Genomic DNA, 57,671 nt, shown 5'->3' with positions numbered 1-57,671 from the left:
CCCGTCAAACGAGGACGCCGCACCGCGGGCCCGTTGAACTGGTCGCTGCGGCTGATGATCCCGGTCGTGCGCAATCTGTCGAGGCTGACCTTCAAAGAGAAGTTCGAAGGACGAGACCAGATCCCGGTAGACGGTCCGGCGATCCTGGTGCTGAATCACATCTCGGTACTGGACCCGCTGGCCACCGCTTCGTTCGTATGGACCGCAGGGCGCGTGCCTAGTTTCATGATCAAAGACGGCGTGTTCAAGGTGCCGATCGTCGGGAAACTGATGACGAAGGCGCGCCAGATATCAGTCAGCCGTGGGTCGGCCGCGGCTCAAGCGTCGCTTGACTCGGCTATCGAAACCCTGCGCGCCGGCGGGGTGGTGGCGGTCTATCCAGAGGGCACCGTGACCCGCGATCCCGACTTCTGGCCGATGCGTGCGAAGACCGGTATAGCGCGCATCGCGCTCGCCGTACCGGATGTGCCGGTGATTCCGATCGCGCAGTGGGGCGCGCACCGTTCCTACGATTACCACACCAAGAAGCTCGATCTCTTACCGCGCAAGCAGTCCCACATTCGGGCGTTGGAGCCCATGGATATCAGCCAGTACCACGGGCGCACCGACAACGAGACGGCGCGGGCATTGACCGATGTGATGATGCGCCGGATCGCCGACGAGGTCGGGCTGATGCGTCAGCAGCAGCCGCCGGCCGAGTTGTATCGTCCGACAGGGCGCGCAAAGACCGCTGACGATGATGCGTCAGACGCGGTATGAGTACGCGTGCGGCGGTGATGGGCGCCGGATCCTGGGGCACGGCGTTCGCGAAGGTACTTGCCGATGCCGGCGCTTCGGTCCAGTTGTGGGCTCGCCGAGAGGATGTCGCGCGCCAGATCAACGAAACGCACCGTAATCGCGACTATTTCGGCGATATCGACCTGCCTGCGACGTTGCGCGCGACGAGTGATCCCGCCATCGCGTTGACGGGCGCCGACCTGGTGGTACTCGCCATACCGTCGCAGACATTGCGTGAGAATCTGCTTCAGTGGCGTCAGTATCTCGGCGCCGAGGCGACGTTGGTGAGTTTGATGAAGGGGATCGAACTCGGCACGATGATGCGGATGTCGCAGGTGATCGCCGAGGTCGCCGACGTTGCCGCGGAGCGAGTCGCAGTGGTGACCGGACCGAACTTGGCGCGTGAGATCGCGCTGGAGCAGCCGGCGGCCACCGTGATCGCATGTGCCGATCACGAACGCGCGGTCGAGGTGCAGCGCACCTGCCAAACCAGTTACATGCGGCCCTACACCAGCACCGACGTCATCGGGTGCGAGTTGGGCGGCGCGGTGAAGAACGTCATCGCACTGGCCTGCGGTATGGCCGAGGGGATGGGCTTCGGCGATAACACCAAGGCGACGCTGATGACGCGTGGTCTGGCGGAGATCTCCCGGCTGGGTGTGAAGATGGGCGCCGAGGCGGTTACCTTTGCCGGGCTCGCGGGGATCGGTGACCTCGCGGCAACCTGTATCTCACCGTTGTCACGTAATCGCTCGTTCGGTGAGTTGATGGGCTCCGGCGCGAGCCTCGACGAGGCGATCGCCGCCACCAGGCAGACGGCCGAGGGCGTCAAGTCTTGCCGTTCGATTCTCGATCTCGCGCGCGCCAACGATGTCGAGATGCCGATTACCGAGGCGATCGTGATGATTTGTCACGAAGGCCGAAACGCCGCCGACATCGTTCCCGCGCTGATGGGGCGCAGGCCTAAACGAGAGGCCAGCTGACTCAGGCTCCGGTCGACTTCAGTCGCTCGCCAATCGTGGTCGAGATCGGCGAAATCACGCCGCTGCCTGAGGTCTCGGTCGGTACGGCGACCGCGACGTATACCTCGCGATCGACGGCGACCCACAACACGTTGTTGCCGGGAAGCCCGTAAGCGGAGGTGTCGACGTCCTGGGTGATCAGCCATGTCACGCCGTTCACCGCAGTGAGGTTAGGCGCGGGATCATCGAGTCCGTCCGGCTTCGCCACGCCACACACCAGGGTGGTCGGCGGGTCACCCCAGGCCAACGATCCCGGATGGCCTTTGACCGCTCGCTTGTCATTGCCCTGCAGCGAATCCGGCAGCCCGATCACCAGGTTCGCGCACTGGTCTTCGGTGCCGTCCATCTCCTCGACACTCACGCTCGTCAGCGGTCCGGTGTCCGCCGATTCCTCATCGTCGGGCAGGTTGCTGCCGATGATCCATGCGGTCAGTCCGCCAGCAACTAGTGCTGCGGGTACGGCGATTGCGGTTGCTTTGCGAGCGGGCGACATGGGCACCGGGCCAGTCTATGTGGCATGCGGAAGTCGGGTCGGCGGTGACGGTGTGATCGTCGCGGCGGGCAGGATTGCTAACGTCAACGCGTGCAGAACGACAGTCAGACAGTAGGCGCGGCCGGAGAATTCGGCGTCATAGATCGGATCGTCACTACCGCCGGCGCCGATACCGGCGGTGAGGTGATCATCGGTCCGGGAGATGACGCGGCAGTGGTGGCGGCCCCCGACCAGCGCGTGGTCATCAGCACCGACGTGTACGTCGAGGGGCGGCACTTCCGGCAAGACTGGTCCAGTGCCGAGGACATCGGTCACCGCGTTGTCGCGTCCGCGGTCGCGGATATTGCTGCGATGGGTGCGCGCGCTACCTCGGTCGTGATTGGGGTGGCGTGCCCGGCGCAGACCGAACTGCGTTGGCTGGATTCGTTCAGTCTCGGCGTGCGTGACGAATGTGCGACCGCCGGTGCAGCCCTCGTCGGCGGCGATATGTCCAGCAGCGATGCGATCGTGATCAGCGTGACCGCTCTCGGGGACCTGGGTGGACATGCCGCGGTGGTGCGCTCGGGCGCGGTGCCCGGTGATGTGGTCGCGGTCGCCGGCACGCTGGGACATGCGGCGGCCGGATTAGCGATTCTGTCGCGGGGGTTCCGCTCAGGTAAGGCGTTCATCGAGGCGCATCGCCGTCCGCAGCCGCCGTACGCCGAGGGCCCGCGGGCGCTTGCGCATGGCGCACACGCGATGTGCGACGTCAGCGACGGGTTGTTGGCGGATCTGGGGCACATCGCTAAAGCAAGCGGTGTCTGGATCGATGTGGCCGGCGGTAGTTTTGAGATTCCGCCGCGGATGGCCGAGATTGCCGGCGCACTCGGCGCCGATCCGTTGCAGTGGATCACCGCCGGCGGCGAGGATCATGCATTGGCTGCAACGTACCCAGCTGATCGCGTTCCCGAAGGGTGGCACGTCGTCGGCGAGGTCCGTGAGGCTTCGACGGAGGGGCCGCGTGTCACCCTCGACGGCGCAGCGCCGGAGGTCACCGGCTGGACACACTTTGGTGATCGGTAGGACGCCGATGAGCAGAGATGACATCATCTAGATATGACGGTAATCACAGTTAGTACGGCGTTCGGTGTGCGTGGCTCTCACATCGGCTCCCTGCTCGCTCAACGCCTGAGTATCCCGTTCGTGGATCGTGCGGTACCCCGCACGGTCTCACGTGAGTTGGGCATCCCGATGGACGACGTGCTCGCCCAGGACAACCGCGCAGCGACCGGGTTGTGGCGGCTGATTAGCGCGATGGCGGTGGTGCCGGACATCAGCGGTACCGAAGTGCTCGCGCAGGGCAGTGCCGTCGATGAGCGCAAGTTCATCGAGACGACGGAGCGCGTCATGCGTAGCATCGCCGCCGAATCCGGGGGAGTGTTCGTCGGACGTGCCGGCGCCGTCGTGTTGCGCGACTTCCCCGAGGCGCTGCATGTGCGGCTGACCGGAGCTCGAGAGCGCCGCATCGAAGCGTTCGCGGCGTCGAAGAAGTTGTCCGTGCGTGAGGCGGCCGAGACGGTGGATGCCAACGACAAGGCACGATTGGCGTACGGCAAAACCTTCTATCGCACCAACCTCGCGGATGCCGCACTGTACGACCTCGTCATCGACCAGACCAGACTGACCGAGACCGCCACTGTGGAGATACTGCAGGCGGCGCTGAGCGGGCGTGTCGCCTGACTTTGGGCGAACAACGAGAAAAAGGGCAGCGACCAGAATGGCCGCTGCCCTTTCGGATGCGTCGTGTTAGCCCTTGACGACCTTGCCGCTCTTGATGCAGGTCGTGCAGGCATTCAGAGACTTGTGGGTGCCACCGGAAACGACCGCGTGCACGCGCTGGATGTTCGGGTTCCAACGACGGCTGGTACGGCGGTGAGAGTGTGACACGGACTTGCCGAAAGACGGCTTCTTGCCACAGACGTCGCAAACGCTAGCCACGGGAACTCCTGGAAAAATCGAGAAAATGTGCAGATGACAACCTGACTAGAGTAACGGCTGGCCGGTTATTCGTAAAGTCGGCCGGTCGTCGGCTGCGCCACATTTACCCCGTCGGACGTCGCGACGGATCGATCTTCGCAGATCCCTTGGCGATCCGTCGGTGGCTACTGCCGATCGCTTAATCTAGGTGGGCACCGCACGCCTCGCAGGAAGGATCCGCATGCCCACCTCGCCGGACGCTGATACGCAGGGGCCGCGGATCGACGCGCGCACCGTGCGTCTGTGGTGTGCGGCGGCCGTGCAGGCACTCGGCGCGCATCGCGACGAAATCGATCGGCTCAATGTGTTCCCGGTCCCGGACGGCGATACCGGGACGAATATGTTGCTGACACTGCGAGCGATGACCGACGCATTGAGGCGGGAGCGGCCCTCCGCACTCGCGTCGGCGGCCGCGGTAATGGCCCGCGGTGCCCTGCTGGGCGCGCGCGGGAATTCCGGCGTCATCCTGAGTCAGTTCGTGCGTGGAATGGCCGAAGTGCTCGGCTCGCTGGCCGACGGTGAGCCGCTCACCGACGCGCCGGCGCTCCTTGCCGCTGGGATCAGGCGTGGCGCGGAGCGTGCCCGGGATTCAGTCGGCGACCCGGCAGAGGGCACTATCCTCACAGTCGCCGATCGCGCCGCGGACGCCGCCGAGCAAGCTGCGGTACACGTCGCGCGCACCGTTGCCGGAGTCGCGGCCGTGACCACCGCGGCCGCCGCCGCCGCGGCCGAGGCGGTTCGTCATACGCCCGACCAGCTTGATGTGCTGCGGCGCGCGGGCGTCGTCGATGCCGGCGGCCGCGGCCTATCGATCATTCTCGATGCGCTCGCCGTGGTCACGTCCGGCACGCCGGCGGGCGGGCGACGCTGGGCGCACCGCGATCCGGATCTGGAGCCCGAACCACTCTCGCCGATCGCTTCGGCACAGTACGAGGTGGTGTACCTGCTCGAGTTGTCGCCCTCGGCCGCTGAGCACCTCACTGCGCAACTGCAACGGATCGGTGACAGCGTGGTCGTCGCGAGCGCCGATGGACCTGAGGTCGCCGCCGTGCACAAGGTGCATGTGCACACCGCCGACGTCGGAGCGGCGATCGAAGCTGGGTTGACGGCCGGGCGGCCGAGTGCGATCGAGGTGACCTACCTCGAAGCCTTCGTCGAGGACGAGGCAAACGTAACGGTCGGTGTCGTCGCGATCGCGCCGGGAAATGCGCTGCGCGATGTGTTCGCGGCCGAAGGCGCCCAGGTGGTCGACAGCGGAGGCAATCGTCGCCCGTCCACCGCCGAGGTGCTCGCCGCGATTGAGCGCACGCGTGCCAAGAAGGTCGTGATCCTGCCGAACGAGGGCGATTGCGCCGCCGTCGCCGACGCCGCGGCCGCGGAGGCCCGTTCGGCGGGAATTGAGGTCGCGGTCGTACCCACCAAATCCGTGGTCCAGGGCGTCGCGGCGCTCGCGGTACGTGACGAGGACCGCTACTTCGGCGATGACGCCATGGCGATGGCCGAGGCGGCGGCGGCTACCCGGTACGCCGAGGTCACAGTCGCTGCCCGCGACGCACTCACGATGGTCGGACCGTGTCGCGCCGGAGACGTGATCGGGCTCGTCGGGTCGGACGTCGTCACCATCGGTGAGTCCATCCTCGAAGTCACGATCGCGCTGCTGGACCTGATGCTCGCCACCGGAGGTGAAATGGTGACCCTGGTTGTTGGACCCCGCGCGCCGGACGGGCTAGCCGAGGATCTCGAGGCCGACCTGGCTCGTCGGCACCCGGAGATTGAGCTCGTCACGTTGCCCGGTGGGCATCCAGATCGCCCCGTCATTCTGGGAGTGGAGTAGTACGTGGTCACCGTCGACTCATCGCTGACAGATGTCATCGGTGCGCGCTCGGCTAAGGCGCTCGCGGCGAAACTGGAGTTTTCGTCGGTCATCGACCTGCTGACGCATTACCCGCGCAAGTACCTGCAGTTGGGCGAAGTGAGCTCGGAATCCGATCTCACCCTGGGTCAAGCGGTCACGTTCCACGCGACTGTTCTGGAGTCCACCTGGATACCGGCGCGTCCCGGATCCAGGCAGCGTGGACGTGGGCCTAAAGGGCGCAGCGTCGTGAAACTCGGACTCGGCAGCGGGTCGATCGAGGCGGTGTTCTGGAATCAGCCGTGGGTTGCCAAACGCCTTCTGTCGGGCGAACAGGGACTGTTCACCGGCGTGGTCGGCCACTTCAACAATGCCTGGCAACTCAACAACCCGAGCTGTGAGTTGCTCGTCGACGGCGCCGGTATGCCCGAACCGGCGAGCGGCCAGAACGGACTCACCTTCACCGATATCACTGCCTTCTCCGAACGGATGATGCCGATCTATCCGGCGAAGGAGGGGCTCGATAGCGGGAAGATCCGCCGGTGCGTGGAAACAACGCTGGACGTGCTGCCGCCGATCGACGATCCGCTGCCGAGCGCGGATCGGGAACGGCTTGGGCTGATAGATCTCGACACCGCATTCAGATATAAGCATCGACCGAAGGACATGTCTCAGGTCCGCGCCGCCGATGCGCGGTTGAAGCTGCAAGAGGCGCTGACGATCCAACTTGCGCTGAGCGTGCAGCGCAAGCAGACCTCATTGGCGCCGGCGATACCGCGTCCGCTCCCGGACGGGGGGTTGCTGAGTGCCTTCGATGCGGCGCTGCCCTTCGAGCTGACCGCTGGGCAGCGCAACGCTGGCGAGGTGTTGGCCGCCGAGCTTGCCCGCGAGCATCCGATGCACCGGCTGTTGCAGGGTGACGTCGGATCGGGCAAGACGCTGGTGGCGCTGCGTGCGATGCTTCAGGTCGCCGCTAGCGGCGGGCAGAGCGCGATGCTTGCCCCGACCGAGGTTTTGGCCCACCAACATGCCCGTTCGATCCAGCAGTTACTAGCCCCGTTCGGTGAGCCGGGCACGCTGGGCGCGCACGAGGATGCGATCAAGGTTGTCGTCCTCTCTGCGGGAATGCCTGCCGCGCGGCGCAAACAAGCACTGTTGGATGCGGCGTCGGGCGCGGCGCACATCGTGATCGGGACGCACGCGTTACTTGAGGAGAAGGTCACCTTCGCCGATCTCGGTTTCGTGGTCGTCGACGAGCAGCACCGATTCGGCGTCGAGCAGCGCGACGTACTGCGTCGCAAAGGCGGCGGTGGCGCCGTCCCGCATACGTTGGTGATGACTGCGACTCCGATTCCACGGACGATCGCGATGACTGCCTTCGGCGACTTGGACGTGCTGGTGATGTCTGACTTGCCGGCGGGACGTTCGCCGATCGCCACGACGGCGATTTCGTCACAAGAGAAACCGAGTTGGGTGGACCGAGCGTGGGAACGAATCCGCGAGGAGGTTGCGCAGGGGCGTCAGGCGTACGTCGTGTGCCCGCGGATCGGACTCGACGAGGACGAGCCCGACGAACTCGACGACGACGGCGACGGGTCGCAGTCCTCGGGTGGCTCGGCGAAAGAGTCCAAGCGCGTCTCGGCCGCGGTTGCGCAGGTCGAACAGTGGTTGCGTGAAGGCCCGCTGCAGGGTTTGCGCGTGGGCATGCTGCATGGACGCCTCGGTGGTGATGAGAAGGACGAGATCATGCGGCGCTTCGGTGATCGGCAGATCGATGTGCTCGTCTCGACGACCGTGATCGAGGTAGGTGTCGATGTACCGAACGCGACCGTGATGGTGGTCTTGGACGCCGATCTGTTCGGCCTGGCCACGCTGCACCAGTTACGTGGTCGCGTGGGACGCGGCAAACTTGCCGGACTGTGCCTGCTGGTGACTCCGGTGCATCCGGCGAGTCGCGGGTTTGAACGTCTGCGGATTTTGGAGGCGTCCACCGACGGATTCGTGATCGCCGAACGCGACCTCGAGTTGCGCCGTGAAGGCAATATCCTCGGCGCCGAACAATCCGGAAAGCAAACCAACGTCAAGCTGCTGTCGCTGATTCAGGACGCCGAGATCATCACTCAGGCGCGGGAGATCTGCGACGCGGTTGTGGCCGAAGACCCGTCATTGGCCGAGCACCCGATGCTGCGCAGCATGCTGGCCTCATTGGATTCGCAGCGCACCACCGATTACCTGCTGAAGGGGTGAGTCGATGAGCCGCATCATCGCCGGCGAGTTCGGTGGCCGTCGGTTAGCCACACCTAGCGGACGCGGGACGCGGCCGACCTCCGATCGGACCCGCGAAGCACTGTTCTCCTCGCTGGCTGCGCGCGTCGACCTCGCCGACGGGCCGTTTCTCGACCTGTACGCCGGCAGCGGCGCGGTCGGCCTAGAAGCCCTCAGTCGCGGTGCACCGCGCGCCGTCCTGGTCGAATCCGCCAAAGAGGCGTCACGGGTGATAGCCGCGAACGTGCGAGAGTTGCGGCTCGAGGATCGGGCCCAGGTGATCACCAGCAGCGTGTCGGTGGCGCTCGCCGGGCTGCACGGGCTCAGCGCGAATGTCGTGTTCCTGGATCCGCCGTACGCCGACGACGCTGACGAGATCGCCGAGCACATTCGGCGAATCCTCAACGATGCGGTCATTGATCGGGACGGGCTGCTGGTGCTGGAGCGTGATCGGCGCAGTGATTGGGACTGGCCGGACGGCATCGAAGCGTTGAACCAGCGGCGGTACGGCGAAACAGTGCTTTGGTACGGTCGGCCACTATGAGCGCGCAGCCCGAATCTTCAGCACCGCAGAGCATCTCTCGACCGATCCGTAGGGCGGTGTGTCCCGGCTCCTTCGATCCGTTGCACAACGGACATCTGGACATCATCGCGCGAGCGGCGCAGATCTTCGATGAGGTCATCGCGTTGTCGCTGGTGAACCCGAGTAAGAAGACGCTTTTCACTCTCGAGGAGCGCCAGCAACTCGTGCTGGAGACGGCCGCCGAAGCCGGTCTGGACAACGTGCGGGTCGATTCGATGAGCGGCCTGCTGGTGGATTACTGCACCCAGAACAACGTCTCGGCGATCGTGAAGGGCCTGCGGGTCGCGACCGATTTCGACTACGAAATCCAGATGTCGCAGATGAATCACAAAATCGCTGGGGTCGAAACGCTCTTTTTGACAACGAACCCGGAGCACTCTTACATATCCTCGAGCCTGGTGAAGGAAGTCGCCACCAACGGCGGCGACGTGCGCAGTTTTCTGTCCCGAGCGGCGTACGACGCGCTGATGAAGAGGCTGGCTGAGAACGCCGACGCCTAAGTGAGTCCACACGGATAGGGAAGTGCACGCGGATGCGGGTTTTTGAGATTCTCGATGAAATTATCGACGCGGTCGAAAACGCCAAGGGCGTGCCGATGTCGTCGTCCGCGATCATTAACCGACCGGTGCTGCTCGATCTGCTCGACGACCTGCGTGACGCGTTTCCGGGCGGACTCGAGGACGCCCGCGAGATCCTGGAGCAGCGCGACGACATCATCACGTCCGCTCGTGACGAGGCCGCTCGAGTCGAAGAGTCGTGTAACAACGAGGCCAACCGGCTGGTCGTGGAGGCGCGCGAGAGCGCTGAGCGTACGACCGCCGAGGCCGACGACTACCGGCAGCGCGTGACCAGCGAGACCGACGAGTACCAGCAGCGCACCATCGACAAGGCGAACAGCGACGCCGACCGGATCGTCGCCGGCGCCCAGGCGGAGGCCACCGCGATCGGGGAGACCGCTCGCGCCAAGGCCGACGGCACAGTCCAGGCGGCGCACGATGAGCACGCCCGCCTGGTCTCGGATCACGAAGTGCACCGCGCCGCGGTGAACGCCGCCGAGGACGTGCGCAGTCAGGCGGAGCGGGAGGCTGCGAAATTGCGCTCCGATGCCGACGAGTACGTCGAGGACCAGCTCGCGAACCTGTCGCTGACGCTGCAGAAGCTCAGCGCGACGGTCGAACGCGGTCGCGATGCCGCGCACGGCCGACGCTCGGGTGGGCGCGCGGATTACTACCCCGACGATCGAGTGTGATCTTCGTCGGCAACCGCGGCAGTCGACCGCGTGAGGCTCGCCAGGCCTAGCGCTGCTGAGGTAACCTTGTCCGCTGGTTCGGAAATCCGGGCCACTCGTCGAGGCGGACTCGTGCGAGACACCTTCGTATCGCACCAGGTGAGATGACTACAGACCGCGCTCACGCGCGTAAGCACCCCGCGTCGGGCCCATATGTGCTCGACACGCGGGAACTTGGTCGTCGCCCGGGAGCGATGCTGCAGGTGAATCGTACGGCGCCGGCACTGGACGAGCTCGGTGTCGACTTGATGAAGGTTGACCTCGAGGATGAGGTCGACCTCGATCTACGGCTCGAGTCGGTCGCCGAGGGCGTGCTGGTCTCCGGCACGGTCAGCGCCACGGCACACGGTGAGTGTGGACGTTGCCTGGACCCGGTGGAGCAGGTGCTGTCCGAGCGAATCGTGGAGTTGTTCGCGTATCCGGGCAGCGCTACCGAGGAGACGACCGACGAGGACGAGGTCGCGCGGTTGATCGATGACCGTATCGACCTCGAGCCGGTGGTGCGTAATGCGATCGTCCTGGCGGTCCCGCTGACCCCGCTGTGCCGCCCCGATTGCCTGGGGCTGTGTGCGGACTGCGGTGAGCGCCTGGAGGACCTGCCAGACGATCATCACCACGAAATGATTGACCCGCGATGGGCGGCGCTGCAGGAGAAGTTCGGCAGCACCGAACAGTAGTGGGCGGCGCCGCGGCGCCAACCTGAGCTTGTCAAATAGAAGTACCCGATAGTAGGAGAAGAACTGTGGCCGTTCCCAAGCGTAAGAAGTCCCGCGCGAACACCCACTCGCGGCGTTCGCAGTGGAAGACCACGCCGACCGCGCTGACCACGTGCGCGAACAAGGCCTGCGGGGCCCCCGTTCGTCCGCACACCGCGTGCGGCAACTGTGGACACTACGCGGGCCGCCAGGTCCTCGAGGTCTGATGTCGCGGGGATAACCCGTGACTAAGGATCTGCCAACGGTGAGCGATCTGCCTGAAGAGGCAGTCGCTCATCTTTGTGCTTCCCTGGGAATTGACGAGCCGCCGGCGTCGCTGGCGCTCGCGCTGACACACCGCTCGTACGCCTACGAGCACGGCGGCCTGCCGCAGAACGAGCGGCTGGAATTCCTCGGCGATGCGGTGCTTGGTCTGCACGTCACCGAGCACCTGTATCGCGCATACCCCGACCTGCCTGAGGGCCGGTTGGCGAAGCTACGTTCCGCGGTGGTCAACATGCGAGCGTTGGCCGAGATTGCCCGCGGGCTGGGTGACGGCGGACTGGGTGAACTAGTTCTGCTGGGCCGCGGTGAAGTGGTAACCGGCGGCGCCGATAAGGACTCGATACTCGCCGATGCGTTCGAAGCCGTGCTCGGTGCGATCCACATCGATCTCGGGCCGCAGGTCGCCGCGTCGGTCGTACTGCGCGTGCTGATCCCAGAGATCGAGGCTGCGGTCGAAACCGGCGCGGGCCTGGATTGGAAAACGCACCTGCAGGAACAATGCGCCGCGCTCGGGTTGGCGAGTCCGGTGTACCGGGTCGAGCAGACCGGTCCCGATCACAGCCGGTTTTTCACAGCTCACGTGCTTGTTGGCGAAACGACGTACGGCATGGGGACCGGACGCAGCAAGAAAGAAGCTGAGCAGGAAGCTGCTCGCGACACTTCGTTGATGCTCACCGAAACGCACAGCGCGGCTGACTCGCCGGAGCGGGCAGCGCCCGCGGCCGAGTAGATGCCCGAGTTACCCGAGGTCGAAGTGGTGCGCGCGGGCATCCACGATCACTTTGTCGGCCGCCGTATCTCGCACGCCACCGTGCGTCATCCACGAGCCGTACGCCGCCACGTCGGCGCGCCGATCGAGGCACTTCTGCAAGGCGTCACCATCACCGGCACCGCGCGCCGCGGTAAGTATCTATGGCTGCAGTTGGACTGTGACGACGCGCTGCTGGTGCACCTGGGAATGAGCGGTCAGGTCCTCGTCCTGGCGGAAGGGCACCTGCCGGCTGTGCACGAACGGGTGCGACTGGAGTTCGACGATGGTGGTGGGGCGCTGAGCTTCGTCGATCAACGTACTTTCGGACACCTACTGGTCGATGAAGGCGGGGCGCAGTTGCCTGCGCCTATCGCACATATCGCTCGTGATCCGTTTGATCCCGAGTTCGCGATCGAGGACGTCGTGACGCGCATCCGACGACGGCACACCGGCATCAAGCGGGCGCTGCTGGATCAGAGTGTGGTCTCCGGAATCGGCAATATCTACGCCGATGAGGCGTTATGGGCGGCGCGGCTGCACGGTGAACGGCTGACCGACCGGCTGTCGCGGGCGCAGATCCGCGGCGTACTGCAGGCCGCCGAGCAGGTGATGCGCGAAGCGCTCGCGCAGGGCGGTACGTCGTTCGACGCTTTGTACGTGAACGTGAATGGCGCTTCGGGGTACTTCGATCGCTCGTTGAATGCCTACGGACAACGGGATCGCCCGTGTTCTCGGTGCGGTACGCCGATCGTGCGCCAGCAGTTCATGAACCGCTCGAGCTACTCGTGCCCCCGCTGCCAGCGCAGATCACGGGCCACGAACTAGACGCCTGCTCACTCGGATCGGCTAATGGGCAGACCAGATTCTCCTCAAACCGCACGTGTTCTTCGAGGATGACTGGTCTTCTGTGGAAGTCGACGCGGATCGGGCGCTCGTTTGGAAGTTTATGGTGGGGGCGTGAATATCGACGATGCCTGGGACACCATCGAGCGCACACTCAGGGAGCTCAGTCCTGACGTCGCGGCAACTCTCCGCGGCCCCGCTGCGGAGGCCGATCTCGACCGGCTCGCCCTGACCGTCGGCCGGGACCTGCCAGCGGATCTCCTCCAGAGCCTTCGCCGCCACGATGGTCAAGACAACCCGACCAGGCTGCTGGCCCTGTACGACCACCACACGCTACTGAGCGCCAGGGCGATGGTCGAGCAGTCCGACATGCTCGCCGACGTCGGACAAGGTTAGGCCCTTAGCGAACTGCCGGGGCTGGCTGCAGTTCTCAGACGCCGAAGGCCAGGGATACGCGCTCGATCTCGACCCGCTCCCAGCGGGTGAGATCGGTCAGGTGATCTACTTGCCTAGTGACGGATTCACCCCGGCACCCGAGTTCGGCTCCTACCGCGCCTGGTTGTCGAGTTACGCCGAGAAACTGGCTTCTGGGTCCTACACAATCAGCGATGACGTGGGCCTCTGGTTGCAAGTTTGACATGTGGCCGCTGCTTCCCAATGTCATGAACGCATTCTCCGCAAGCGTTTATCCCAGGAGCTTCAGCCGGACGGATGACCAGGTGGTGGACAGCGAGATGTTGCCGCTGAGGGTCCGGCCGAAACCACCGGCTGAGCGACCTCCGCGCTGGCTGGATCGCTGGTGTCGAGTCACCACCAGCATCCACACGGTTCAGGCGTGCACGGAAATCCTGCTTGGTCGAGACCACGAGCGGCCCCAAGTGGTCGCTGCTCGGCCTACCTTTGCAGCATGGACGACAGGGCAGAACGGCGCGATTTCCTCACGTCGCGGCGGGGTAAGGACAACCCAAGCGAGCGCGGTCTGTCTGCGGGCAGAAGCCTGAGCAGGTTCGCAGCCCTGGTGGTGCCGCTTGCCGCCTCAGGGCTGATGGTTGGGTGCGCTGATGAACCTGAGGAAGCGCCCTCGGGGCAGCAGTGCGGATCGGCGTCCTCCAGCGCTGATGCGGCTGGAGGGAGCGTCACGGTGCTTGCCTCCGGACTCGAAGCGCCGTGGTCGATCGCTTTCGATGGCGATACCGCGTTGCTCAGCGAACGGGACTCCGGCCGCATCCTCGAACTCGATGGGGACGGCGCTGCGCGCGAGGTCGGCACGATTGCAGGCGTGACGCCAATGGGCGAGGGCGGCCTGCTCGGCATAACCGTCCGCGAGGGCTTCCTCTTCGCCTACCTCACCGCCGGGGATGAGAACCGCCTGGAGCGTTTCGACCTGACCGGTGATCCGGGGTCACTCGGCCTCGGCGAGCCGGAGGTTATCTTCGACGGCATACCGTCTGCGAGTTACCACAACGGCGGCCGAATCGCCTTCGGACCGGACGACATGCTCTACGTGACCGTGGGCGACGCCGGAAACAGCCAGGACGCCCAGGATCTGGATTCCCTGTCCGGGAAGATCTTGCGCCTCACTGCGGACGGAGGGGTGCCGAGCGACAACCCGTTCGACGGCTCGCCTGTCTACAGTCTCGGGCACCGCAACCCCCAGGGCTTGGCCTGGGACGACGACACGATGTATGCCACCGAGTTCGGGCAGGACACCTGGGACGAACTCAATGTGATCGAACCTGGCCTCAACTACGGCTGGCCGACTGTCGAAGGCGTCGCCGACGACGACCGCTTCGTCGACCCGATCCAGCAGTGGTCCCCGGACGACGCGAGCCCCAGCGGGATGACCATCGCCGCCGGGTCGATCTGGATCGCCAACCTGCGCGGTGAGCGGCTGCGCGAGGTGCCGTTGGCCGACACCTCGGCCTGGTCCGAGCACATGGTGAGCGAGCATGGCCGACTGCGCGATGTCGTCGGCGCCGACGGGTCGCTGTGGGTGCTCACGAACAACACCGATGGACGCGGCGACCCGGGGCCCGACGACGACTGCGTCCTGCGGATTGGCCTCGACTGACCGAACCCCACCGCCAATGCGGGACCGACGGCGTCGGTCATCAGTCCAACAGGACGTCGTCCTGCTGGACCCCTCGCTTATCTCTCGAGCGCGGTGCGCAACCCTTCGATCAGCGGAGTCGTTGGGCGACCGATGAGGCGAGCGAGCGTCCCGTCCGTGCCGGCGAGGACGCCGCGACGGATGCCGTCATCGATAGCGGCCACGAAGTTCGCGGTCCCGTCGTCGAGCCCAGCCTCTTGCAGCGACTGCACGTGCTCGTCGTAGGAAAGCGCGCTGTAGGTCACCTCGCGGCCGAGTAGTTGCGAAGCGGCGTCCGCGAGTTCGGTGAAGTTCCATGCGACGTCGCCGGCGAGTTCGTACACCTGCCCGAGGTGGCCGTCCTCGATGAGCACGGTGGCGGCAGCCGCGGCGAAGTCAGCGCGCGATGCGCTCGCCACCCGGCCATCGCCGGCGCTCGCCACGATCGTCGAGGTCTGGGCTGCCTGACGCACCGTGTCGATGTAGTTCTCGGTGTACCAGTTGTTGCGCAGGATCACCGCCGGAACTCCCGAGGAGGTGATCGCTTCCTCGGTCGCCTTGTGATCGGGAGCCATGACAAAGTCCGCGGTCGTCGCGTTCGGGGCGCTGGTGTAGACCAGCTTCGATACACCGGCGTCCTTAGCGGCTGTGATGACGTTGCGGTGGCCGTCGACCCTGCCGCCGACGGCATTCGAGGAGACGAGCAGCACGCTCTCGACCCCGTCCAGGGCGGCAGCAATGGTGGCCGGGTCGTCGTAGTCGAGCGGGGCCGTACGAACGCCGCGGTCGGAGAAGTGGCTCAGTTTCGCGGTGTCGCGTGCGGTCGCGATGACGCGTTCTGGTGCGACACCCCGATCTAGTATGGCGTCGACGACCAGGCCGCCGAGCTGGCCTGATGCGGCAGTGATGAGGATGGTCATGGCTGATGCTCCCTTCGGCCGTCGGGATGACGGCTACCGGAAGCGCAACGACCGGCGCCTGCTGGAACATTCCGGACGAGAGGTACCCACTTTAACGTAAGGTACCTACGTGAAGGTAAGTCTTGCGGAATTACGGTCGAATAACCCCGATGTCTTTACTCACGGGTGCCCGACGCGCGTTGTCCTGGACCACGTGATGAGTAAGTGGGGCGTATTGGTGCTCAGCGCCTTGGCCGCCGGGACCAAGCGTTGGGGCGAACTGCGACGTGAGGTCGACGGGATCAGCGAGAAGATGCTCGCCTCGACGTTGCGCACGCTTGAGGCCGACGGATTTGTCGCGCGTACGGCGTATCCGGAAGTACCGCCGCGGGTTGAATACGACCTGACCGACCTTGGTATCGAACTGATTCAGGTCATGATGCCCTTGGTCAGTTGGATTGCGCAGCGTGCGGACGAGATCGTCACCGACAGCTAGCCCGAACCAGCAGGCGTCACGCCTGAGATCTCGTTCGTGGTGCCTCGGTGGCTGCGATGGATCACGCCGCGCTGTCGACGGATCTGCTGCTCGAACCGCGGGTCGCTTACGCGTGAGCAAGCGCGTCGAGCAGCCACGTATCGATATCCGCCAACGCTCTGCGGCCGATCGGGGTCGGGTGGTTGGAGAAGCCGTGTGGGACGCCGGGGTATATCCGAAGGTCGACGTCGTTGCTCGCTGCCGATAGCCGGGCGGCCATGAGAAGGCTGTCGGGCAGCACGACGTCGTCGCTTCCGACGACGAGCAGCGTGGGCGGTAAGCCTCGTAAATCGCCGTACGCCGGGGAAATGTCGGGGTTGCAGCGGTCCGCGACGTGGCCGACGTACGCCTCGACGAAGTAGTCGTCGAGGACTGTGTGACCGGACGGCGCGTGTGCGCTCATGTCATAGGTGCCTGCTTCCAGCAGCGTTCCGCTGAATGCCTCGACGATTCCGATGTGCCGTAATCGCAGCGCGGTAGCAGCGGCTAACGTCGCACCCGCCGAGAATCCGCCGATCAGTAGCCGGTCGGTTCCGAAACGGTCGGTTGCGCAATTGACGAGCCACTCGGCGACTGCGACGCAGTCGTCGGGCGCGGCGGGCCACGGGTTCTCCGGAGCAAGGCGATAGTTGACGCTGACGATCGTGAGTCCTGTGGCGTCCGCACGGCGGGCGTTCCGCTCGTCATCGGCGGCGGCCGAGCTCAGATAGAACCCTCCGCCTGGGAAATGCAGGAGGACACCGACGGCCGGACGCTCGCGCGGTTCGATGATCCTGACAGGTACGCCTCGATCCGAGGCGGCCACCGATGCGACAACAGCGCGGTCATTTCCGCCGAACTGATAGTGGCGTTGGGCGCGCACCTTCAGTAGTTCGTCGTAGCCGGATACTGCGAAGCCGCGAGGCCTTGACCGGTAGAAGTCCCCGGTAGCGGTCTTCGCTGTCGCCGACACCGGTTCAACGAGGCTGCGCAGCGCGAAATCCATCCGGCCAGGCTACGGGGGATCGCTGATTGGTTGGAGTAGCGACGAGTTGACGCGCGGTGTCGTCGGCGGAGGTCGATGCCCACCAAGCGCGTCGCGCTCGGTCGCTCAGCGGATCGCCAAGCGTTCGGTCAGTGAGCACTTCACAGTCGGCCACTCGGCGTCGATGATCGAGAACACGACGGTGTCGCGGACCGTGCCGTTCTCGAGCACCATGTGATTGCGCAGGACGCCGTCCTGTTTGGCGCCCAGCTTCGCGATCGCCGCGCGCGACTGCCGGTTGTGCCAGTGCGTTCGGAACTCGACCGCGATGCAATCGAGGTCCTCGAACGCGCGCGAAAGAAGCAGCAGCTTCGCGGCGGGATTGATAGGTGTGCCGTGAGCTGACTTGCCGATCCAAGTTGACCCGATCTCCAACCGGCGGTTCGCGGGGTCGAGATGCAAGTAGGTGGTCATCCCGACGGCTTTCGCCGTACGCGTATCGATGATCGCCCACGGAACCGTGTCGCCGGATGCATGCCGCTCGAGGCGCGTGCTGATCTCCGCCGCCATCTGCTGCGGGGCGGGAATCGTGGTGTACCAGGTCTTCCATAGGTCGTCGACCTGGACGGCCGCGACGAGGTCGTCGTGGTGTGCTGCGCTGAGGGGCTCAAGGCGTACGACATCGTTCTCGAGCACGGGGACTTCGAGGTAATCCATCCGCGAAGACTACGTCGGCGCCCCGCGGTCGGGTAGATAGCGTCGTTCGAGCGGGACGGGAACGTGCAGCTGCCTCGGTGCCACGCGGCCGCCTAGGCATCCCGCAATACCCGACGGTGACTCCACCGTGATGTCTCGGCGCCCCGCGGTCGGGTGGGCATCGTCGGTCAGCGGACTGGGATGCGGCCGTCAAGCAGGAGGTCGGCGCGGGCTCGGGTGTCGTTCGCCGCGAAATGGTCAGTCTCTTGGTCAGCCCACCGCTGCCAGTGCGGCTCGTACGTCGCACCGTCGCGGGTCATCGCGCGCTCGTGCCGAACCGCCGTTGGGGCATCGACGAAGACGAGGAAATCGACCAAGTCAGCTAGGGCCAGTGCACCGCACCCGCACCCTTCGACGACGATGGTCGCGGTAGCGGCCCGATCCAGCGGCGCACCCCACTGGTTACGAGACCAGTCCCAGACGCGGTACTGAACGTCCTGGCCCGCTCGCAATCGCGCGAGGATGGGGCGCATCGTCTCGACGGACTCGGCGAGACCGTCCCAACTCGTCACCACGTGATCCATCCGCACCAGAGTGTGCGGGCCGAGCGCGCGAGCCACGCGCTTTGCGAGCCGCGACTTGCCAGATCCCGACGGTCCGTCCAGCGCAACGACCAATGGTGTGCACGGGTGGCGACGCGACGAGATCTGGGACGCAATCGCCGCGAGGTCGTAGCTGCTCATCGGCTGATCGTATGGCTGCGTTATCGGTGCGGTCGTGAAGGGGAGCTACGCGACGGCACCTCGTGTCCGGCTATGCGGGACCTACGGGGCTGCACCTTTTGCTCGGCTATGAGAGACAATGGTGTTGTGAGCATCTCCAAGTCGAAGATTCCCGCTGGCACTGGCCAGGAGCCGATGAAGTTGATCGCGCGGCCGCGCAAGTTGATCATCTGGTCGGTGATCGCGGCTGTCGTGATCGCGCTGGTATTCATCATCATGGGCGTCATGCTCAAGCGCTCCGAAGCGGGCACGATCTTCACGCTGGGTGATCAGATCGGGATCGGTGGCGTCGGCGTCATCCTGGCTGCCGGGTGCCTGATGTTCACCCGCCCGCGGGTGTGGGCCAACAGCACTCACATCACCGTCCGCAATGTCTTTCAGACCACGACGCTGCCGTGGGAGGTCGTCCGCGATGTCGGCGTTTCCCAAGGGTCAGCCTGGGGACTGCTGGATCTGCAGGACGACGATCAGCTGTCGATGCTCGGGTTGCAGGTTGCCGACGGTCAGAGTGCCGTTGACGGCATGCACCGCCTGCGTGAGTTGCACGCGGCGGCGCTCGGGCTCGACGGCGACCAGTCGTGACAGGACCGCTCGGAGCCGAGGGGGAGCGTTCCCTGCCGCATAGCCTCACCCAAAGCGCGGATGACGGGTTACCCGACCGCGATCTGAGCGAGGCGTTGTATGCGTGGGCGACCGCGTCGGGCGATACGAGTGCTCATCAGCAGCGAGTGATCGACGCGTTCCGCGTGGCGCGCTTGTATGTGCCGGCGGTCGCGCCGGAGGCGGACAAGCTCGGCATGATCGCCCTGCGGCGCGAGGACGGTATGACCGCGGTGGCGGCTTTCACCGGAATTGAGGCGTTGGTGGCGTGGCGCCCCGATGCGCGGCCGTTACCGCACGTGGGTTCGGTGCTCGCGGCTATGGCGAAGGACGACGGACACACGATGTGCGTACTCGATATCGACGGCCCGATCACCGCGACGCTGCCGATCGACACCATTCTGGGCTAGTCGCCGCGCGGTCCTCATGCCTAGCCCCGCCAACTCATCGTCTTCGGTGCGGGCTGTAGTGCTCCACTCGGCGTTGGCCCGTGAGAGCGGGGAACTTTCCCCGCGCTGAGCCCCGAAGCCCACGCCGGACACCCAAGCCCACGCCGGACACCCAAGCCCACGCCGGACACCCAAGCCCACGCCGGACACCCAAGCCCACGCCGGACACCCAAGCCCACGCCGGACACCCAAGCCCACGCCGGACACCCAAGCCCACGCCGGACACCCAAAGTCCGCGCTGAACGCCCAAAGCCCACGCCGGACACCCAAGCTCACGCTGAACGCCCAACGCAGACCTAACGCCGACGCTGAAGCACACGCCGAACGCCGAAGTTGGGCGCCGCACGCGAGTCGCGTCAATCCGAGATTTGATCTCAACGACTGCGATGTGACCCGGACCGCCCGCCACTGCGCTGGGCGGAACAGGCGGATGCGTGTATTCTTATTCACTGCGACCAAGCGGTAGACCGTTCTGCCGCCCAGCAAGTGGAGTTCACTCCCACCTGAGCGTTCGTAGGTTCACCACCTTCACGCCTTGGGTCACGAGGTCGATGTGCCCGCATCAATGGGTACATCTGAAGTTGGCATTGGCCAACGTCGTCCGCATCGGACGCCTCGGAAGTGATTTCCTCCTGCAAAGTTGCGACAGTGATCAGCTACTGAGGAGGACCCATCAGCGTCGAGCCACGTATTAACGAGCGCATCCGCGTCCCAGAGGTGCGGCTTGTTGGCCCCGAAGGCGAGCAGGTCGGCATTGTCAAGATTGAAGACGCGTTGCGCCTAGCGCAGGAGGCCGATCTCGACCTAGTCGAGGTTGCCCCCGACAGCCGCCCGCCGGTGGCGAAGCTCATGGACTACGGCAAGTTCAAGTATGAGGCCGCGCAGAAAGCACGTGAGGCGCGCCGTAACCAGTCACTGACGGTCATCAAGGAGATGAAACTCCGCCCGAAGATCGATCAGCACGATTACGACACCAAAAAGGGCCACGTCGTTCGCTTCCTGAAGGCAGGCGACAAGGTCAAGATCACCATCATGTTCCGTGGACGCGAGCAGTCGCGCCCCGAGCTCGGTTTCCGCTTGCTGCAGAAGTTGGCGGATGACATCGAGGAGCTTGGCTTCGTCGAGTCCGCGCCGAAGCTCGATGGACGAAACATGATCATGGTGGTCGCGCCGCATCGCAGCAATGCGACCCGCAAGCACCCGGTCAAGGCGCAGCCGGACACGAAGACCAACGACGGTGCTGCCCGCGGGCAGTAACGGCGTTCTCGCCGGCCGTATTGACTCGGCCCGGCACGCAACCGATTAAGGAAATCGACCCCAGATGCCAAAGCAGAAGACCCACAAGGGCACCGCCAAGCGCGTACGCGTGACCGGTTCAGGCAAGCTCGTTCGCGAGCGTTCCAACCGCCAGCACAAGTTCGAGTACAAGACCTCGCGCCGCAAGCGTCGTCTTGACGGCATCGAGGTGCTCAGCCCGGCCGACACCAAGCGCATGAAGAAGCTGCTGGGCAAGTAGCCCTCGACACTCGTACTTATCTGAAGGACTGAAGAACTCATGGCACGTGTAAAGAGGGCTGTTAACGCCCACAAGAAGCGCCGCGCAATTCTCGAGCAGGCCAGCGGATACCGCGGCCAGCGCTCGCGCCTGTACCGCAAGGCCAAGGAGCAGGTGCTGCACTCGGCGACCTACTCCTACCGCGACCGCAAGGCGAAGAAGGGCGACTTCCGTCAGCTGTGGATCCAGCGCATCAACGCTGGCGCCCGCGCCAACGGAATGACCTACAACCGCTTCATCCAGGGCCTGCGCGCCGCTGGGGTAGAGGTTGACCGCAAGATCCTGGCCGACCTGGCAGCTACCGATGAAGCCGCATTCGCCGCGCTCGTCGAGGTCGCCAAGGCCAACGTTCCTGCGCAGGCCAAGCCGGCCGCCTAAGTAGGTGCCGCAACACAACGCGAACCAGCAACCCGGGTCGATCGCCACGCAGCGATCTGCCCGGGTTGCTGCTTCCCGCAAACTTCTGCGACGAGCCGGACGCCGCAACGCGGCCGCGTTCCTGGCCGACGGTCCACAGGCTGTCCGCGAGGCGCTGCGTTTTCACGACGACGTGCAGCATTCGGTCGGCGTGCATGTCGATGAATTGTTCGTCGACGCCGAACTGACCGATCGCCACGCCGAACTCTTGGCGCTGGCCCACCAGGCGTCAATTCCGGTGCGATACGCCGACTCGCCGGCGATGCGCTCGCTGAGCGACGCCGTGACGCCGCAGGGAATCGTCGCGCGATGTGCGCTGCTGGATGCCACGCTGCCGCAGGTCACCGCTGGCGCTCCGCAGCTGGTTGCCGTTCCGATTGAGGTGCGCGATCCCGGCAACCTCGGCACCATCATTCGCTGCGCCGACGCGTCCGGGGCGGGCGGCGTCGTCGTACTCGGCGATAGCGTTGATGTACATAACCCGAAGGTGGTCCGCGCCAGCGCCGGGTCTGTATTCCATTTGCCCGTTGCCCACCAGAGCGATCCGGCGGCCGGGATCGAAGCGCTTCGTAGCGCGGGGCTGCAGATCGTGGCTACCGAGGGCGAGGCGCTTATTAGCCTGGACGATCTAGTCGACGATGGTGCGCTAGCGCGGCCGACGGCCTGGCTGTTCGGCAATGAGGCGGCGGGGCTTCGCGAGGAGATCGCCGCGCTCGCCGACATTCGGGTCCGGATTCCGATTCGCGGGCTAGCCGAGTCGCTCAACCTTTCGACGGCTGCGGCTGTCTGTCTTTTCGCCTCCGCGCGCGCCCAGCGCTGAACGACGGCTAACGAAGAAACTGTGGTGGACGGCGATGCCGTCCACCACAGTTCTTTATCTGCTCAGGCGTCAGTCCGATTTCGCTACGTGACGCATGTTCGGCAGGCCGCTCGTATGCTGTGCGACGCCAGAAATATCGTCACCGAAGGCGGCTGCGAGGTGGATCATGCACACCGGAACCATTGCCGGCGGCCATTCCATCCAGCGCTCGACCATCTTCGAGTAGCCCTCGTTGCGCTCTGCGGGATCCAGCGACGCGGCACCTTCCATCGCGTACTTCTGCATCTCCTCGTCGTACACGCCGCCCGGATTCTGGGGAGCGTTCGGCGCGAGGAACGACCCCCACAGCATGTGCGGGTCGGTGATGCCTGTGGTGACTGAACTGGTGGTCGGGGCGGTCTTGTCGATCAAGAACTCCTGGACCAACTGCTCGCTGGGCATCGGGCGCACGTTGACGGTGATCCCGACGTCAGCGAGATTGTCCTGCACGACCTCAGCGAACTTGGTGTAGATCGTGACGTTAGGCGTGAGGGTGTCGATCTTCAAATCCGTGACGCCTTCGGCCTCAAGGATTTCCTTGGCCTTTTCCGGGTCGTACGGGTATACGTCGAGCCCATCGCCAATTTCCTCGTTGTACGCAACCCCATCTTTGGGGAACGGGGTCGCCTGCGGGGTGCACAATCCGTCGTAGAGCCCCTGGGAGATGCCCTCGCGGTCGATCGCCATGTTGAGAGCCTTGCGCACCTCGACGTTGTCGAACGGCGGCTTTGCGGAGTTCATGCCCATGACCAGGAACAGCGAGCTGGGTTTGAGTACCGGCAACAGTCCGGCTTCCTGGACGGTGTTCACCTGATCCGGGTTGACCTGAGCGCCGTCGAGCTCGCCGGAGACGAGGGCGTTGTAACGGGCCTGATCGTCGGCGATGAACTTGTGTACCCGCTTCGCGACGTTCTGCGCGGTGGGGTCCCAGTAGTCGGGGGTCCGCTCGTACGTCGCTTCGATCCCGGGCGAAATAGCGGTTGTCACGTACGGGCCAATGCCGACCGGTTCGTCATCGATCACCCCGGACTCGACGGCCTTGGGCGAGACCACCATGCCACCGCGGGTCGACAGCGACACCTGCAGTGCGCCGATGCTGCCGTCCGTGTCGACCTTTAAGGTCAGGTCGTCGACGGCCTCGACATCGGTGACCATCGACAGTTCGCCAGCAATGCGGCTTCCCTCAGCACGGTTGCGATCGAGGTTGAATTTGGCCGCCTCGGCATCCCACGGTGTGCCGTCCGAGAAGGTCAGCCCTTCACGCAAGTGCATGGTGACGGAGGTGCCGTCGTCATTGGGAACGTAGTCAGTTACCAAGCCGGGCTCCGGGCCGTCGATACCTTCGATGAACAGGCCGTCGTACACCGGAATGTAGAAGATTCGGTCGGCCGCGCTCGTGCTCTTGGTCGGATCCCAACTGGGCGGAAACGCCGTATAGCCGAACGAGAACGTCGCGTCTTCGTTGAAATCGTCCGCCAACGCGATCTCGCTCGGATACTCGTTCGTGTCCGGCTCCGTGCTGCTTGAGGGTGCGTCACCGCACCCCGCGAGCGCTACCACCGCTGCCATGGCTATTGCGCCAAGACCGAACCGCCTGTGTGCCCAACGTGACATGCAAGTGCCTCCTGTGAGTGGGGTTACATGTACTCTCGCCGGAACTCTCGCACATAGTGGGCGTTCGTTACAAACTTGAGACCCGGATGAGCTGTCAACACGCGGATTGCGCGTCGTCGAACCGCCGCCTTTACCCCGTGCGTCCTCGCCATATCAGCGCGTGTACAGCAAACTTGCGGACGATGGCGGCGGAGGGGTCTGGTGAACTCCCTCAGCGGCTCGCCCTCGGGATCGACGCGATCTACGTGGCGGCGCCGTGATCGGCACAATGTCCGGCGGCGTCAGAAGGTAACCGAGGACCGGAGGCGCACATGGTGGATACGCACGATACGGATCTGGAGCAGTTGTATCGAGAGGTGCTTAGCGACGTCGATGAGGTTTCCAAACGAGTTGTCGACGCGATTCGAAAGGCTGCACCGATCTACGAGAGTTTTCCGTACGAGGTGCAATATCGGGACAATCTGTCAGGTTTGACTGGACAGTTGCGGGCTCTGATCGATGGGCGGGCACCGAGTGAAAAGGCGCTGGAGTATATGCGCCGGGTCGCTCGAGAGCGGGTCCGGCACGGGATCCCGCTGGCAGACTCTATCGAGGGATTCCACGTCATGTTTCGTGAGTTGTGGCGCGAGGTGCTTACACGGGCACGTCAGCGTGACCCGGCACTGGAATCAAAGTTGGCCTCGCGCGTGGAGGACATGTGGCAATGGACGCATCTCATCAGCGCGGCGTTCTCGGACGAGTACGTAGCGGCAAGCCGAAGCGCGACGCTTAGCCGAGCGGATGCCATGCGGAAAATCGTCATGGAAGAGCTCGCTGACGCGGGCGTCCAGCAGGATGTTGAAGGCGTCTTGGTCGGTCTCGGCTACGACCTCGATGAGCCATTCCGTGCTTTTGTGTCGCGGCCGCTAACCTCTGAGGTTATCGATCGCGTAGAGAAATCGCTCAAGGGCGCCACATCCAAGCCGGTGCACGCTGCGGGATTCAACCGTAATTCGGTAATAATCACACAACAAATGACGGCAGAGGAGGGCCTTCGGATACTGGCCAAAGTCGGATTTGGTAGCCCTATTGGTATTGGCCTCGCTCGGCGCGGAATTTTGGGATTACGAAGAAGTTATAGAGACGGCCAGCAGCTCCTTGAATTGCCGCGACGTGAGGATCCGCGAAATTATGAGCGGGACTGGTTGTTGGTTTTGCTGCATTCCGATGAGGAGGGGCTGAAGGAATTATTGCGACCGGGATGGGAAGCTGCGGAGCGTCACCCATATATCGCTGATTGCATGGTGGCATTCGCCAACAACGGATTTTCAATCTCGGCAGCGGCCCGGGCCGTGCACGTGCACCCTAATACCGCTCGCTATCGCATCGATCGATGGAAGGAATTGACGGGGTGGGACGTATTTACTCCCGGTGGACTGTTCGCCACGCTCGCCGTACTCACCGACTGGTGAGGTTTGTTTGAGCGCAAACCTCACCAGTCTGCCCCAGAAATCTAACCGAATGAATCCGAGCCAGTAGTGCTGAGTTCGCGGTCAGTCAACCTGTCGATCTCGTCCTCATCGATCTCGTAGCCGAGCCCCGGCAACGTCGGCGCCGGGACATTGCCATTCTCTTCAACGCGCAGGGCGTTCTTCATCCCCTGGTCGAGGATGCCTGTCGGAACAGGTAGCTCGACAAGATCGCAGTTGTTGATGGCGAGCATGACGTGAAAGTGTGCGGCTTGGATCAAAGTGGTCCCGTAGCTGTGGGGCTCGTACTTGACCCCGAAGGCTTCGCACAGAGCTGCAGCCTTGCGCATTGCGGTGATGCCACCCATCCAGTCGCCGACCGACCGGACCGAATCGACGGCATGGTTGACGAGGTACGGCGGGTAATGCAGCAGACCGTTATTGATGCTTTCCACCGCCGTGATGGGGAGATCCAATTTTCGGGTGAGGTCGGTGAGACCTTGGATGTCAGCGTCGGCGATCGGCGCCTCATACCAATAGAAGTCCAGCTCCTCGAGGACACGGCCAACCTTGATCGCTCCTAGCCGATCGTAAGCATTCACTGGGTCGAGCATGAGGTCCATAGTGTCGCCGACTGCTTCGCGAACAGCGCGGGACAGTGCGATGTCCTTGTCGGGTACACCGAACGGGTGCATCTTGTATGCATTGAATCCTTCGTTGCGGCACTCAAAGGCCAAGTCGATGTACTCCTGAATGGTCGGGTACCACACGGTGCTCGCGTACGCGCGTAGTTCGTGACGGGCAGCGCCAAGGAGTTTGTAGATCGGCTGCCCGTGATGCTTGCCGATCAGATCCCAGATCGCGATGTCGATCGCGGACTGAACTGCGTTCGGTGCGCGAAGCCGGTCAGTGAGCTGATAGTTGATTGCCTCGACGTCATGGACATCGCGGTCGATGATTGCCTCGCGGATGCGCGGCATTAGGTCTTCAGTCTGCCCAGGAGCCGCTAACCAGGTGGTGCAGTGTCCTTCATTGCCGTCCTCGCCGATGACACGGAAGAGGATGGATGCGACTCGCCGGCCCGGCCAGTCATCGGTGTACTTGAACACCTGTTCCGTCGGCTTGAGAAGCGTGGCGCGCACGTCGACTATCTTCATTGTGAGTTCCTTTCCAGGAGGCAGTTGCGATCGCGGGTTATCCAGTAATCCGGGCATGCCAAAGGTGAGAAATTCACCCCGATTCGCGATCGTGGTTGGCAGGGTGGCGGAGTTTGCCGGCCAACCTACATTCCCAATGCGGCCAACTATGGGCAGGGACAATCGGAGTGTCAAGGTGGACTGTTGACATCACGAAGCTTCTTGTTGAGGTCACGAAAGTTACTTCCGTCACGCCGGGTTTTCTTGCTACGGTGGGCACCTGGTAATTGCTTCGAATTGAGTACTGAATACTCTGGCGCGCTGTCAGTTCGGCGCGTGAGTCCTTGGGTTATTTAACTTGTCCCCCAAGGAAATCGAAATGCAATTGCGTCGGCGTCGCGCGCAGACAGAAGAATTCGCGTAGTAGATCGAAGCGCGGCGAATTACGGGAATTAAGGACGCGCTGAGACGAGAGAGGATCTACCGCTTAACGCGAATACGGTCGTAATTCCCGCGGTTGGTAACTACCTTGGTTGTGACATGAGGCGTCGTTCTGAGCCGCCCAGCAGGGATCTCAATGGTCGGTCACACCGGTTTCTGGATCAAACGCTGAGGAGGCGGATCATGAATCTTCGATTTTCCGATGTTCGCGCGGCCGGGGAGCCCGGCGGCCACAGGCACCGCAAGCGCTTCAGGCAATGGGGTGCGCCGATCGTGCTTCTGGCGCTCGTGGTTTCGCTCCTGACCGCATGCGGTGGCGGCGAAGGCGATGACGAAGGTACGGCAATCGGCGGCGAGGCAAACATCGAATCCTCCGATTACCCCGAGGTCGCGACCAACCAGACGATCACCGCTGGCGTGTCGACACTGCAAGAGCAGTACGCGGATCCAGTGATCGCAAATATTGGCGGCAACTCCTATCCAATCATGCAGTCGGTCGGCGACCCGCTCATCTTCCGCAACACCGACAACACCTTCGGCCCAGGGCTTGCGGAGAGTTGGGAAACCAGCGAGGACGGCTTGACCTGGACATTTACCCTCCGCTCGGGCGTCAAAATGCACGACGGTTCGGACTTCACGGCGAAGGACGTCGAGACCTCGGTGAATCGGGTGTTGGAGTATGCCGACGATCCGGCGTTCGTGGGATACGCAGCTTGGGTGGCCCAGGTAGAAAGCGTGAAGGTTCTTGATGATCTGCATGTCGAGATCACCTCAAAGACGCCGTACGCGAGCCTAGGCATAGCCGCGCCTGTCCCCATAGCGACCGACTACTACGAGGAAGTAGGCGAAGCGGAGTTCCGCAAACAGCCCATGGCAGCGGGTCCGTGGATGTTCGACTCGCAGATATTGAATGACTCGATGACGCTGAAGCGTTTCGACGACTACTACGATGAATCTCGGATCGCGAACTTCGAAACGTTGGTTCTCAAGATCATTCCGGACGAGTCAACGCGAGTGAGTTCGTTGCAGTCCGGGCAGATCGATATGGCGATGGGGTTGAGCCCGGCGAGCGTGGCGCAATTGCAAGGCTCGGCCGACGTGAAACTGGTGAACGTACCGGACTCCGCGATCGCGAGCGTCTACCTCCCTGACCTATGGAAGGACAACGGGGCGCCGGCGACCGACCAGAAGGTCCGCGAAGCGATGCTGATGGCAGTGGATCGTGAAAGTATTGCGAACTCGCTGTACGCAGGCATGGGGCACGTACCGAATAGTCTGTTTGCGAGCGTTGCTCCGGGATACGACCCGGACGCGGAACCAGTTCCGTACGATCCCGAACAGGCCAAGAAACTCCTTGAAGAGGCCGGCTACCCGGACGGGTTCGAGATCGACTTCACGACGTACTCGCAGACCACAGTGGTGCCTGACGTACAGAAACTTGTTGAGGCCGTCGCGGGCTACTGGGAGCAAATCGGAATCAAGGTCAACATCAATGTGCTGGACGCAGCGACTTATCTGCCGGCAGTACGAAGCCATTCGTACGATGGCGCTATCGTTCTCGGAGCACCTTCGTTGCTGTATACAGATCCGGCTCAATACTGGACGTGGTTTGAATCTGATGGAGCGTACAGCACCGTGTCCGATCCTGAGCTCGACAAGGTATTCGCCGAGCTGAATCAGCAGGTCGATCCCGACAAGATTCTGCCGATAGCCACCGAAATACGCGAGACAGTTGACGCCCAACATTATGGGCTGCCGATGGTGAACGTCGACACTGTCCACGCCGTCGGACCGAATGTCGCACAGTGGACCACGCTCAAGGGCAACCCGTACGCAGGCCCGTTCTGGTACATCAACGCCAAGTAGAGGCATTCGATGCTGCGTTTTGCGCTAGGTAGACTAATTCAAGGAATAGTCGCCTTACTCGTCGTATTAACGGTGGTGTTTGCGTTAGCGAGGTTGAGCGGTGATTACGCCACTTTGATTGCGCCGCCAGACGCCTCTGCCGAGGCGATCAAGGCGATCCAGGTAAAACTCGGGCTAGACCGACCTATCGTCGTGCAGTACTTCGCGTATTTGGGTGATTTGTTTACGGGAAACCTAGGCGACTCGCTGAGTTTCGGTTCGCCGGTAAGCGAGCTCGTGGGCGCGGCGTTGCCCGATACGCTCGTGCTGGCCGGAGTGGCCTTCGTGTTCGCGGTGGTCGTCGGCGTTCCACTCGGTCTCCTTGCTGGCACGAAGTCAGGGGGATGGATCGATGCGGCCGTGCGGTTCCTGGCTCTGATTGGACAGTCGGTTCCGTCGTTCTGGTTGGGGATTCTGCTGGTGTTCATGTTTGCCGTGAACATTCCGATCCTCCCGGCCTCAGGGCAGAGCGGATTTCTCAGCATCATTTTGCCTGCGATCGCATTAGGCGCGTTCCCCCTCGCATCGGTTACGCGCCTGACGAGATCGGCCGTATTGGAGGTAATCGGTAAAGACCAGACGCTTTTTCTTCGAGCGAAAGGTGTGGGTAGAGCGAGGCTGGCATGGCACACTTTACGCAACGCGTCGTTGCCGGTAGTGACCCTGTCCGGAATACAGCTTGGGAACCTCATTTCGGGCACTATTGTTATTGAGACACTATTTGCGTGGCCCGGGATGGGGCAGTTAGCAATCCAAGCGATAAATAACCGTGACTACACGCTCATTCAAGGCGTGGTTATCGTGAATACAGTCGTGTTCATTGTTCTGCTGTTCCTGATTGATATCTCGTACGGCGTTCTGGATCCACGCATTAGGAGGGGACGTGACTGACCGACTTGAAAAAGTCAGCGCCGGAGTCGAAACGGTGCCCCCGCTCGAAGGGATGTCCGAAAGAAGTTCGGGCAGAAATCGTTGGCCAATATTTTCCGGCGGGGTTCTTGCGATATTCGTCTTTACAGGTATCGCCGGGCCGCTGCTTGCGCCGCATCCTCCGGACGAGGTCAACCTTGCCGCTTCCTTGCGGCCGCCGGTATTTTCCGGTGGGAGTTGGAGCTATCCTCTCGGCACCGATCAACTTGGCCGTGATGTGCTTAGCCGCTTGTTGTCCGGCGCTCAAGTTTCATTTCTCGTTGCGCTCGCCGTCGTGCTGCTGGCCGGCGTGATCGGGGTGATGGTGGCGTTGGTGGCAGGCTATTTTGGTGGCCGCCTCGACGGCGTGCTGATGCGCATCGCCGACGCCTCGATGGCATTTCCACTGCTGTTGCTAGCGGTAATCATTGTCGGCATCTTCGGCCCGAGCCTACTGAATGTGATCATCGTTTTGGTTCTCGCGGGCTGGCCGCAGTACGCCCGAGTGCTGCGCAGCGAGGTACTGCGGCTACGAACGCAGGATTTCGTGACGATGGCACGAGTCATGGGCGCTCAAGGTCGCTGGACAATCACGCGCCACATCTTTCCGAATATCGTTGGTAGTTTGCTGGTTCTTGCCACCCTCCAGGTCGGAGTTGCCGTGATCGCGGAGGGCTCGCTGAGCTTCCTGGGCATCGGCGTTCCGCCGCCTGCGTCCTCGTGGGGAAACATGTTGTCGGACGGCAAGAACTTCCTCACCGTTGCGTGGTGGTTGCCCGTTCTGCCAGGCGTTTGCCTGAGCCTCACTGTGCTGGCCGCGAACCTGTTCGGCGACTGGCTCCGCACGCATCTCGACCCGACTCGGAGGCGGTAGTCAATGTTGCAAGTTACAGATCTGGAGGCTGTCTATACACCGGGTTCATCGAGGCTTCCGGTGATTAGAGGCATCGACATCACGATCGAGACTGGATCGGCACTGGCAGTTGTGGGTGAGTCCGGAAGTGGCAAGAGCACTCTGGCGCTCGCGGTGATGCGGATGATTGAGGCGCCAATCGGCGAAATTACCGGGGGATCGATCAAACTCTCGGGCGTCGAGTTACGTGACCTGACCATAGATGAGATGCGCGATGTGCTTCATCGCAAGATCGGATATATACCGCAGGACCCGACTACGGCGCTCGACCCACTGTTCACTGTTCGAACCCAGATCGCGGAGGCGATGTCAGGTGATATGAGCAGGCGCGCCGTCGACGATCAGATCGTTCAACTCCTGGAGGACCTCGGTGTCTCCCCGGCGGTCGAACGCCTGCGTAATTATCCGCATGAGTTCAGCGGTGGCATGCGGCAGCGGGTGGCGATGGCCATAGCGTTAGCAAAGGACCCTGAGTTGCTCATTGCCGACGAGCCAACGACAGCGCTAGACGTCACGACGCAACTAGCAACATTACGAATTATCAATCGGTTGCGCAGCGAACTGAACCTCACAACCCTGTTCATCACGCACGATCTGCGTGTTGCGCGGTTGCTGTGTGAGCGAGTGGCTGTGATGTACGCCGGTCAAGTCGTTGAAACGGGTGTCACCCGCGATGTGATGGCCGCTCCCGCGCATCCGTACACCCGGGCATTGCTCGACTCGACCGGCGCCGGAGCGCAGCCGCTGAGTCCGCTCAAGTCAATCCCGGGGCAACCGCCATCACCTGGGCAGATCGCTCAGGGGTGCGCCTTCGCTCCGAGATGCCCGCTGGCCGATGCCCGATGCCGCACGCAAATGCCGGAACCACGCGACACGGGAGGATCGACGGCTCGCTGCTGGAAGCCGCTGACAGGAATCGAGGACGCGTGACCACCAATGCAGTAGCCAGACCTGTACTTGAATCGGTCGCGGTATCGCGTGTCTTTCGGTCGCGCGGTAAACCGCCCGTCGTTGCGCTCAACAATGTCGACGTTCAATTGCATCCTGGGCGGACCCTGGGCTTGGTCGGCGAATCTGGGAGCGGTAAGACCACGCTAAGTCGATTGCTACTAGGTTTGGACAGTCCCACCGAGGGCGAGATTCGCTATCGCGGTACCGATTTGGCGGAATTAGACAAGGCGGGTCGTCGTCGGTACGTCCGATCTCTGTCGGCTGTCTTCCAGAATCCGTATAGCTCGTTGAGTCCGAGGATGCGGCTGTGGGCGATTGTCACTGAACAGGACGCGATCGACGGGAAGGCCGATAAGAGCCAGCGTCGAGCCCGTGCCGCAGAACTTCTGGAACTCGTCGGGCTTCAGGCTGACTACCGAGACCGTTACCCGCATCAACTTTCCGGTGGACAACGCCAACGGGTCGCGATCGCCCGCGCGCTCTCTCAAAGCCCCGAGCTGATTGTGTTAGACGAACCAATGTCCGCACTCGATGTGTCAGTCAGTGCTCAGGTTGTCAATCTACTTCTTGACCTTCAAAGGACGCTGAACATCGCGTACCTATTCGTCGCGCACGACATGCATCTGGTCCGCCACCTCAGCCACGATGTCGCGGTCCTGTACAAGGGGGAGCTCGTCGAGTCCGGTGTCGCCGCGGATGTGTGGGAGAAACCGAAACATGACTACACGAAGGCGTTGATCGCAGCATCAGAACTCGAGCATCTGTAACCAGAATTCGTTTATTGCTTAAGGTCAGGAGAGCGCACATGAAGATCACGTCGTTGAAAGCCCGGGTCGTGAACCCGCCCGATTTCGAGTTCCGGTGGCGCGATGACATTCCGCCGGTGCAGAACACCATGACGGTCTTCGAGATTGAGACCGAGGACGGAATTACAGGCGTGTCGACGTCGTGGGTGCCCTCCGCGCCAACCGAGATCGCTGAGACCGCGATGCACTTCTTTGCTCCGTTGGTGGTCGGCGCCGACGTGTACGACCGTGAGCGGATTTGGCAGGAGATGATGTCATTTCAGCGATACACGATCACCCCGAAGGCGGCGAGCTGCATCGATATTGCGTTGTGGGATATCGCAGCTAGGGCGGCCGACCTACCGCTTTACAAGTTCCTTGGCAGCTATCGGCACACGGTCCCGGCGTACGCTACGACCCAGACACAACCGAACGTTGACGGGTACGTGCAGATCGCGCAGGAGTGTCAGAGTCGCGGCATTACCGGTGTGAAGATCCACGCCGACGCGAGGCCAGACGCGGACATACTCGTCTGCGAGGCAGTCCGAGAAGCGGTCGGTGACGACTACAAACTAATGCTCGATGCTACGAGCGCCTACGACTATCAAGATGCCCTTCGGGTTGGCCGCGCCATCGAGAGTCTGGGATTCCACTGGTTCGAAGACCCGATGCGGGATGATGACGTCGCCGGATTTGTTGAACTCTGTCGTGCGCTCGACATCCCGGTTCTGATGGGCGAATCGCAATGGCGTGGAATCTGGACCTACTCGGATATCCTTGCCCGTGGGGCTGCGGACGCGATCCGCGTAGTCGCCGACGTAATGGGCGGAATCACTGGGATGCGGAAAGTTGGTGCATTGGCGGAGAGCCACAATCGTCGATTAGAACCACATGCGTACGGGTCGACTCTCGTCCAAGCCGCTCACCTGCATCATCTGTTGTCATCGCGTAACGCCGAAATGTTCGAAATGCCGTATCCCATCGGGCCGTTGGACTTCGGCATGCTCGATACCGTCGAAGTCACCGACGAGGGGATGGTGATCGCGCCAAGCAAGCCAGGTTTGGGCTATGAAGTCGACTGGGATGCGATTGACGACCGCACGGTGAAATGCTTCGGCTAGCCGCCGGGTGCGACACGTGGTGAGGGCAGTGGATTTCTCGCTATTGCGGTCAACGCTGGAAGCCAGTTATTGCGAACTAGGAGTGACCTCGGAGGAATCGCAACGTATCACGGACTCGGTGCTCGAAGCGGAGATCTCAGGGGTGAGAACGCACGGATTGCTCCGCGCAGCTGGGTATCTCGACGCGTTTCGCGACGGCAGCGTCCCACCGGTCCGGATTCCGCTTGACGTAAGCGAAGTGACTGCCGCCGTGGTCGAGGTAGACGGTGGTGGGGCATTCGGTCACGTGCCGACCTGGGAGGCGATTTCGCGGGCAATTCCGATGAGTCGATCACACGGCGTATGTATCGCCTTGATCCGCAATATCCGCGACTTCGGGCGAGCGGCGTACTACGCGCAGTACGCCGCCGAGCGTGGTCAGGTAGCTGTTGTCTGCCAGAACACGATGCCGATACTCGCGCCACCCGGAGGGACGGCGGCGACCCACGGAAACAACCCGCTCGCGTTCGCGGTGCCGGGTCAAGCCGGCCCACTATTCGATGCGGCGTGGTCGCCGCGTGCGGTGGGACAGCTCTTGCTGAGTCAGTTGGAGGACGTGCCACTAGATCCGGCATGGCAGTTCCGTGCCGCGGATGGCGCTGTCACCACCGACCCGGCGCACGCTCTGGGAGTGGCGCAGCAGCCGGTTGCCGGCCATAAGGGATTTGGCATTTCGGTCCTCGTCGATGTGCTGGCAGGTGTGCTTACTGGCTCGCCAAGCGGACCGGCAGTTGGCAGTGGGCGCGCAGTCACAGGGGCGTTCGCTTTGATCATTTCGCCTGAGGCCCTCGGTCGTTCCGCGACTGAGATGGCCGAGACCCTCAGCCACACTGCCGACGCCGTGCGGGATGCCGGGGGCCGTTGGCCGGGTGAACGCGCCAGTGCGGCTAGAGCTCGAGCACTTGAATCAGGAACGCTTGAAACATCGCCCGCAGTCTTCAACTTGCTGAACAAAGCGTCTGGTGGGCGCATGGCCACAGCGTTTCGTGCCTAACGACGGTAGGGGCGGCGGCTTCATCTGAGGATGGCGAACTTTGCCCCGGCGCGAGCTTGGTCTGCACAGCATGAGTTCACGGAGAGAACTCATGCTGTGCAAAGCACGCAGTGTCATCATGGGGTGGAGCGAAGGGGCGCCATGACTGATATCACCTTTATGCCGGCGGTCGCACTCGCGAACGCGCTGCGTCGACGAGACCTCAGCGCGCGCGAAGTGACGCTGGCATTCCTCGAGCGAATCGAGCAGGTGAACCCCGATATAAACGCGGTCAACACCCTCGTTGCCGAGCAGGCCCTCGAACACGCGGACGCCGCTGACGAGGTCGCTGCATCCGGTGTCGAGCTGCCCCCGCTGCATGGCATGCCGATGCTGCATAAGGACACGCATGCGACCGCCGGGATCCGCACCACGAGCGGATCCCCGTTACTACGCGACAACGTTCCGGCCGAGGACGATCTGGTCATTGCCCGCCTGCATGCCGCTGGCGTGATCAGCGTCGGAAAGACGAACACCCCAGAGTTCGCGGCCGGATCGCACACCTTCAACCCGGTCTTCGGACATACGCACAATCCGTACGACGTCACGCGCTCGGCCGGTGGCAGTTCAGGTGGCGCTGCCGCCGCGCTCGCGACCGGGATGACCGCGCTCGCCGACGGCAGCGATATGGGTGGATCGCTACGTAACCCGGCGTCGTTCTGCAATGTTGTTGGCATGCGGCCCAGCCCCGGTCGGGTGCCGCAGGCGCCGGACGCTTTCGCCCAATTCACCCTCGCCACCAGTGGGCCGATGGCGCGCAGCGTGGACGACACCGCGTTGTTGTTGTCGGTGATGGCTGGGCCGGATCTGCAGGCTCCGACCAGTCTGGACACGCCCGGTGCGAATTTTCGATCCGCGCAACCGATTGAGCCCACGCAACTGCGGGTCGCGGTCGCGGCTGATTTCGGCGGGCTGCTGCCGGTAGAACCCGACGTCGTCGCAGCGATCACCGCATCGGGTGCGCTGTTTGAAAGCCTCGGAGCTCGGGTGAGTGCGGCGATGCCCGACTTGAGGGATGCGAACGACGTGTTCTTGACGCGGCGCGCGTGGCAATTTGCGGCGGGCTTTGGCCCGCTCGTCGATGCGCATCCGGACCAAGTGAAAGACACCATCCACTGGAACGTTGCGCGTGGGCGGGCGCTGAGTGCTGATGATCTCGCGCGTGCGGTCATTGCCGGTGGGCAGTTGTATCGGCGAGTGGTCGAGTTCTTCACCGAGTACGACGTACTGCTCGTGCCCGCCGCGCAAGTGCTGCCGTTCGACGGTGCGCTGGAATACCCGATGCACATCAACGAGCAGCCGATGCACACCTACCTGGAGTGGATGCGTGCATGCAGCGACATCACGGCGACCGGGACGCCGGCGATTAGTGTGCCGGCCGGCTTCAGCACGTCCGGACTACCGATCGGCGTACAGATGGTTGCTGCGCCTCGCGCAGACGCCTACTTGCTGTCGATTGCGAAGTTGTTCGAGTCGGCGACGAACCACGCGCAGCGCCGGCCACCCATGCTCGGCGGGTGAGGCGCTCGGGTTGCGGTCGCCGTCGCTGACTAGAATCGTGTGGTTGCGCCATGCGTCCACCGCTGGTGCCATCGGAAACTAACGAACCTCACTGAACGGATCCGCATGTCGGCACCGAATGACAACTACGACCCCAAACAGGTCGCTGCGCTGTCGCCGCAGAACTTGCAGTCTGCCGTCCGAGAGGCGGATGAGGCGTTCGCCGCGGCAGGGGACCTCGACGAGTTGCAGTCGGTGAAGGCTGCGCACTTGGGTGATCGCGCTCCGATCGCGTTGGCGCGCCGTGAGATCGGCGCGCTGCCGCCTCAGGCGAAGGCGGACGCCGGTAAGCGGGTGAACGAGGCGCGCCAGAAGGTGCAGGCGGCGTTCGATGAACGCCACCAGCTGCTGACCGAGCGGCGAAACCTCGAAGTGCTCGAAGCCGAAACCGTCGACGTCACGATGCCGACGTCCTCGGGGCGGTACGGTGCCCGCCATCCGATCACCACGGTTGCCGAACGGATCGCCGATGTTTTCATCGGTATGGGTTATGAGGTGGCGGAGGGGCCAGAGGCAGACACCGAATGGCACGTGTTCGATGCGTTGAACACCCCGCGTGATCATCCGGCACGAGGTCTGCAGGACACGATCTTCCTGGACCCCCCGGAGAACGGCGTCGTGTTGCGGACGCACACCTCGGCCGGACAGATCCGCACGCTTCTGACTCGCGATCTGCCGGTGTACGTCGTCGTACCAGGCCGGGTCTATCGCGATGACCCGATGGACGCCACGCATCTGCCTGTGTTTAACCAGTGCGAGGGTCTCGCCGTGGACAAAGGCCTGTCGATGGCTGATCTTCGCGGCACGCTGGATCGATTTGCCAAGGCTATGTTCGGTGACGAGGCGACGACCCGCCTGCGCCCGCATTTCTTCCCGTTCACCGAGCCGTCGGCCGAGGTCGACCTGTGGTTCCCGCAGGCCAAGGGCGGCGCGAAATGGATCGAGTGGGGCGGATGCGGGATGGTGCACCCGAATGTGTTGCGCGCCTGCGATATCGACCCCGATGAGTACTCCGGGTTCGCGTTCGGTATGGGCATCGATCGCACCGTGATGTTCCGCAACGGGATCGCCGACCTCCGCCAGTTCGTGGACGGCGACGTCCGCTTCACCCGCCACTTCGGAATGGAGCAGTAACCGATGCGCGTTGCGCTTTCTTGGCTCACCGAGCTCGTCCCGCAGCTCTCCGGCCGCAGCGGCGAAGAGGTAGCCGACTTGCTGACTGGCTTAGGCGTCGAGGTCGACGAGATTGATGGCGCCGGTCCCGACGACATCAACGGCCTGTACGTCGGTCAGGTCGTCGACATCGAAGAACTCACTGAATTCAAGAAGCCGATCCGGTACTGCCAGGTGCGATTCGACGACGGCTCTGATCCCGAGCGCACCCGCGGAATCGTCTGCGGTGCGACGAACTTCGCCGTCGGTGACAAGGTCGTCGCGGCGCTGCCGGGCGCCGTACTGCCAGGGGACTTCAAGATTTCGGCACGCAAGACCTACGGGCGCATTTCTGACGGAATGATCTGTTCCGCCCTAGAGATGGGCATGGGGGAGGACCACTCCGGCATCCTCATTCTGAGCGAAGACGCGCCCGTGGGCGCCGACGCGGTCGAATTACTGGGGTTGCACGATGCCGTTCTCGTGACCGAGCCGACGCCGGATCGCGGCTACCAATTGTCCTTACGGGGGATCGCCCGCGAGGTCGCTGCGGCAATCGACGCGCCGTTCGTAGACCCCGCCGACGCGGTGCCGGCCGCGGCGTCCGGCGACGGTTTCCCCGTCACGCTGGAAGATGCGGCATGCGATGTATTCACCACGCGGATCATCCGCGGGTTCAATCCCGCGGCGGCGACACCGGACTGGATGGCCCGTCGACTGACCGCCAGCGGGATGCGACCGATCTCGCTCGCCGTGGACGTGACGAACTACGTGATGCTGCTGCTGGGCCAACCGCTGCACGCTTACGACCTCGACCGGCTCGACACTCGGATCATCGTGCGCAAGGCGCGGGCGGGCGAGCGGGTCACCACGCTGGATGACGTTGATCGTGAGTTGTCGGCCGACGATCTACTGATCACCGATGAATCCGGAATCCAGGGGATCGCGGGCGTGATGGGCGCCGAGTACGCGGAGATTTCCGCGCAAACGAGCAACATCATGCTCGAAGCCGCGCACTTCGAGGCGAGCGCGATCAGCCGCACGGCCCGTCGGCACGGCCTGCTCTCGGAAGCCGGGCGGCGATTTGAACGTGGCGTCGACCCGCTGCTACCAGCGAAGGCCAGCGCCCTCGCCGCTTCGCTGCTGGTGCAGTACGGCGGCGGCGCGGCCGACGACACGATGGTGACTGCCGGCCGCCCGACGCTTCCGCCGCCGCTGACCGTCGACGTCCGCCGGATCCGCGCGCTGATCGGCGTGGACTACTCGGTCGAGCGCGTCTCCGAATGCCTGACGAGCCTCGGCTGCGAGGTTGCAGTCAACGGCGAGCAAGTGTCGGTTCGGCCGCCTTCCTGGCGCGGAGACTTTGTCGAGCCGACTCGGGTCGCCGAGGAAGTGGCTCGCGTTGACGGCTACGACAAGATCCCGACCCGGCTCCCGCAGGCGAAAGCTGGCGGCGGGCTGACCGAAACTCAGCGGGCAAAGCGGCGAGCGAGTCGCGCATTGGCGGCTGCGGGGTACGTCGAGACGCCGTCGATGTCGTTCCAGGACGACGCCGAACTCGATACGTTTGGGATCGAACCGGACGATGAGCGGCGCCGAAGCGTCCGCATCGCCAACCCGATTTCTGCAGAGCAGCAGACGCTGCGCACGACGCTCATGCCGAACTTATTGGCTGCGCTGCGTCGCAATGTCAGCCGCGGCGCTGACCACGTGGCGACGTACGAAACGGGCACCGTGTTCTTCGAGCCCCAGCAGCCGCGCCCGGCGGCGCCAGTGATTGACCGCGGAATACATCCGAACCCACAGCAACTTGCCGACCTGGATGCGGCGCGTCCCATCGAGAGGCTGCACGCGGCGGTCGCAGTCGCGGGAGCGGAGCCGAATGCGTGGTTCGGTGCGGGGGCCGCCGCCAGTTGGCGGGATGCCGTCGAGGCCGCTCGGCTACTGGCAGACGCCGTCGGCACTGACATCGAGGTGCGCCAAGCTCAGCGAGCTCCGTGGCATCCCGGCCGGTGCGCCGCGATTCTGACTGCCGGTACGCAGGAGGTAGTCGGGTACGCCGGCGAATTGCATCCGCAGGTGTGTGAGGCTGCTGGTGTGCCGGCGCGGACCAGCGTCGCAGAGCTCGACCTCGATGCCCTGATCGAGCACAGTTCCACTCGCGCTACCGCGCCGCGAGTCTCGCCATTCCCGCGGGCCGTGCAGGACCTCGCGCTCGTCGTCGACGACTCGATCCCGGTTGCGCGTCTGGAGCAGACGATTCGTGCCGCCGGCGGCGATCTGCTGGAGGATGTGCGACTGTTCGACGTGTACACCGGGGAGCAGGTTGACGACGGAAAGCGTTCGCTGGCATTCGCGCTGAGCCTGCGCGCTGACGACCGGACCCTCGAGCACGACGAGATCACTGCAGTGCGCGAGGCAATCATCTCCGCCGTTCAATCCGAGCATTCGGCCACTCTGCGCTAGTCGCTCCGCACGTCCGGCTGGCGAAGCCGCCGGACGGTCGTGCGACATCCGCTGGAGTCTGGGTATCGCGCGCCGCCTGCGGCGTGCGCCGTATGTCCGGAGCGGTATTCCATAGCCATGGTGGCGGCACCTGTCATCTCTTAGGGCATCGGTGACAGTTCTGTATCGGCTCATCGGTGACGGTTCGGGCTGTGTTGGTGGTGACACTTCCGGCCCAAGGCTCGGGTGGTGGACCCCGACAGCCGATCGCCCGGTCGCAACCAGACCGGAGACATCACACCCATGTTCGCGACCTATTGACGATATGATCGAACAGATGTACGATAAAGGCATGAGCGAACGTCGATCGGTTGAGGGAGGTCCGCGATGACCGCAGCTATGTGCTCGGATACACGCGCGGGCGGTACTCCCTTGACGCCCCGTGGGTCGCGTGAGGATGATCGGCTGCGATTTGTACCTTCGGACGCTCGAGCGGCGGCCGCGGCCGGGGTGACCGGCCCATTACGGGTCGCTGAGGCGTTCTCGGTGGAACTGGCTGATGCTCTCGAACACCTACAACTCGGCATGGACGCCTTGCTTGAGATCGGTAATCGTGGCGACTTCGCGGCGTTAGACCCGTCGTGCTTGGTGGGGTTGGCGCGGGAATTCGAGGCGCACCGATCCCGCGGCGTGCTATTCGACAGCCGGGTTATCGAGGCTGCGTCGGAGGATCCGGCGTTTCCGGACTACGCGGGTTCGAAGAGTATCCCCAAAGGCTTGGCGCAGTTGTTACGGATCAGCACTACGGAAGCGAACGCGCGACAGCGCCGCGCCGAGAAACTGTTGCCGCGAAATGGGTTCTCTCAGGGCGAGATTCCGCCCGACTTGCCTGTCCTGGCTGGCGCGGTGGAGGGTGGGGCGGTGTCGACCGAGCAGTTGGACGTGGTGCTGGCGACGATGAAGCGCATCGACACGATTCCTGAGTTGGATGCCAGCCTCCGCGAGCAAGCAGAGTCGATGATGGTGGGATTCACGGCGTCACTCACTCCGGCACATTTGAAAATCGCGGGCGAAGACATCGACGCGACCTTGTTGCCCGACGGTCGCGGACCCGAGCCGAGGCTGACGCAGGCGCGCCGAACGCTGCGAATTAGTAGGCAACGGTACGACGGCCTGTACCAGCTCAGCGGGTTCCTGACCGCGGAAACGAAGGCGCGATTGGACGCTGTGCTGTCGCCGCTCAGCGCGCCGAAGCCCGACCAAAGTGGCACGAAGGATGACCGTACGGCCGACCAGCGTCGTCACGACGGGTTGTTCGACGCACTCGGGCTGTTGCTCGACGGCAACGGTGTGCCCGCGAGTGGCGGCACGGCGGCGACTGTCCATCTGGTGGTCGATGTCGACACGGTCATGGATGCTCTGGGCCTCACCCCGACGGGCGCGCAAGGCGACGCCAGTGACTGGGCGTCTGAGGACCACCCGGACGGCGTTGGCCGCGACAGCAGAGGTCCCCGCGATAACGGGTCTCGGTACGTCGGTCGTGTTGCCGGCGGGGACCGGATTACCCTGCGCGAGTTCCGGCGCCTGGCAGACGAGGCGCTGTTGATCCCCGTGTGGGCGAGCAAGATTAGTGGGGTCGTGGCCTACGGCCGATCGAAACGGATAGCGAGTGCGGGGCAGACTCACGCACTCGTCGCGCGAGATGGTGGCTGTTCGCATCCGGGTTGCGATGTGCCGCCGGACTGGTGTCAACGGCATCATGTTCGGGAGTGGTGGCGCGGTGGTGCCACTGACGTATCCAATCTGACGTTGTTGTGTGGCGCCCACCATCGTGAACTCGATAGCAGCGGGTGGCGAATCGACATGCGCAACGGGTTGCCGTGGTGGATCCCGCCGCCGTGGATTGATCCGGAGCGAAAACCGGTGATCAACCCGCGGATCCGAATTCCGGATCCCGCCGAAATCGAAGACGTCGCACGCAGAGCGCGGGACGCGCGCGAGGCTGCCGTGGGGCTCGTCGACGCTGATCGAGATAGCGATGATGGCGACGGGTTGGATCCGGCGGAGGAGCTGATTGGACTGCTGGCGGAGCACATCCCGAACCCGCGACAGCGCGACAGATTCCACCAGGAACTCGCTGATCTGCTCGACAGTTATAAGGACTCGCTGCCCATCGGAAGCGTGGCGTGATGCGCGCCGGCTCTCATGTGGCTACGGCGGCGCTGCCCATCCTCATGGCCCCAGCAATGCGCTCCGCGCTCCGCGGGACCCGACACGCTCCTATAGGACGGCGCTACTTGATGACCGAACCCGGTGTCGCTGGTGGGTGGTCGTGGTCACGATGGTGAGGCGCGGTTATCGCTGGGGTGCCCTCAACGGGCGCAGTAGCATTACGCGGGTGGATTGGGACGATTTCCAAGCAGCCCTGTTCGATCTCGATGGTGTAATCACGCCGACCGCCGAGGTGCACATGCGCGCCTGGCGGGACATGTTCACCGCCTTTCTCGGAGCCCGTCCCGAGCAGGCGGCGTACACCGACGACGACTATTTCCGCTATATCGACGGCAAACCGCGGTACGACGGTGTCCGGTCTTTCCTGCTGTCGCGTGGCATCATGCTGCCCGAAGGCAGCGGGGCCGCCGAATCATCCCGCGAGACGGTCAGCGGGCTGGGCAACCTCAAAGATGAAATGTTCGCGGACACCCTCCAGCGGGACGGCGTCCAGGCGTATCCGGGGTCAGTCGCGCTGCTGGACTACCTCAGCGATCGGCCCATCGTGCTGGGCATCGTCTCGTCCTCGCGGAACGCGGTAAACGTGCTGAAGGCCGCCGGATTGCTTGAGCGGTTCGCGTTCGTCGTCGACGGTAAGGTCGCCGCACAACAAGGCCTACCCGGTAAGCCAGCCCCCGATACGTACCTCCACGCTGCCGGCCTCGCCCAGGCGAGTGCGACGACGTCCGTGGTCGTTGAGGACGCCACCTCCGGGGTGGCCGCAGGGCGCGCTGGTCGATTCGGGCTCGTTGTCGGGGTCGACCGCGGCGCCGGCGCCGATGCCCTCACCAGCGCCGGTGCCGACATGGTGGTCACCGACCTCGACCAACTCATTGATACCGCACAGCGCACCGACGACAAGGAGCGCAGTTAGTTGAACACAGACCAGTTCATTGACCCGCTGAATCGCAGCCGTTTCCCGGTCGATCCGTGGGCGCTGCGTGAGACGGCATACGACGGCGCGGACCTCGGAACGACCGAATCGCTGTTCGCCGTCGGCAACGGCTACCTCGGCATGCGGGGAAACCCCGAAGAAGGCCGTGAGGCATCGGTACACGGGACCTTCGTCAACGGATTCCACGAAACCTGGGCGATCCGGCACGCGGAAGAAGCTTTCGGATTCGCGCGCACCGGTCAGACGATCGTGAACGTCCCCGATGCGAAGGTGATGAAGCTATACGTCGACGACGAGCCGCTGTTGCTGGCGACGGCCGACCTGGAGCAGTACGAGCGCACGCTGAGTTTCACCGAAGGTGTGCTGCGCCGGGACATCGTCTGGCGTACTCCGGCCGGCAAGCGGGTGCGAATTACCTCCAAGCGGATGGTCTCGTTCACGCAGCGACACCTGGCGATCATGTCCATCGAACTGACCATGCTCGATGGCGACGCCCCCATCGTGGTGTCCTCGCAGATCCTGAATCGCCAGGACGGCCGCGACGAGTACCACGTACCCGCGCACGCGATGGGTGCCAAGTTTGATCCTCGCAAGGCTGCCGTGTTCGAAGGTCGAGTGCTCGAACCGCAACTGGATTGGTACTCCGATCGCCGGATGATCCTCGGGTTCCGCTGCGTGAACTCGCAGATGACCCTCGCTGTCGGCGCCGATCACTCGATCGAGACGCAGAACGCCTATGAAGAACTCAATTCGAGCGACCTCGACTTCGCCAAGAAGGTGTACCGGATCCACGCGGTGCAAGGGCAGTCGATCACGATCCACAAGGTTGCGGCCTACCACACCTCGCGCGGTGTGCCCGTACGCGAGCTCGTCGACCGGGTGCGTCGCACCCTCGACCGCGTGCGTGATCACGGCATCGATACCTACGAGAACGAGCAGCGCGAGTGGCTCGCCGACTTCTGGGCCGCCTCGGATGTTGAGGTCGACGCCGACCCGGCGATTCAACAGGCCATCCGCTGGAATATCTACCAATTAGCGCAGGCGAGCGCCCGCGCCGACCAACTCGGCGTAGCAGCCAAGGGGGTGACCGGGTCCGGGTACGAGGGGCACTACTTCTGGGACACCGAGGTTTACGTGATGCCGTTCCTGACCTACACGGCTCCCTCGATGGCCCGAAACCTGCTGCGGTTTCGGTGGAACATGCTCCCGGCGGCGCGCGAACGTGCACGCGAATTATCGCAGCGCGGCGCGTTGTTCCCGTGGCGCACGATCAACGGTGAGGAAGCGTCGGCGTACTACGCCGCGGGAACCGCGCAATACCACATCAACGCGGACGTCGCGTACGCGTTGGTGCGCTACGGCATGGTCACTGATGACGAGGCCTTCGTGCGCCGGGAGGGGATCGACATTCTGGTCGAAACCGCCCGGATGTTCGCTGATCTCGGGTTCTGGCGCAATAACGGCAATCGCGAGTTCCACATCCACGGCGTCACCGGCCCGGATGAGTACACGACTGTGGTGAACAACAACCTGTTCACCAACGTCATGGCGCGATTCAACCTGCGCCACGCCAGCCGGCAAGTGCGTGCGCTGCAGGGTGAAGACCCGACGGCGTACGCCCGGATGGTCGAGCGGGTCGGCCTGGAAGTGCATGAGGTCGACGAATGGGCCGCAGCCGCGGAGGGGATGACGATTCCGTACGACGAAGCGCTCGGCATCCACCCGCAGGACGACCACTTCCTAGACCGTGAGTTATGGGACCTCGCTTCGACGCCGCCCGAGAACAAGCCGTTGCTTCTGCACTACCACCCGTTGGTGATCTACCGGCGCCAGGTGCTCAAGCAGGCGGACGTTGTTCTGGCGCTGTTCCTGCAAGGCGATCACTTCACCAAGGAACAGAAGCGCGCGAACTTCGAGTACTACGACCCGATCACCACAGGAGACTCCACGCTATCTGCTGTGGTGCAGTCCGTCATCGCGGCCGAGGTCGGGTATCACGACATGGCGCTGCGGTATTTCCTGCACGGGCTGTTCGTCGATTTGGCCGACCTGCACGGCAACACCAGTGACGGCGTGCACGTGGCGTCGGCCGGCGGTGTGTGGAGCGCGCTGGTGTTTGGGTTCGCCGGTATGCGTGACTATGACGGTGCACTGTCGTTCGACCCGCGATTGCCCGCACAGTGGCCGCGGATGAGATTCGTGCTGACCGTGCGCGGCAGCCGCTTGGAAGTGACGCTGCAACAGCGCGCGATCGAGTTCGTCTCGACTGGCGAGGTGGAGGTTACGGTGCGCGGTACGCCGCACCGGGTCCTACCAGGTGTCCCGCGCAGTGTTGAGCTGCAAGATCAAGGCGAGCGCATCGCGGGTGTGATCGGCAGCGAACCCCTGATCGGAGGTCGCCGCCAGGACGGCACGCTGATGACGGCGAGCGTCCCCGAGGCGCCTGCGGAGATCGACGACGGCGCCACCCCCTACGGGTGAATAAAGTTGCATAGTCATGCATAATCATTCGTATGACTTTTAGGGCTGCAGTAGCGGGAGCGAGTGGGTACGCCGGGGGCGAGATCATCCGGCTGTTGCTCGCGCACCCCGAGATCGAGATTGGCGCGTTGACGGCCGGCGGGAACGCGGGGACGCGACTTGGTGAACATCAACCACACCTGCTTCCACTGGCTGACCGTATCCTCGCCGAAACCACCGTCGATGCGCTGAGTGGGCATGACGTCGTGTTCCTGGCGCTTCCGCACGGTAAGTCCGCTGAGATCGCCAGCGAGCTCGGCGACGAGTGCGTGGTCATCGACTGTGGCGCCGACTATCGGCTCACCGATCCGGACGCCTGGATCCGCTGGTACGGCGGCGAGCACGCCGGTAGTTGGCCGTATGGGTTGCCCGAGTTGGCCGCCCAGCGGGCCGCGATCACCGCTGCACGGCGGATCGCGGTGCCGGGGTGCTACCCGACCGTGTCCACGCTGACGCTGGCCCCCGCCGTTGCGGCGGGCCTCGTGGAGCCCGAGGTCGTGGTGGTGGCGGCATCCGGCACCTCCGGTGCGGGTAAGTCACTCAAACCGCACCTGCTCGGTAGTGAGGTCATGGGGTCGGTATCGGCGTACGGCGTTGGCGGTGCGCACCGGCACACCCCGGAAATCACCCAGAATCTCAGCCTGTTGAGCGAGTCAGATGTGAGCGTCTCGTTCACCCCGCTGCTCGTGCCGATGCCGCGCGGCATTCTCGCGACCTGCAGCGCACCGTTACGTGACGGAGTCAGCGCCGAGCAGATTGCCGAAACCTACGCTGCGGCGTACCAGAACGAACCGTTCGTGCACGTGCTGCCGTCCGGTCAGTGGCCCACTACAGCGTCCGTGCTGGGCTCCAACAACGTCACCATCCAGGCCGCCGTTGACGAGGACGCCCGCCGGTTGATCGCGATCGGCGCCGTCGACAACCTCACCAAAGGCACCGGTGGGGCCGCAGTGCAGTGCATGAACCTCGCCCTCGGTCTCGAGGAGACCCTCGGCCTACCGCAGACGGGAGTAGCGCCGTGAGCGTCACCGCACCTAAGGGGTTTCTGGCCAGCGGCGTCGTCGCCGGACTCAAGGCCAGCGGCAAGCCCGATGTATCGGTCCTACAGAACACGGGCCCGTCTTTCGCCGCTGCGTGCGTGTTCACCAGCAACCGGTGTAAAGCCAACCCGGTGCTGTGGAGCGAACAGGTCATCGCCGACGGTGAGGTGCGGGCGATCGCGACGAACTCCGGTGGGGCCAACTGCTATACCGGCAGCCGGGGGTTCCAGACCACGCACGCCACCGCCGAGCGCATCGGCGCGGCACTTGGCATCGGTGCGGGTGATGTGTTGGTGTGCTCGACCGGCCTGATCGGTGAGCAACTCGACGAAGTGAAACTGTTTGCTGGATTCGACGCTGCCATCGAGGCCTTGGACGCTGACGGCGGGCAAGACGCGGCGAACGCCATCATGACCACCGATACCGTCGCCAAGACTGCCGTGCACCGAGGCGATGGCTGGAGCATCGGTGGGATGGCCAAGGGCGCGGGAATGCTTGCGCCGGCGCTGGCGACCATGCTGGTATACCTGACCACCGATGCCGAGCTCAGCGCGGCCGAGCTCGACTCCGCGTTGCGTACCGCGACCTCGATGAGCTTCGACCGGATCGACTCCGACGGCTGCCAGTCCACCAATGACACGGTGAGTTTGATGGCCAGCGGCGCGAGCGGTATCCGGCCTGACCTTGACGAGTTCACCGCGTCGCTGAGTGAGTTGTGCCTGGATCTGGCGCTGCAGTTGATCCGAGACGCCGAAGGCGCCTCGCACGACATCGCGATCACCACCGTCGGCGCCGCGAACGAAGCAGATGCGGTGGAAGTCGGCCGGTCTGTGGCGCGCAGCAACTTGTTCAAATGTGCCATCTTCGGCAATGATCCGAACTGGGGCCGGATCCTCGCGGCGGTCGGTACGACCTCAGCGACGTTCGACCCGGAGCGGATCGACGTATCGATGAACGGCGTGATGATCTGCCGGGACGGCGAACCCGGTGAGAGCCGCGATCTGGTGGATATGACTGCTCGCGATGTGCAGATCCTGATCGATCTGAAATCGGGTGATTCCTCCGCGACGCTCTGGACCAACGACCTGACTACTGATTACGTTCACGAGAATTCGGCGTACTCCACATGACGAGCATTCCTACTGCCGCTGATAAGGCCGCAGTCCTGATCGAAGCGTTGCCGTGGCTGGAGAAGTTCCGCGGCGAGATGATCGTCGTCAAGTACGGCGGCAATGCGATGACCAACGAGAACCTGAAGCGCGCGTTCGCGCAGGACATGGTGTTCCTACATACCGTGGGGATCCGACCGGTCGTGGTGCACGGCGGCGGCCCGCAGATCAGCGCGATGCTGGACAAGTTCGGCATCGAATCTGAGTTCCGCGGGGGACTGCGGGTGACGACCGCCGAGAGCATGGACGTCGTGCGGATGGTGCTTGTCGGACAGGTCCAGCGCGAATTGGTCGGACTGATCAACGCGCATGGCCCGCACGCTGTGGGGATGTCCGGTGAAGATGCCCGGTTGTTCACGGCCGTCCGTCGCACCGCCACCGTGGATGGCGTCCAGGTCGACATCGGCCAGGTCGGCGACGTCGCGGAGGTCAACCCGGGCGCGATCGACGACGTCATCAACGCAGGCCGGATCCCGGTGGTATCGACGGTCGCGCCCGATGCAGACGGCGTGATCCACAATCTGAACGCGGACACGGCGGCGGGCGCGCTGGCGACCGCTCTCGGCGCGCGAAAGCTCGTCGTGCTCACCGACGTCGAGGGTCTCTACACCGACTGGCCGGATAAGTCGTCGCTGCGCAGCGAGATCAAGGTCAGTGATCTACGCGCTTTGCTGCCATCACTGGAATCCGGCATGATCCCGAAGATGGAAGCATGCTTGCGTGCGGTAGAGGGCGGGGTCCCCGCCGCATCTGTGATCGATGGTCGCGAGGCGCACTCGGTGCTGCTGGAGATCTTCACCGACGAAGGCAACGGCACCATGGTTTTGCCTGATATCCCGCTGCTACCCGATAATCCCACCGCCACTTCAGAACAGAAGGATGTGCACCACTCATGAGCGAGAGCTACGCCAACCGGTGGAACGCGAGCCTGATGAACAATTACGGCACTCCGCCGCTGATGCTGGTGCGCGGCGAGGGCGTCTATGTCTACGACGAGTCCGGTAAGCGCTACCTCGACCTGCTGGCCGGGATCGCCGTCAACATTCTTGGCCACGCGCATCCACGCGTTGTCGAGGCCGTCAGCAACCAGATCGCGGTACTTAGCCACGTCAGCAATCTGTACGCACACCCGCTGACCATCGAACTCGCCGAACGCCTGCTGTCGCTGGCCGGGCGCGACGGACGCGTGATGTTCGGAAACTCTGGCGCTGAGGCTAACGAGGCGGCCTTCAAGATTTCTCGGCTCACCGGCCGGCGGAAGGTCGTTGCGGCGGAAGGTGCGTTCCACGGGAGGACCATGGGGTCGCTCGCACTGACCGGTCAACCCGCCAAACAGGCGCCGTTTGCTCCGCTGCCGGGCGATGTCACGCACGTGCCGTATGGCGACGTCGATGCATTGCGCGCGGCGGTCGACTCCGAGACCGCCATGGTCCTGCTCGAGCCGATCATGGGCGAGGGCGGCGTCATCGTTCCGCCGGAGGGCTACCTGAAGTCCGCACAGCAGATCGCGCACGAGAACGGCGCATTGTTTGCGCTCGACGAAGTCCAGACCGGTATTTGCCGTACCGGTGACTGGTTCGCGTTCCAACACGACGGTCTCGCACCAGACGTGGTCACCTTGGCCAAGGGCCTCGGTGGCGGAATGCCCATCGGCGCGGTGATGGCATTTGGTGATGCTGCGCAACTGCTTACCCCAGGCAGTCACGGCAGCACGTTCGCGGGCAATGCGGTCTGTGCCGCCGCGGCGCTCGCCGTGTTGGACGTCGCGACCGAGACTGACCTGAACGGTGCCGCAAAGGCCCGCGGTGAGCACCTTGCCGCAGCGCTCTCGGACGTCACCGGTGACGTCCGCGGACGGGGACTGCTACGCGCGATCGACTTGCCAGGCGAGATGTCCGCGCAGGTAGCGCAAGGACTGCGGGACGCCGGATTCTTGGTCAATAACGTATCGCCGTCCGCGCTGCGCGTCGCGCCGCCGCTGATCGTCACCGATGAGCAGCTCGACACCTTCGTCGACGCGCTCGGCGCCGAACTCAAGGAAACATCATGACCCTGCGCCATTTCCTGCGCGATGACGATCTGTCGCCATCCGAACAGGCCGAAGTTCTCGCGCTCGCGGCAGAGCTGAAGAAGGACCGCTACGGTACAAAGCCGCTGGCCGGCCCGCAGGCAGTCGCCGTCATCTTCGATAAGTCCTCGACTCGAACGCGGGTGTCGTTCGCCACCGGGATCGCCGAGTTGGGTGGAAACCCGCTGATCCTGGACAGTGGTACCTCACAGCTCGGTCGCGGCGAACCGATCGCCGACACGGCCCGCGTACTCGATCGTCAGTGCTCGGCGATCGTCTGGCGTACCGGTGCCCAGGAGCGGATCGACGAGATGGCGCGCTACGCGCAGGTCCCGGTCGTAAATGCGCTCACCGACGAGTTCCATCCGTGCCAGATCCTCGCCGATCTGCAGACGATCAACGAGCATCTGGGCTCGGCCGCCGGGCGCACGCTCGCATATCTGGGCGACTCCGGCAACAACATGGCCCACTCGTACCTTCTCGGTGGCGTCACCGCGGGGATGCACGTGCGGATCGCCGGTCCGAGCGGCTATCAGCCCGATCCGGCGGTTGTCGCCGATGCGGAGAAGATCGCGGTGCAGACCGGCGGCTCGGTGCTGATCAGCGACGATGCTGCGGTCGCCGCTCGCGGTGCCGACGTGATCGCCACCGATACTTGGATCTCGATGGGCCAGGAGGGCGAGTCCGCCGAGCGAGCCGATATTTTCCTGCCGTACCAGGTCAACCAGGACCTGCTGGAGGCTTGCAGTGACGACGTGATCGTGCTGCACTGCCTTCCGGCCTACCGCGGCAAGGAGATCACCGCGGACGTCATCGACGGCCCACGGTCGGTGGTCTGGGACGAGGCCGAGAACCGGCTGCACGCGCAGAAGGCTCTGTTGGTCTGGCTGCTGGGCCAGCGATGAGCGCCCCCGCGACGAAACCGGCGCGCCAGGCCCGGATCGCCGAACTCATCGCGGAACACGTCGTCGAGTCCCAGGCCCAGCTACTGGAACTGCTTGCCGCGGGCGGCCACTCAGTCACCCAAGCGACGTTGAGCCGGGACCTCGAAGAGATCGGCGCGCACAAGGTGCGCACCGAGACCGGTCAGTCGCGGTATGTCGTACCCGCGGACGGTGTCGCGGCGCCGGTCACTGCCTCGCGCCTAGGTCGGCTGCTCAGCGAGTTGCTCACCGCGGTTGACGTGGCGCAGAACCAAATCGTGTTGCGCACTCCGCCAGGAGCGGCATCCTTCCTAGCGTCAGCGATCGATCGCGCGGCACTCACCGACGTGGTCGGGTCGATCGCGGGGGACGACACGATACTGGTCGTCGTGCGTTCGCCGAACAGGGCTCGTGCACTGGCAGACGAGCTCACCCAACTCGGCCAGTCCTGAGTACGCATCACCACCATCACACGAAAACAACCACACGACGTGGCCGAACCCGGCCGTCGCACAGCTGGAGGAAACATGGAGCAGAGTGATCAGAGCACCCGGTTGTGGGGTGGCCGATTCTCCGCCGGTCCATCGCCTGAGATGGTCGCGCTATCGCTGTCAGTGCATTTCGACTGGCGCCTAGCGAAGTACGACCTGCAGGGGTCACGCGCACACGCGCGGGTACTGAAGGCCGCGGGTCTGCTCGATGACGTAGAACTCGACCGCATGCTCACCGCGCTAGACGACCTGGAGAAGGACGTCGCCAGCGGTTCATTCGTCGGAACCGAGGCCGACGAGGACGTGCACACCGCCCTGGAACGCGGGCTGATCGAGCGGTTGGGAGCGCTGGGAGGGAAACTGCGCGCTGGCCGTAGTCGCAATGACCAGGTGGCCACGGACCTGCGGCTATACCTGCGCGATAACGTGCGGTCGATCGTGCGCGAACTCATCACGCTGCAACAAGCGCTGCTGGCGAAAGCGGAGGAGTACCGCGACGTCGTCGCGCCCGGTATGACGCACCTGCAGCATGCGCAGCCGATCCTGTTCGCGCATCAGTTGCTCGCGCATGTGCACGCCTTTGCCCGCGACGTCGATCGCCTGCGCGACTGGGATCGCCGCGCCGCGGTAAGCCCGCTCGGCGCCGGCGCGCTGGCCGGATCCTCGCTCGCGCTGGACCCGGTTGCGGTCGCTGCCGAACTGGGGTTCGACCGTCCGGCCGACAACTCGATCGACGCCGTGTCGGATCGCGACTACGTCGCGGAGTTCCTGTTCACCGCAGCGCTGATCGGCGTCCACCTCTCGCGAATCGGCGAAGAGGTCGTGCTGTGGAACACCACCGAGTTCGGGTGGGTATCATTGCACGATTCTTGGGCGACCGGATCCTCGATCATGCCGCAGAAAAAGAACCCCGACATCGGTGAGCTCGCCCGTGGGAAATCCGGACGATTTGTCGGCAACCTGATGTCGCTGCTGACCACGCTCAAGGCGCTGCCGCTCGCGTACGACCGCGATCTGCAGGAGGACAAGGAGTGCACCTTCGATTCGGTCGAGCAATTGCTGATGCTGTTGCCGGCCGTATCGGGCATGATCGCCACGATGACGGTGAACACCGATGCAGTCTCGCGCGGCGCCGGCGCCGGCCATGCGCTGGCGACCGACGTTGCGGAATGGCTGGTACGGCAGGGGATTCCGTTCCGAGACGCGCACGAGATCAGCGGTGCCGCCGTCGCCGCATGTGATGAACGTGGGTGCGAACTGTACGACCTCAGCGCCGCGGACCTCGCCGCCATCGACTCCCGGCTGACCAGCGACGTGCTTTCGGTGCTCACCGTGGACGGCGCGCTCGCGGCGCGTTCTACGCACGGCGGGACTGCGCCGTCATCGGTCCTTGCGCAGATCGACGGCATCAAGGCGTCGATCGCCGCTCAGCGGGCGTTTATCGATCCGGCGTAAGCGTGCGATCGTTACCGCGTGAGTTCTTCCGGCGCGATCCAACTGTGGTCGCGCCGGAACTCATAGGTGCGCTCATCAGCTCACGCGCAGGCGGCGAAACCGTGACCGCCAGAATCACCGAGACCGAGGCCTATCGTCAGGACGATCCCGCCTCACACACCTATCGCGGACGCACGCCCCGCAATGAGGTGATGTTCGGTGAGCCAGGCCATCTGTACGTGTACCTCTCGCACGGCATCCACCACTGCGTGAACGCGGTGAGTCACATCGACGGCCAGGCCGGCGGTGTGCTGATCAGGGCGGCGCGGGTCCTGGACGGTGAGGTGATCGCGGCCCGGCGTCGCGCCAACGCTCGAGATGCCGATCACCTGGCCCGCGGGCCAGGGCTGCTCGCACGAGCATTAGGACTGACCATGACTCAGGCCGGAGCCGACTTGTGCGACGCCGACAGCGACGTACAACTATTCAGTGACGGTGTGCGGCTGCAGATCAGCGCTGGCCCGCGGGTCGGCGTCCGCCTCGCGCCCGATGTGCCGTGGCGATTCTGGGCGAGCGCCGATAGGTCCGTGTCGACGTACCGTCGCTCGCCGCGTGCCGAACCCGTCGACGGGCGCGCGGCGCGCTCAATAGACTCTTAACGCCGCACGTTTACTTGATGATGATGAGGAAGAGGATGACCCACCTGCTCGACGATCTTGCCTGGCGAGATCTGATCGCCGACACCACTGACATCGACGCGTTACGCGCCGCGCTGGACGACGGGCCGATCACCCTCTACATCGGATTCGATCCGACTGCACCGAGCCTGCATCACGGGAACCTGCTGCAACTGATCACCTTGATGCGGTTTCAGCGAGCTGGCCACCGACCCATCGCGTTGGTCGGCGGATCGACCGGCCTGATTGGGGATCCAGGCGGACGGAACGCTGAGCGCCAGCTGAACCCGAAGGAACTCGTCGCTGAATGGGTGACGCGGTTGCAGGGGCAGGTGTCGAAGTTCCTCGACTTCGAGGGCGAGAACGCCGCGGTCATGGTCAATAACCTGGATTGGACCGGACCGCTGTCCGCAATCGACTTCCTGCGGGACGTCGGCAAACACTTCCGGGTCGGCAAGATGCTGGCGAAGGAGGCGGTCAGTACCCGGCTCGCCTCCGATGCTGGGCTGAGCTACACGGAATTCAGTTACCAGATCCTGCAGGGGATGGATTACCTCGAGCTATACCGTCGGTACGGATGTGCGCTACAGACGGGGGGATCGGATCAGTGGGGCAACCTCACCTCGGGCGTCGACCTCATCCGCCGGGTCGAAGGCGCGACGGTGCACGCGATGTCGACGAAACTCATTACCAAGGCGGATGGAACCAAGTTCGGCAAGACCGCCGGCGGTGCGGTCTGGCTGGATGCCGAGATGTTCTCGCCGTACGCCTTCCACCAATTCTGGCTCGGCGCGGATGACCGGGACATCGAACGGTGGATGAAGGCATTCAGCCTCAAACCACGGGAGGAAATCGAAGATCTCATCGCGCAAGGCGCCGATAAGCCGCACCTGCGCATCCCGCAGCGCGCGCTCGCCGACGAACTCACCACGCTGGTGCACGGCGCCGAAGAGTTAGAGGCCGCAGACCTCGCCGGACGCGCCCTATTCGGCCGCGCCGAACTTGCGGAATTGCCCGACTCGACGCTGGCGGCCGCGCTGAACGAAGCAGGGTTGATTGACGTCACCGTGGACTCAGCGCAACTGCCGAGTCTGGCCGAACTGTTCCGCGACAGCGGCCTGGCCAAGGGGCTTGGCGATGCCCGCCGCGCGATCACGGAGGGCGGCGCCTACCTCAACAATCAGCGAGTGAGTGAGACCGACGCGGTGCTCGCCGAATCCGACCTGCTCTCTGGCGGACTGATCGTGCTGCGGCGCGGAAAGCGTCAGGTCAAGGGAGTGCGGCTCAACCGCTGATCGCCGCAGCGAGTTGCGGGGCGAGTTGCGCGCTGGCCGCCTTCGAGATGTGTTTGCCGTCGCGATACATGAACGTGTCGTCGCGGACGGTCTGACACACCCCGTCCGGACACAACTCGTCGCGTAGATCGAGGTACGACGCACCGGCCTGCTCCGCCGCATCGTGCTCCGCCTGCAGCGGAAGCGACTGCAGCTCGTCGGCGTCGCTACGACTCTGCGTCGCGCCACACTGCGCGCTTGACTGCGCGAAATCGATGAGCGCGCAGTGTGCGGTCGTCCAATAACCGCCACCAGGGTTGTAGAAGTGCGGAATGACGCCGATTACGACCACGTCATGTCCGGCCGAACGCAACTTACTGATCACCGAACTCAGCGCGGTGTCCCACAGGCTGGCTTTCTTCTCGGCGGTCTCGGCGACCTTGCCGGTGTTCGGATCTTCCAGCGTGGTCCCGTCGTTGAGAATCTCCGAGGCCGCCGCCGAGATGACCACCGTTCCCGGCGGCCGCTCAGTGAGCCAGGTCAACGTCTCGTCGACGTACTCATCGCAATCGGCCGTGTGCAGATTCGACGCGTGCGACGACGCGAGGATGAACGGGCAGCTGCTGCGCGCGCCGACGATCAGCCGCTGCTGAGTCTGCTCGGTCGCCTCAATCAAACCATCGCTATACATTCCGGCGTTCGAGTCACCGACCAGGTACACGGTGTCCGAATACTCCGAATGCCAGGTACAGCCCGAGAGGTCACGCTCGGGGAGCGGACCGCCCTCATGACAACCTTCGTCGTACCCCTCCGGATAGGTCTCAGTCTGCTTGGCAGCGTCGGTCAGGCGGTCGTTACCCCAGTGGTGTTTCGTCCCATACCCGTAGGCCAGGAACACCAGCAGCGGAAGCAGCATCGCCGCAGCTGCCACGCGCACAACCCCGGTCGACGGCGGGCGGTCCGCCGTACGCCGACGCAGGCGGAACGTCCCTCGTCGGATCGGTTCTTCTACGAACCGGTAACTCAGCCAGGCGGGGACAATGGCCACGAATCCAGCGAGCAGGACCGCCGATTCGGACGTCGGCCACAGTAGCGACGCGAAGACGATGAATGGCCAGTGCCATAGGTACCAGCCGTACGAACGATCGCCGATCCACGTCATGGGCTTGCACGACAACAGGTCGGTCACCGGCCCGCCACTGGTGCCGGTGATGATCAGCAGCCCGGTGAACGCTACCGGGGCAAGAGCCACCCACCCGGGGAACGGCATCGTCGAATCGATCCAGTAGAAGCACCCGACCAGCCCGGCCAGACCGAAAATGGCGAGCGGTTTCGCTATGTACGCTGCGATCGTGTAGCCCTGGTGCAGCGCGAGCGCCACCAGGATGCCGGCACCGAACTCCCATGCGCGAGTCGGCGTCATGTAGTACGCGAACTGCGAGCCCGACGAGATGCTGTCGACGAGGTCGTACGACGTGGACAGCGAGAAGACGAAGGACGCCGCGCTGACGAACAGCACGCTCAGCGTGACGGTACGAATACGTCCCCGAGCCAGCCGCCACGCGAGCAGCAGCAAGAACGGGAACACGAGATAGAACTGTTCCTCTACCGACAGTGACCAGGTGTGCAGCAGCGGCAACTCGTCTGCGGCGCGGTCGAAGTAGCCCCCGACGCGGCCGAGGATCGCAATATTGCCGGTCCAGATCGATGCGCCGATACCGACCGCAGCGGTGTCCTGTTGAAACCCGAAGGGGGACTGCAGTAACGCTGAACCCAGGAGCGTGCCGACCAGCATCAGCGCGAGTGCCGGCATCAATCGCCGGATCCGTCGGACATAGAACTCGCGGATCTTGATCCGCGAGGAACGGACCAGCTGACGCAGCAGCATGGCCGTGATCACGTATCCGGAAATAACGAAGAACACGTCGACCGCGACGAAACCGCCCGGCATGTCGACGCCGCCGTGGAAGAGGACCACTGTGATGACGGCCAGCGCTCGCATGCCTTGGACGTCCCACCGGTGTGCCGAGGTGGGCGATTCCATGCGCTTGGGCTGGATCGGCTGATCTAAGGTCGCTGCGGTCTGGATGCGGGGCTCCCGGCTCTCTCCTCGATGCGCTGACACGCGGGTGGCATCAGGCGCTCCAGCCCGGCTGGCTGGACGGCATCGCCTGTATAGCAGGAAAATACCCGCGCCCGAGTGAGATCGACGCTAGCCCGCGCGACTTCACAGCCCCGCCGGTGCGCCAGGTCACAAGCGAAGAAGTTGACGGAAACCCGGAATGCGCATAATGTTCTCCTTGCTTCAAGAACAACGCGAAACACCAAGCGGAAACGCACCGGATAAGCCTGCAAGGGCCCGATTCCGAGAACAGCAGTGAGAGGTTTCGCGAAGTCTACGGCACCAAGCTGATTCGTCAGTCTCCAGCAATTGTCCTTCTGGGCGCCGCGGGAGAAGACGGGGAACCAAGCGGTCGGGACTGTTTGAGAAGTCACTTCCTAATAGGAACTCGAGTCGCTAATCCGAATCGAATTCACTAACAGAGAGTGGCACTGATAGGTCTCCAATTCGGAGTGACTCAGGTCGCAAAGACGGAGATTGACAGTGTAGGACGATCCCGGTAATGTTTTCCGGGTTGCCTCCGGGGCCTGCTGGTTGTGGGTTTGGGTGTGCGTCCGATCTTTGAGAACTCAACAGCGTACTTGAAAGTCAGTGCCAATTTTTTTATTGTCCTCGGGCAT

General features: G+C 63.8%; 54 protein-coding genes (1 of these 54 running past the window's edge). 45 read left to right on the top strand and 9 right to left on the bottom strand.

Annotated features, from left to right (window positions below; genetic code table 11):
• Positions 1-759, top strand: the 3' portion of a protein-coding gene (locus tag E1H16_RS04050) for a lysophospholipid acyltransferase family protein (protein ID WP_134322436.1). 21 nt of this gene lie to the left of the window's left edge; only the last 759 of its 780 coding nucleotides appear in the window; its start codon lies beyond the left edge, outside the window; its stop codon occupies positions 757-759.
• A complete protein-coding gene (locus tag E1H16_RS04045; protein WP_134322435.1) occupies positions 756-1,760 on the top strand; it encodes an NAD(P)H-dependent glycerol-3-phosphate dehydrogenase in 1,005 nt (334 codons plus the stop codon). The genes E1H16_RS04050 and E1H16_RS04045 overlap by 4 nt, the downstream gene beginning before the upstream one ends.
• Before the next feature lies 1 nt (position 1,761).
• Here E1H16_RS04045 and E1H16_RS04040 read toward each other — a convergent pair whose 3' ends face one another.
• On the bottom strand, positions 1,762-2,292 hold the full coding sequence (locus tag E1H16_RS04040; protein ID WP_243837721.1) for a DUF3515 domain-containing protein: 531 nt from the start codon (positions 2,290-2,292) through the stop codon (positions 1,762-1,764).
• A 90-nt stretch (positions 2,293-2,382) separates the two neighbouring features.
• Here E1H16_RS04040 and E1H16_RS04035 point away from each other — a divergent pair, with 90 nt between their 5' ends.
• Together E1H16_RS04035 and E1H16_RS04030 are read left to right on the top strand one after the other, a co-directional pair.
• Positions 2,383-3,354, top strand: a complete 972-nt coding sequence (locus tag E1H16_RS04035) for a thiamine-phosphate kinase (RefSeq protein ID WP_134322433.1) — start codon at positions 2,383-2,385, stop codon at positions 3,352-3,354.
• Positions 3,355-3,387: 33 nt separating this feature from the next.
• Positions 3,388-4,011, top strand: coding sequence for a cytidylate kinase-like family protein (locus tag E1H16_RS04030; RefSeq protein ID WP_134322432.1), 624 nt, complete (start codon positions 3,388-3,390; stop codon positions 4,009-4,011).
• 66 nt (positions 4,012-4,077) lie between these two features.
• Here the strand turns inward: E1H16_RS04030 and rpmB are convergent, their stop codons facing one another.
• Positions 4,078-4,269, bottom strand: a complete 192-nt coding sequence (gene rpmB, locus E1H16_RS04025) for a 50S ribosomal protein L28 (RefSeq protein ID WP_134322431.1) — start codon at positions 4,267-4,269, stop codon at positions 4,078-4,080.
• A gap of 220 nt (positions 4,270-4,489) precedes the next feature.
• On the opposite strand from rpmB, the gene E1H16_RS04020 reads away from it, so the two are divergent.
• The 11 genes from E1H16_RS04020 (at position 4,490) to E1H16_RS03970 (ending at position 14,941) form a co-directional block, all read left to right on the top strand.
• A complete protein-coding gene (locus E1H16_RS04020) occupies positions 4,490-6,142 on the top strand; it encodes a DAK2 domain-containing protein (RefSeq protein WP_134322430.1) in 1,653 nt (550 codons plus the stop codon).
• Between the two features lie 3 nt (positions 6,143-6,145).
• Positions 6,146-8,407 (top strand): ATP-dependent DNA helicase RecG, encoded by a 2,262-nt coding sequence (locus E1H16_RS04015; RefSeq protein WP_134322429.1) that lies wholly within the window; start codon positions 6,146-6,148, stop codon positions 8,405-8,407.
• Between the two features lie 4 nt (positions 8,408-8,411).
• Positions 8,412-8,969, top strand: coding sequence for a 16S rRNA (guanine(966)-N(2))-methyltransferase RsmD (rsmD, locus tag E1H16_RS04010; protein WP_134322428.1), 558 nt, complete (start codon positions 8,412-8,414; stop codon positions 8,967-8,969).
• Positions 8,966-9,508, top strand: a complete 543-nt coding sequence (gene coaD / locus E1H16_RS04005) for a pantetheine-phosphate adenylyltransferase (protein WP_208378848.1) — start codon at positions 8,966-8,968, stop codon at positions 9,506-9,508. The genes rsmD and coaD overlap by 4 nt, the downstream gene beginning before the upstream one ends.
• Before the next feature lie 32 nt (positions 9,509-9,540).
• Positions 9,541-10,257, top strand: coding sequence for a DivIVA domain-containing protein (locus E1H16_RS04000; RefSeq protein WP_134322427.1), 717 nt, complete (start codon positions 9,541-9,543; stop codon positions 10,255-10,257).
• Between the two features lie 143 nt (positions 10,258-10,400).
• Positions 10,401-10,973, top strand: coding sequence for a YceD family protein (locus E1H16_RS03995; RefSeq protein ID WP_134322426.1), 573 nt, complete (start codon positions 10,401-10,403; stop codon positions 10,971-10,973).
• A 65-nt stretch (positions 10,974-11,038) separates the two neighbouring features.
• Positions 11,039-11,218, top strand: a complete 180-nt coding sequence (rpmF, locus tag E1H16_RS03990; protein ID WP_134322425.1) for a 50S ribosomal protein L32 — start codon at positions 11,039-11,041, stop codon at positions 11,216-11,218.
• Positions 11,219-11,256: 38 nt separating this feature from the next.
• A complete protein-coding gene (gene rnc / locus E1H16_RS03985) occupies positions 11,257-12,006 on the top strand; it encodes a ribonuclease III (RefSeq protein ID WP_134322424.1) in 750 nt (249 codons plus the stop codon).
• Positions 12,007-12,852, top strand: coding sequence for a bifunctional DNA-formamidopyrimidine glycosylase/DNA-(apurinic or apyrimidinic site) lyase (gene mutM, locus E1H16_RS03980; protein WP_134322423.1), 846 nt, complete (start codon positions 12,007-12,009; stop codon positions 12,850-12,852).
• 132 nt (positions 12,853-12,984) lie between these two features.
• On the top strand, positions 12,985-13,266 hold the full coding sequence (locus E1H16_RS18560) for an SMI1/KNR4 family protein (RefSeq protein WP_208378846.1): 282 nt from the start codon (positions 12,985-12,987) through the stop codon (positions 13,264-13,266).
• Between the two features lie 511 nt (positions 13,267-13,777).
• A complete protein-coding gene (locus tag E1H16_RS03970) occupies positions 13,778-14,941 on the top strand; it encodes a PQQ-dependent sugar dehydrogenase (RefSeq protein ID WP_134322422.1) in 1,164 nt (387 codons plus the stop codon).
• A 77-nt stretch (positions 14,942-15,018) separates the two neighbouring features.
• Here the strand turns inward: E1H16_RS03970 and E1H16_RS03965 are convergent, their stop codons facing one another.
• Complete coding sequence (locus tag E1H16_RS03965) at positions 15,019-15,879, bottom strand: SDR family oxidoreductase (RefSeq protein ID WP_134322421.1); 861 nt, start codon at positions 15,877-15,879, stop codon at positions 15,019-15,021.
• Positions 15,880-16,075: 196 nt separating this feature from the next.
• Here E1H16_RS03965 and E1H16_RS03960 point away from each other — a divergent pair, with 196 nt between their 5' ends.
• Complete coding sequence (locus E1H16_RS03960; protein WP_166741614.1) at positions 16,076-16,354, top strand: winged helix-turn-helix transcriptional regulator; 279 nt, start codon at positions 16,076-16,078, stop codon at positions 16,352-16,354.
• Between the two features lie 106 nt (positions 16,355-16,460).
• Here the strand turns inward: E1H16_RS03960 and E1H16_RS03955 are convergent, their stop codons facing one another.
• From E1H16_RS03955 to E1H16_RS03945, 3 genes are all read right to left on the bottom strand, one after another.
• A complete protein-coding gene (locus E1H16_RS03955) occupies positions 16,461-17,378 on the bottom strand; it encodes an alpha/beta hydrolase (RefSeq protein WP_134322419.1) in 918 nt (305 codons plus the stop codon).
• 105 nt (positions 17,379-17,483) lie between these two features.
• Positions 17,484-18,074: a GNAT family N-acetyltransferase gene (locus E1H16_RS03950; RefSeq protein WP_134322418.1), complete on the bottom strand. Its 591-nt coding sequence runs from the start codon at positions 18,072-18,074 to the stop codon at positions 17,484-17,486.
• A 167-nt stretch (positions 18,075-18,241) separates the two neighbouring features.
• Positions 18,242-18,796, bottom strand: coding sequence for a uridine kinase family protein (locus E1H16_RS03945; RefSeq protein ID WP_134322417.1), 555 nt, complete (start codon positions 18,794-18,796; stop codon positions 18,242-18,244).
• Between the two features lie 126 nt (positions 18,797-18,922).
• Between E1H16_RS03945 and E1H16_RS03940 the strand changes: the two genes are divergently transcribed.
• The 6 genes from E1H16_RS03940 to E1H16_RS03915 all read left to right on the top strand — a co-directional run bounded on the left by E1H16_RS03940 (position 18,923) and on the right by E1H16_RS03915 (position 22,676).
• Positions 18,923-19,417: a PH domain-containing protein gene (locus E1H16_RS03940; RefSeq protein ID WP_166741613.1), complete on the top strand. Its 495-nt coding sequence runs from the start codon at positions 18,923-18,925 to the stop codon at positions 19,415-19,417.
• Positions 19,414-19,845: an SseB family protein gene (locus tag E1H16_RS03935; protein WP_134322415.1), complete on the top strand. Its 432-nt coding sequence runs from the start codon at positions 19,414-19,416 to the stop codon at positions 19,843-19,845. The genes E1H16_RS03940 and E1H16_RS03935 overlap by 4 nt, the downstream gene beginning before the upstream one ends.
• A gap of 711 nt (positions 19,846-20,556) precedes the next feature.
• Complete coding sequence (gene infC / locus E1H16_RS03930; RefSeq protein WP_134322414.1) at positions 20,557-21,141, top strand: translation initiation factor IF-3; 585 nt, start codon at positions 20,557-20,559, stop codon at positions 21,139-21,141.
• Positions 21,142-21,205: 64 nt separating this feature from the next.
• Positions 21,206-21,400 carry a 50S ribosomal protein L35 gene (gene rpmI, locus E1H16_RS03925; protein WP_134322413.1) on the top strand — a complete coding sequence of 65 codons (195 nt, stop codon included), beginning with the start codon at positions 21,206-21,208 and terminating at the stop codon, positions 21,398-21,400.
• Positions 21,401-21,439: 39 nt separating this feature from the next.
• A complete protein-coding gene (gene rplT, locus E1H16_RS03920) occupies positions 21,440-21,817 on the top strand; it encodes a 50S ribosomal protein L20 (protein WP_134322412.1) in 378 nt (125 codons plus the stop codon).
• Between the two features lie 4 nt (positions 21,818-21,821).
• Positions 21,822-22,676, top strand: a complete 855-nt coding sequence (locus E1H16_RS03915) for a TrmH family RNA methyltransferase (protein WP_243837650.1) — start codon at positions 21,822-21,824, stop codon at positions 22,674-22,676.
• Between the two features lie 69 nt (positions 22,677-22,745).
• Here E1H16_RS03915 and E1H16_RS03910 read toward each other — a convergent pair whose 3' ends face one another.
• The gene (locus E1H16_RS03910; RefSeq protein WP_166741612.1) at positions 22,746-24,284 is read right to left on the bottom strand and encodes an ABC transporter substrate-binding protein; all 1,539 of its coding nucleotides are present in this window, start codon (positions 24,282-24,284) and stop codon (positions 22,746-22,748) included.
• Positions 24,285-24,640: 356 nt separating this feature from the next.
• Here E1H16_RS03910 and E1H16_RS03905 point away from each other — a divergent pair, with 356 nt between their 5' ends.
• Positions 24,641-25,780, top strand: a complete 1,140-nt coding sequence (locus E1H16_RS03905) for a PucR family transcriptional regulator (protein ID WP_134322410.1) — start codon at positions 24,641-24,643, stop codon at positions 25,778-25,780.
• 41 nt (positions 25,781-25,821) lie between these two features.
• Here the strand turns inward: E1H16_RS03905 and E1H16_RS03900 are convergent, their stop codons facing one another.
• Positions 25,822-26,934, bottom strand: a complete 1,113-nt coding sequence (locus E1H16_RS03900; RefSeq protein ID WP_166741611.1) for a mandelate racemase/muconate lactonizing enzyme family protein — start codon at positions 26,932-26,934, stop codon at positions 25,822-25,824.
• A gap of 603 nt (positions 26,935-27,537) precedes the next feature.
• Between E1H16_RS03900 and E1H16_RS03895 the strand changes: the two genes are divergently transcribed.
• From E1H16_RS03895 to tyrS, 22 genes are all read left to right on the top strand, one after another.
• Entirely contained in the window at positions 27,538-29,220 is a 1,683-nt protein-coding gene (locus tag E1H16_RS03895) for an ABC transporter substrate-binding protein (protein ID WP_166741610.1), read from the top strand.
• 9 nt (positions 29,221-29,229) lie between these two features.
• A complete protein-coding gene (locus tag E1H16_RS03890) occupies positions 29,230-30,150 on the top strand; it encodes an ABC transporter permease (protein WP_134322407.1) in 921 nt (306 codons plus the stop codon).
• Positions 30,143-31,042 carry an ABC transporter permease gene (locus tag E1H16_RS03885; protein WP_208378845.1) on the top strand — a complete coding sequence of 300 codons (900 nt, stop codon included), beginning with the start codon at positions 30,143-30,145 and terminating at the stop codon, positions 31,040-31,042. Before E1H16_RS03890 ends, E1H16_RS03885 begins: the two co-directional genes overlap by 8 nt.
• A gap of 3 nt (positions 31,043-31,045) precedes the next feature.
• A complete protein-coding gene (locus E1H16_RS03880; protein ID WP_134322406.1) occupies positions 31,046-32,011 on the top strand; it encodes an ABC transporter ATP-binding protein in 966 nt (321 codons plus the stop codon).
• Positions 31,903-32,799 carry an ABC transporter ATP-binding protein gene (locus E1H16_RS03875; protein ID WP_341765375.1) on the top strand — a complete coding sequence of 299 codons (897 nt, stop codon included), beginning with the start codon at positions 31,903-31,905 and terminating at the stop codon, positions 32,797-32,799. Before E1H16_RS03880 ends, E1H16_RS03875 begins: the two co-directional genes overlap by 109 nt.
• A gap of 38 nt (positions 32,800-32,837) precedes the next feature.
• The gene (locus E1H16_RS03870; protein ID WP_134322404.1) at positions 32,838-33,938 is read left to right on the top strand and encodes an enolase C-terminal domain-like protein; all 1,101 of its coding nucleotides are present in this window, start codon (positions 32,838-32,840) and stop codon (positions 33,936-33,938) included.
• Positions 33,939-33,966: 28 nt separating this feature from the next.
• A complete protein-coding gene (locus tag E1H16_RS03865; protein ID WP_166741609.1) occupies positions 33,967-34,971 on the top strand; it encodes an Ldh family oxidoreductase in 1,005 nt (334 codons plus the stop codon).
• A gap of 141 nt (positions 34,972-35,112) precedes the next feature.
• Positions 35,113-36,531: an amidase gene (locus E1H16_RS03860; protein WP_134322402.1), complete on the top strand. Its 1,419-nt coding sequence runs from the start codon at positions 35,113-35,115 to the stop codon at positions 36,529-36,531.
• A 105-nt stretch (positions 36,532-36,636) separates the two neighbouring features.
• Complete coding sequence (pheS, locus tag E1H16_RS03855; protein WP_134322401.1) at positions 36,637-37,704, top strand: phenylalanine--tRNA ligase subunit alpha; 1,068 nt, start codon at positions 36,637-36,639, stop codon at positions 37,702-37,704.
• Positions 37,705-37,707: 3 nt separating this feature from the next.
• Positions 37,708-40,188, top strand: a complete 2,481-nt coding sequence (gene pheT / locus E1H16_RS03850) for a phenylalanine--tRNA ligase subunit beta (protein ID WP_134322400.1) — start codon at positions 37,708-37,710, stop codon at positions 40,186-40,188.
• Between the two features lie 366 nt (positions 40,189-40,554).
• Positions 40,555-42,357 (top strand): HNH endonuclease signature motif containing protein, encoded by a 1,803-nt coding sequence (locus E1H16_RS03845; RefSeq protein ID WP_134322399.1) that lies wholly within the window; start codon positions 40,555-40,557, stop codon positions 42,355-42,357.
• A 208-nt stretch (positions 42,358-42,565) separates the two neighbouring features.
• Positions 42,566-43,312 carry an HAD family hydrolase gene (locus tag E1H16_RS03840; RefSeq protein WP_134322398.1) on the top strand — a complete coding sequence of 249 codons (747 nt, stop codon included), beginning with the start codon at positions 42,566-42,568 and terminating at the stop codon, positions 43,310-43,312.
• A complete protein-coding gene (locus tag E1H16_RS03835; protein ID WP_134322397.1) occupies positions 43,313-45,814 on the top strand; it encodes a glycoside hydrolase family 65 protein in 2,502 nt (833 codons plus the stop codon).
• A 32-nt stretch (positions 45,815-45,846) separates the two neighbouring features.
• Positions 45,847-46,875: an N-acetyl-gamma-glutamyl-phosphate reductase gene (gene argC / locus E1H16_RS03830; protein WP_134322396.1), complete on the top strand. Its 1,029-nt coding sequence runs from the start codon at positions 45,847-45,849 to the stop codon at positions 46,873-46,875.
• Positions 46,872-48,023, top strand: a complete 1,152-nt coding sequence (gene argJ / locus E1H16_RS03825; protein ID WP_134322395.1) for a bifunctional glutamate N-acetyltransferase/amino-acid acetyltransferase ArgJ — start codon at positions 46,872-46,874, stop codon at positions 48,021-48,023. The genes argC and argJ overlap by 4 nt, the downstream gene beginning before the upstream one ends.
• On the top strand, positions 48,020-48,958 hold the full coding sequence (gene argB / locus E1H16_RS03820; RefSeq protein WP_134322394.1) for an acetylglutamate kinase: 939 nt from the start codon (positions 48,020-48,022) through the stop codon (positions 48,956-48,958). Before argJ ends, argB begins: the two co-directional genes overlap by 4 nt.
• On the top strand, positions 48,955-50,112 hold the full coding sequence (locus E1H16_RS03815) for an acetylornithine transaminase (protein WP_134322393.1): 1,158 nt from the start codon (positions 48,955-48,957) through the stop codon (positions 50,110-50,112). Before argB ends, E1H16_RS03815 begins: the two co-directional genes overlap by 4 nt.
• A complete protein-coding gene (gene argF, locus E1H16_RS03810) occupies positions 50,109-51,035 on the top strand; it encodes an ornithine carbamoyltransferase (RefSeq protein WP_134322392.1) in 927 nt (308 codons plus the stop codon). The genes E1H16_RS03815 and argF overlap by 4 nt, the downstream gene beginning before the upstream one ends.
• Positions 51,032-51,505: an arginine repressor gene (gene argR, locus E1H16_RS03805; RefSeq protein WP_134322391.1), complete on the top strand. Its 474-nt coding sequence runs from the start codon at positions 51,032-51,034 to the stop codon at positions 51,503-51,505. Before argF ends, argR begins: the two co-directional genes overlap by 4 nt.
• A 75-nt stretch (positions 51,506-51,580) precedes the next feature.
• A complete protein-coding gene (argH, locus tag E1H16_RS03800) occupies positions 51,581-52,999 on the top strand; it encodes an argininosuccinate lyase (RefSeq protein ID WP_134322390.1) in 1,419 nt (472 codons plus the stop codon).
• 2 nt (positions 53,000-53,001) lie between these two features.
• Entirely contained in the window at positions 53,002-53,637 is a 636-nt protein-coding gene (locus E1H16_RS03795; RefSeq protein ID WP_134322389.1) for a DNA-3-methyladenine glycosylase, read from the top strand.
• Between the two features lie 35 nt (positions 53,638-53,672).
• Positions 53,673-54,950 (top strand): tyrosine--tRNA ligase, encoded by a 1,278-nt coding sequence (gene tyrS, locus E1H16_RS03790; RefSeq protein WP_134322388.1) that lies wholly within the window; start codon positions 53,673-53,675, stop codon positions 54,948-54,950.
• On the opposite strand, the gene E1H16_RS03785 is transcribed toward tyrS, so the two are convergent.
• Positions 54,940-56,973 carry an acyltransferase family protein gene (locus E1H16_RS03785; protein ID WP_134322387.1) on the bottom strand — a complete coding sequence of 678 codons (2,034 nt, stop codon included), beginning with the start codon at positions 56,971-56,973 and terminating at the stop codon, positions 54,940-54,942. The two genes, tyrS and E1H16_RS03785, sit on opposite strands and share 11 nt — an antisense overlap.
• Positions 56,974-57,671 lie beyond the last annotated feature (698 nt).

The organism is Cumulibacter soli (assembly GCF_004382795.1).
GTDB lineage: Bacteria > Actinomycetota > Actinomycetes > Mycobacteriales > Antricoccaceae > Cumulibacter > Cumulibacter soli.
The sequence above is the reverse complement of the archived record's forward strand: the minus strand, read 5'-3'. Positions and strand labels throughout refer to the sequence as shown.

What these genes read in the sequence shown, in the direction of transcription:
- E1H16_RS04045 (WP_134322435.1), top strand. Translation starts at nt 756, where the DNA reads ATGAGTACGCGTGCGGCGGTGATGGGCGCCGGATCCTGGGGCACGGCG.
- E1H16_RS04040 (WP_243837721.1), bottom strand. Translation starts at nt 2,292, where the DNA reads ATGTCGCCCGCTCGCAAAGCAACCGCAATCGCCGTACCCGCAGCACTA.
- E1H16_RS04030 (WP_134322432.1), top strand. Translation starts at nt 3,388, where the DNA reads ATGACGGTAATCACAGTTAGTACGGCGTTCGGTGTGCGTGGCTCTCAC.
- E1H16_RS04020 (WP_134322430.1), top strand. Translation starts at nt 4,490, where the DNA reads ATGCCCACCTCGCCGGACGCTGATACGCAGGGGCCGCGGATCGACGCG.
- rsmD (WP_134322428.1), top strand. Translation starts at nt 8,412, where the DNA reads ATGAGCCGCATCATCGCCGGCGAGTTCGGTGGCCGTCGGTTAGCCACA.
- coaD (WP_208378848.1), top strand. Translation starts at nt 8,966, where the DNA reads ATGAGCGCGCAGCCCGAATCTTCAGCACCGCAGAGCATCTCTCGACCG.
- E1H16_RS04000 (WP_134322427.1), top strand. Translation starts at nt 9,541, where the DNA reads ATGCGGGTTTTTGAGATTCTCGATGAAATTATCGACGCGGTCGAAAAC.
- E1H16_RS03995 (WP_134322426.1), top strand. Translation starts at nt 10,401, where the DNA reads ATGACTACAGACCGCGCTCACGCGCGTAAGCACCCCGCGTCGGGCCCA.
- mutM (WP_134322423.1), top strand. Translation starts at nt 12,007, where the DNA reads ATGCCCGAGTTACCCGAGGTCGAAGTGGTGCGCGCGGGCATCCACGAT.
- E1H16_RS03970 (WP_134322422.1), top strand. Translation starts at nt 13,778, where the DNA reads ATGGACGACAGGGCAGAACGGCGCGATTTCCTCACGTCGCGGCGGGGT.
- E1H16_RS03965 (WP_134322421.1), bottom strand. Translation starts at nt 15,879, where the DNA reads ATGACCATCCTCATCACTGCCGCATCAGGCCAGCTCGGCGGCCTGGTC.
- E1H16_RS03960 (WP_166741614.1), top strand. Translation starts at nt 16,076, where the DNA reads ATGAGTAAGTGGGGCGTATTGGTGCTCAGCGCCTTGGCCGCCGGGACC.
- E1H16_RS03955 (WP_134322419.1), bottom strand. Translation starts at nt 17,378, where the DNA reads ATGGATTTCGCGCTGCGCAGCCTCGTTGAACCGGTGTCGGCGACAGCG.
- E1H16_RS03950 (WP_134322418.1), bottom strand. Translation starts at nt 18,074, where the DNA reads ATGGATTACCTCGAAGTCCCCGTGCTCGAGAACGATGTCGTACGCCTT.
- E1H16_RS03945 (WP_134322417.1), bottom strand. Translation starts at nt 18,796, where the DNA reads ATGAGCAGCTACGACCTCGCGGCGATTGCGTCCCAGATCTCGTCGCGT.
- rpmI (WP_134322413.1), top strand. Translation starts at nt 21,206, where the DNA reads ATGCCAAAGCAGAAGACCCACAAGGGCACCGCCAAGCGCGTACGCGTG.
- rplT (WP_134322412.1), top strand. Translation starts at nt 21,440, where the DNA reads ATGGCACGTGTAAAGAGGGCTGTTAACGCCCACAAGAAGCGCCGCGCA.
- E1H16_RS03910 (WP_166741612.1), bottom strand. Translation starts at nt 24,284, where the DNA reads ATGGCAGCGGTGGTAGCGCTCGCGGGGTGCGGTGACGCACCCTCAAGC.
- E1H16_RS03905 (WP_134322410.1), top strand. Translation starts at nt 24,641, where the DNA reads ATGGTGGATACGCACGATACGGATCTGGAGCAGTTGTATCGAGAGGTG.
- E1H16_RS03900 (WP_166741611.1), bottom strand. Translation starts at nt 26,934, where the DNA reads ATGAAGATAGTCGACGTGCGCGCCACGCTTCTCAAGCCGACGGAACAG.
- E1H16_RS03895 (WP_166741610.1), top strand. Translation starts at nt 27,538, where the DNA reads ATGAATCTTCGATTTTCCGATGTTCGCGCGGCCGGGGAGCCCGGCGGC.
- E1H16_RS03890 (WP_134322407.1), top strand. Translation starts at nt 29,230, where the DNA reads ATGCTGCGTTTTGCGCTAGGTAGACTAATTCAAGGAATAGTCGCCTTA.
- E1H16_RS03880 (WP_134322406.1), top strand. Translation starts at nt 31,046, where the DNA reads ATGTTGCAAGTTACAGATCTGGAGGCTGTCTATACACCGGGTTCATCG.
- E1H16_RS03875 (WP_341765375.1), top strand. Translation starts at nt 31,903, where the DNA reads ATGCCCGCTGGCCGATGCCCGATGCCGCACGCAAATGCCGGAACCACG.
- E1H16_RS03870 (WP_134322404.1), top strand. Translation starts at nt 32,838, where the DNA reads ATGAAGATCACGTCGTTGAAAGCCCGGGTCGTGAACCCGCCCGATTTC.
- E1H16_RS03860 (WP_134322402.1), top strand. Translation starts at nt 35,113, where the DNA reads ATGACTGATATCACCTTTATGCCGGCGGTCGCACTCGCGAACGCGCTG.
- pheS (WP_134322401.1), top strand. Translation starts at nt 36,637, where the DNA reads ATGTCGGCACCGAATGACAACTACGACCCCAAACAGGTCGCTGCGCTG.
- pheT (WP_134322400.1), top strand. Translation starts at nt 37,708, where the DNA reads ATGCGCGTTGCGCTTTCTTGGCTCACCGAGCTCGTCCCGCAGCTCTCC.
- E1H16_RS03845 (WP_134322399.1), top strand. Translation starts at nt 40,555, where the DNA reads ATGACCGCAGCTATGTGCTCGGATACACGCGCGGGCGGTACTCCCTTG.
- argC (WP_134322396.1), top strand. Translation starts at nt 45,847, where the DNA reads ATGACTTTTAGGGCTGCAGTAGCGGGAGCGAGTGGGTACGCCGGGGGC.
- argB (WP_134322394.1), top strand. Translation starts at nt 48,020, where the DNA reads ATGACGAGCATTCCTACTGCCGCTGATAAGGCCGCAGTCCTGATCGAA.
- E1H16_RS03815 (WP_134322393.1), top strand. Translation starts at nt 48,955, where the DNA reads ATGAGCGAGAGCTACGCCAACCGGTGGAACGCGAGCCTGATGAACAAT.
- argF (WP_134322392.1), top strand. Translation starts at nt 50,109, where the DNA reads ATGACCCTGCGCCATTTCCTGCGCGATGACGATCTGTCGCCATCCGAA.
- argR (WP_134322391.1), top strand. Translation starts at nt 51,032, where the DNA reads ATGAGCGCCCCCGCGACGAAACCGGCGCGCCAGGCCCGGATCGCCGAA.
- argH (WP_134322390.1), top strand. Translation starts at nt 51,581, where the DNA reads ATGGAGCAGAGTGATCAGAGCACCCGGTTGTGGGGTGGCCGATTCTCC.
- tyrS (WP_134322388.1), top strand. Translation starts at nt 53,673, where the DNA reads ATGACCCACCTGCTCGACGATCTTGCCTGGCGAGATCTGATCGCCGAC.
- E1H16_RS03785 (WP_134322387.1), bottom strand. Translation starts at nt 56,973, where the DNA reads ATGGAATCGCCCACCTCGGCACACCGGTGGGACGTCCAAGGCATGCGA.